Origin of the sequence: Micromonospora sp. DT231 (genome assembly GCF_049847025.1) — a bacterium.
Lineage (GTDB): Bacteria > Actinomycetota > Actinomycetes > Mycobacteriales > Micromonosporaceae > Micromonospora.
In genome coordinates this window covers 1-56,497 of record NZ_JBNCNO010000021.1, presented here as the reverse complement: position 1 = coordinate 56,497, position 56,497 = coordinate 1, and the positions used below count along the sequence as shown (strand labels likewise).

52 protein-coding genes and 1 riboswitch (1 of these 53 cut by a window edge) are annotated in these 56,497 nt (G+C 72.3%); of the genes, 22 read left to right on the top strand and 30 right to left on the bottom strand.

Translation table 11 applies throughout. From position 1 onward, the window contains the following. The 3 genes in view from ACPXBU_RS33710 to ACPXBU_RS33700 are tightly spaced (at most 14 nt apart) and all read right to left on the bottom strand, a layout consistent with a single transcriptional unit that may run on beyond the window. Nucleotides 1–2,182, bottom strand: the 5' portion of a protein-coding gene (locus ACPXBU_RS33710) for a heavy metal translocating P-type ATPase (protein WP_425761259.1). 71 nt of this gene lie to the left of the window's left edge; the window shows 2,182 of its 2,253 coding nt (coding positions 1–2,182); the start codon lies at nt 2,180–2,182; the stop codon falls past the left edge of the window. 14 nt (nt 2,183–2,196) lie between these two features. Then, nucleotides 2,197–3,168 (bottom strand): hypothetical protein, encoded by a 972-nt coding sequence (locus tag ACPXBU_RS33705; protein ID WP_425761258.1) that lies wholly within the window; start codon nt 3,166–3,168, stop codon nt 2,197–2,199. Between the two features lie 13 nt (nt 3,169–3,181). After that, nucleotides 3,182–3,391: a heavy-metal-associated domain-containing protein gene (locus tag ACPXBU_RS33700; protein WP_425761257.1), complete on the bottom strand. Its 210-nt coding sequence runs from the start codon at nt 3,389–3,391 to the stop codon at nt 3,182–3,184. A gap of 96 nt (nt 3,392–3,487) precedes the next feature. Between ACPXBU_RS33700 and ACPXBU_RS33695 the strand changes: the two genes are divergently transcribed. The 3 genes from ACPXBU_RS33695 to ACPXBU_RS33685 all read left to right on the top strand — a co-directional run bounded on the left by ACPXBU_RS33695 (nt 3,488) and on the right by ACPXBU_RS33685 (nt 6,680). Beyond that, nucleotides 3,488–3,784, top strand: coding sequence for a metal-sensitive transcriptional regulator (locus ACPXBU_RS33695; protein WP_355027247.1), 297 nt, complete (start codon nt 3,488–3,490; stop codon nt 3,782–3,784). 201 nt (nt 3,785–3,985) lie between these two features. After that, a complete protein-coding gene (locus tag ACPXBU_RS33690) occupies nt 3,986–5,359 on the top strand; it encodes a YibE/F family protein (RefSeq protein WP_425761256.1) in 1,374 nt (457 codons plus the stop codon). A gap of 166 nt (nt 5,360–5,525) precedes the next feature. Next, a riboswitch (cyclic di-AMP (ydaO/yuaA leader) is annotated at nt 5,526–5,656 on the top strand. A gap of 4 nt (nt 5,657–5,660) precedes the next feature. Continuing rightward, entirely contained in the window at nt 5,661–6,680 is a 1,020-nt protein-coding gene (locus ACPXBU_RS33685; RefSeq protein ID WP_425761255.1) for a coiled-coil domain-containing protein, read from the top strand. Nucleotides 6,681–6,744: 64 nt separating this feature from the next. Here the strand turns inward: ACPXBU_RS33685 and ACPXBU_RS33680 are convergent, their stop codons facing one another. Further along, on the bottom strand, nt 6,745–7,467 hold the full coding sequence (locus tag ACPXBU_RS33680) for a carbonic anhydrase (protein WP_425761254.1): 723 nt from the start codon (nt 7,465–7,467) through the stop codon (nt 6,745–6,747). Nucleotides 7,468–7,694: 227 nt separating this feature from the next. On the opposite strand from ACPXBU_RS33680, the gene ACPXBU_RS33675 reads away from it, so the two are divergent. After that, nucleotides 7,695–8,030, top strand: coding sequence for a helix-turn-helix transcriptional regulator (locus ACPXBU_RS33675; protein WP_425761253.1), 336 nt, complete (start codon nt 7,695–7,697; stop codon nt 8,028–8,030). Nucleotides 8,031–8,080: 50 nt separating this feature from the next. Further along, nucleotides 8,081–9,322, top strand: a complete 1,242-nt coding sequence (gene mycP, locus ACPXBU_RS33670) for a type VII secretion-associated serine protease mycosin (RefSeq protein WP_393365900.1) — start codon at nt 8,081–8,083, stop codon at nt 9,320–9,322. Nucleotides 9,323–9,452: 130 nt separating this feature from the next. Here mycP and ACPXBU_RS33665 read toward each other — a convergent pair whose 3' ends face one another. The 4 genes from ACPXBU_RS33665 to eccCa all read right to left on the bottom strand — a co-directional run bounded on the left by ACPXBU_RS33665 (nt 9,453) and on the right by eccCa (nt 14,497). Then, a complete protein-coding gene (locus ACPXBU_RS33665) occupies nt 9,453–9,731 on the bottom strand; it encodes a WXG100 family type VII secretion target (protein WP_393365898.1) in 279 nt (92 codons plus the stop codon). A 25-nt stretch (nt 9,732–9,756) separates the two neighbouring features. Beyond that, a complete protein-coding gene (locus ACPXBU_RS33660; RefSeq protein WP_357758822.1) occupies nt 9,757–10,065 on the bottom strand; it encodes a WXG100 family type VII secretion target in 309 nt (102 codons plus the stop codon). A gap of 165 nt (nt 10,066–10,230) precedes the next feature. Next, complete coding sequence (locus ACPXBU_RS33655) at nt 10,231–10,506, bottom strand: hypothetical protein (RefSeq protein ID WP_425761252.1); 276 nt, start codon at nt 10,504–10,506, stop codon at nt 10,231–10,233. A gap of 25 nt (nt 10,507–10,531) precedes the next feature. After that, nucleotides 10,532–14,497: a type VII secretion protein EccCa gene (gene eccCa / locus ACPXBU_RS33650; protein WP_425761251.1), complete on the bottom strand. Its 3,966-nt coding sequence runs from the start codon at nt 14,495–14,497 to the stop codon at nt 10,532–10,534. A gap of 97 nt (nt 14,498–14,594) precedes the next feature. Here eccCa and eccD point away from each other — a divergent pair, with 97 nt between their 5' ends. Then, nucleotides 14,595–16,061, top strand: coding sequence for a type VII secretion integral membrane protein EccD (gene eccD, locus ACPXBU_RS33645; protein WP_425761250.1), 1,467 nt, complete (start codon nt 14,595–14,597; stop codon nt 16,059–16,061). Nucleotides 16,062–16,083: 22 nt separating this feature from the next. Here eccD and ACPXBU_RS33640 read toward each other — a convergent pair whose 3' ends face one another. Continuing rightward, the gene (locus tag ACPXBU_RS33640) at nt 16,084–17,268 is read right to left on the bottom strand and encodes a type VII secretion protein EccE (protein ID WP_425761249.1); all 1,185 of its coding nucleotides are present in this window, start codon (nt 17,266–17,268) and stop codon (nt 16,084–16,086) included. A 161-nt stretch (nt 17,269–17,429) separates the two neighbouring features. Between ACPXBU_RS33640 and eccB the strand changes: the two genes are divergently transcribed. From eccB to ACPXBU_RS33600, 8 genes are all read left to right on the top strand, one after another. Continuing rightward, on the top strand, nt 17,430–18,968 hold the full coding sequence (gene eccB / locus ACPXBU_RS33635) for a type VII secretion protein EccB (protein ID WP_425761248.1): 1,539 nt from the start codon (nt 17,430–17,432) through the stop codon (nt 18,966–18,968). Between the two features lie 46 nt (nt 18,969–19,014). Then, complete coding sequence (locus tag ACPXBU_RS33630) at nt 19,015–19,425, top strand: hypothetical protein (RefSeq protein ID WP_393365887.1); 411 nt, start codon at nt 19,015–19,017, stop codon at nt 19,423–19,425. After that, a complete protein-coding gene (locus ACPXBU_RS33625; RefSeq protein WP_425761247.1) occupies nt 19,418–20,707 on the top strand; it encodes a WXG100 family type VII secretion target in 1,290 nt (429 codons plus the stop codon). The genes ACPXBU_RS33630 and ACPXBU_RS33625 overlap by 8 nt, the downstream gene beginning before the upstream one ends. A 176-nt stretch (nt 20,708–20,883) precedes the next feature. Next, nucleotides 20,884–21,243: a hypothetical protein gene (locus tag ACPXBU_RS33620; RefSeq protein ID WP_393365884.1), complete on the top strand. Its 360-nt coding sequence runs from the start codon at nt 20,884–20,886 to the stop codon at nt 21,241–21,243. A gap of 154 nt (nt 21,244–21,397) precedes the next feature. After that, entirely contained in the window at nt 21,398–22,195 is a 798-nt protein-coding gene (locus ACPXBU_RS33615) for a hypothetical protein (RefSeq protein WP_393365882.1), read from the top strand. 33 nt (nt 22,196–22,228) lie between these two features. After that, nucleotides 22,229–22,570 (top strand): hypothetical protein, encoded by a 342-nt coding sequence (locus ACPXBU_RS33610; RefSeq protein ID WP_393365881.1) that lies wholly within the window; start codon nt 22,229–22,231, stop codon nt 22,568–22,570. A 31-nt stretch (nt 22,571–22,601) separates the two neighbouring features. After that, a complete protein-coding gene (locus ACPXBU_RS33605; protein WP_393365879.1) occupies nt 22,602–23,009 on the top strand; it encodes a pyridoxamine 5'-phosphate oxidase family protein in 408 nt (135 codons plus the stop codon). Nucleotides 23,010–23,297: 288 nt separating this feature from the next. Continuing rightward, nucleotides 23,298–23,942, top strand: a complete 645-nt coding sequence (locus ACPXBU_RS33600; protein WP_393365877.1) for a C39 family peptidase — start codon at nt 23,298–23,300, stop codon at nt 23,940–23,942. 13 nt (nt 23,943–23,955) lie between these two features. Here the strand turns inward: ACPXBU_RS33600 and ACPXBU_RS33595 are convergent, their stop codons facing one another. Beyond that, nucleotides 23,956–25,338, bottom strand: a complete 1,383-nt coding sequence (locus tag ACPXBU_RS33595) for an FUSC family protein (protein ID WP_425761246.1) — start codon at nt 25,336–25,338, stop codon at nt 23,956–23,958. Between the two features lie 106 nt (nt 25,339–25,444). Between ACPXBU_RS33595 and ACPXBU_RS33590 the strand changes: the two genes are divergently transcribed. Next, complete coding sequence (locus ACPXBU_RS33590; protein ID WP_425761245.1) at nt 25,445–26,050, top strand: hemerythrin domain-containing protein; 606 nt, start codon at nt 25,445–25,447, stop codon at nt 26,048–26,050. A 138-nt stretch (nt 26,051–26,188) separates the two neighbouring features. Beyond that, nucleotides 26,189–27,286, top strand: a complete 1,098-nt coding sequence (locus ACPXBU_RS33585; protein WP_425761244.1) for an AI-2E family transporter — start codon at nt 26,189–26,191, stop codon at nt 27,284–27,286. Between the two features lie 9 nt (nt 27,287–27,295). Here the strand turns inward: ACPXBU_RS33585 and ACPXBU_RS33580 are convergent, their stop codons facing one another. Further along, nucleotides 27,296–27,946, bottom strand: a complete 651-nt coding sequence (locus tag ACPXBU_RS33580) for a dienelactone hydrolase family protein (protein ID WP_425761243.1) — start codon at nt 27,944–27,946, stop codon at nt 27,296–27,298. Nucleotides 27,947–28,139: 193 nt separating this feature from the next. Here ACPXBU_RS33580 and ACPXBU_RS33575 point away from each other — a divergent pair, with 193 nt between their 5' ends. Next, the gene (locus ACPXBU_RS33575) at nt 28,140–28,334 is read left to right on the top strand and encodes a hypothetical protein (RefSeq protein ID WP_425761242.1); all 195 of its coding nucleotides are present in this window, start codon (nt 28,140–28,142) and stop codon (nt 28,332–28,334) included. 48 nt (nt 28,335–28,382) lie between these two features. Here ACPXBU_RS33575 and ACPXBU_RS33570 read toward each other — a convergent pair whose 3' ends face one another. The 10 genes from ACPXBU_RS33570 to ACPXBU_RS33525 form a co-directional block, all read right to left on the bottom strand. Next, nucleotides 28,383–30,761, bottom strand: coding sequence for a glycoside hydrolase family 65 protein (locus ACPXBU_RS33570; protein WP_425761241.1), 2,379 nt, complete (start codon nt 30,759–30,761; stop codon nt 28,383–28,385). Next, the gene (locus ACPXBU_RS33565; RefSeq protein ID WP_425761240.1) at nt 30,758–31,564 is read right to left on the bottom strand and encodes an HAD family hydrolase; all 807 of its coding nucleotides are present in this window, start codon (nt 31,562–31,564) and stop codon (nt 30,758–30,760) included. The genes ACPXBU_RS33570 and ACPXBU_RS33565 overlap by 4 nt, the downstream gene beginning before the upstream one ends. A gap of 60 nt (nt 31,565–31,624) precedes the next feature. Continuing rightward, complete coding sequence (locus ACPXBU_RS33560; RefSeq protein WP_393365862.1) at nt 31,625–32,089, bottom strand: DUF4442 domain-containing protein; 465 nt, start codon at nt 32,087–32,089, stop codon at nt 31,625–31,627. A gap of 63 nt (nt 32,090–32,152) precedes the next feature. Continuing rightward, nucleotides 32,153–33,133 carry a hypothetical protein gene (locus tag ACPXBU_RS33555; protein ID WP_425761239.1) on the bottom strand — a complete coding sequence of 327 codons (981 nt, stop codon included), beginning with the start codon at nt 33,131–33,133 and terminating at the stop codon, nt 32,153–32,155. Between the two features lie 93 nt (nt 33,134–33,226). After that, nucleotides 33,227–34,525: an ABC transporter ATP-binding protein gene (locus ACPXBU_RS33550; protein WP_393367064.1), complete on the bottom strand. Its 1,299-nt coding sequence runs from the start codon at nt 34,523–34,525 to the stop codon at nt 33,227–33,229. Between the two features lie 123 nt (nt 34,526–34,648). After that, the gene (locus ACPXBU_RS33545) at nt 34,649–36,859 is read right to left on the bottom strand and encodes a bifunctional glycosyltransferase/CDP-glycerol:glycerophosphate glycerophosphotransferase (protein WP_425761238.1); all 2,211 of its coding nucleotides are present in this window, start codon (nt 36,857–36,859) and stop codon (nt 34,649–34,651) included. A gap of 15 nt (nt 36,860–36,874) precedes the next feature. Beyond that, complete coding sequence (locus tag ACPXBU_RS33540) at nt 36,875–38,932, bottom strand: DUF5941 domain-containing protein (RefSeq protein ID WP_393365856.1); 2,058 nt, start codon at nt 38,930–38,932, stop codon at nt 36,875–36,877. Beyond that, the gene (locus ACPXBU_RS33535) at nt 38,929–39,675 is read right to left on the bottom strand and encodes an ABC transporter ATP-binding protein (protein ID WP_357072614.1); all 747 of its coding nucleotides are present in this window, start codon (nt 39,673–39,675) and stop codon (nt 38,929–38,931) included. Before ACPXBU_RS33535 ends, ACPXBU_RS33540 begins: the two co-directional genes overlap by 4 nt. 1 nt (nt 39,676) lies before the next feature. Further along, nucleotides 39,677–40,504 (bottom strand): ABC transporter permease, encoded by an 828-nt coding sequence (locus tag ACPXBU_RS33530; RefSeq protein WP_393365854.1) that lies wholly within the window; start codon nt 40,502–40,504, stop codon nt 39,677–39,679. Nucleotides 40,505–40,576: 72 nt separating this feature from the next. After that, nucleotides 40,577–41,947, bottom strand: a complete 1,371-nt coding sequence (locus tag ACPXBU_RS33525; protein WP_425761237.1) for an L-serine ammonia-lyase — start codon at nt 41,945–41,947, stop codon at nt 40,577–40,579. 776 nt (nt 41,948–42,723) lie between these two features. Here ACPXBU_RS33525 and ACPXBU_RS33520 point away from each other — a divergent pair. Then, complete coding sequence (locus tag ACPXBU_RS33520; protein ID WP_088951236.1) at nt 42,724–42,933, top strand: PspC domain-containing protein; 210 nt, start codon at nt 42,724–42,726, stop codon at nt 42,931–42,933. An 844-nt stretch (nt 42,934–43,777) separates the two neighbouring features. Here the strand turns inward: ACPXBU_RS33520 and ACPXBU_RS33515 are convergent. From ACPXBU_RS33515 to pdxH, 7 genes are all read right to left on the bottom strand, one after another. Then, nucleotides 43,778–44,629, bottom strand: a complete 852-nt coding sequence (locus ACPXBU_RS33515) for a DUF4230 domain-containing protein (RefSeq protein ID WP_393365851.1) — start codon at nt 44,627–44,629, stop codon at nt 43,778–43,780. Nucleotides 44,630–44,728: 99 nt separating this feature from the next. Then, nucleotides 44,729–45,892, bottom strand: a complete 1,164-nt coding sequence (locus tag ACPXBU_RS33510) for an acyl-CoA dehydrogenase family protein (protein ID WP_425761236.1) — start codon at nt 45,890–45,892, stop codon at nt 44,729–44,731. 44 nt (nt 45,893–45,936) lie between these two features. Beyond that, nucleotides 45,937–46,242 carry a type II toxin-antitoxin system VapB family antitoxin gene (locus tag ACPXBU_RS33505; RefSeq protein ID WP_357251917.1) on the bottom strand — a complete coding sequence of 102 codons (306 nt, stop codon included), beginning with the start codon at nt 46,240–46,242 and terminating at the stop codon, nt 45,937–45,939. Between the two features lie 185 nt (nt 46,243–46,427). Then, nucleotides 46,428–47,030 (bottom strand): nitroreductase family protein, encoded by a 603-nt coding sequence (locus ACPXBU_RS33500; RefSeq protein ID WP_425761235.1) that lies wholly within the window; start codon nt 47,028–47,030, stop codon nt 46,428–46,430. Then, a complete protein-coding gene (locus tag ACPXBU_RS33495; protein ID WP_393365845.1) occupies nt 47,030–47,959 on the bottom strand; it encodes an aldose 1-epimerase family protein in 930 nt (309 codons plus the stop codon). The genes ACPXBU_RS33500 and ACPXBU_RS33495 overlap by 1 nt, the downstream gene beginning before the upstream one ends. A gap of 18 nt (nt 47,960–47,977) precedes the next feature. Beyond that, on the bottom strand, nt 47,978–49,273 hold the full coding sequence (locus ACPXBU_RS33490; protein ID WP_425761234.1) for an MFS transporter: 1,296 nt from the start codon (nt 49,271–49,273) through the stop codon (nt 47,978–47,980). Then, entirely contained in the window at nt 49,270–49,896 is a 627-nt protein-coding gene (pdxH, locus tag ACPXBU_RS33485; protein WP_393367062.1) for a pyridoxamine 5'-phosphate oxidase, read from the bottom strand. The genes ACPXBU_RS33490 and pdxH overlap by 4 nt, the downstream gene beginning before the upstream one ends. A gap of 280 nt (nt 49,897–50,176) precedes the next feature. Between pdxH and ACPXBU_RS33480 the strand changes: the two genes are divergently transcribed. From ACPXBU_RS33480 to sepH, 3 genes are all read left to right on the top strand, one after another. Then, nucleotides 50,177–51,283, top strand: a complete 1,107-nt coding sequence (locus ACPXBU_RS33480) for a citrate synthase 2 (protein ID WP_393365841.1) — start codon at nt 50,177–50,179, stop codon at nt 51,281–51,283. Between the two features lie 205 nt (nt 51,284–51,488). Further along, entirely contained in the window at nt 51,489–52,616 is a 1,128-nt protein-coding gene (gene serC, locus ACPXBU_RS33475) for a phosphoserine transaminase (RefSeq protein WP_425761233.1), read from the top strand. Between the two features lie 185 nt (nt 52,617–52,801). After that, nucleotides 52,802–53,884, top strand: a complete 1,083-nt coding sequence (gene sepH / locus ACPXBU_RS33470) for a septation protein SepH (protein ID WP_425761232.1) — start codon at nt 52,802–52,804, stop codon at nt 53,882–53,884. Between the two features lie 55 nt (nt 53,885–53,939). Here sepH and ACPXBU_RS33465 read toward each other — a convergent pair whose 3' ends face one another. Further along, a complete protein-coding gene (locus ACPXBU_RS33465; protein ID WP_425761231.1) occupies nt 53,940–54,761 on the bottom strand; it encodes an alpha/beta fold hydrolase in 822 nt (273 codons plus the stop codon). Between the two features lie 15 nt (nt 54,762–54,776). Continuing rightward, nucleotides 54,777–55,442 carry a DUF4097 family beta strand repeat-containing protein gene (locus tag ACPXBU_RS33460; protein ID WP_425761230.1) on the bottom strand — a complete coding sequence of 222 codons (666 nt, stop codon included), beginning with the start codon at nt 55,440–55,442 and terminating at the stop codon, nt 54,777–54,779. A gap of 238 nt (nt 55,443–55,680) precedes the next feature. Here ACPXBU_RS33460 and ACPXBU_RS33455 point away from each other — a divergent pair, with 238 nt between their 5' ends. Then, the gene (locus ACPXBU_RS33455) at nt 55,681–56,421 is read left to right on the top strand and encodes a helix-turn-helix domain-containing protein (RefSeq protein WP_393365831.1); all 741 of its coding nucleotides are present in this window, start codon (nt 55,681–55,683) and stop codon (nt 56,419–56,421) included. Nucleotides 56,422–56,497: the final 76 nt, after the last annotated feature.

Below are 56,497 nucleotides of genomic sequence, written 5' to 3'. Positions count from 1 at the left end.
AGGAGAACGCCATCGTGGCGCCGGCGATCATCGGATTGAGCAGCCCGGCGGCGGCCAACGGCAGAGCCGCCACGTTGTAACCGAACGCCCAGAACAGGTTGCCCCGGATGATGCCGAGCGTGCGCCGGGACAACCGGATGGCGTCCACCGCGGCGTCCAGGTCGCCCCGGACGAGGGTGAGATCGGACGCCTCGATCGCCACGTCGGTGCCGGTGCCCATGGCCAACCCCAGGTCGGCCTGGGCCAGCGCCGGGGCGTCGTTGACCCCGTCACCGACCATCGCCACCGACCGCCCCTGCGCCTGGAGCCGCTTGACCACGTCGACCTTGCCGGCCGGCAGCACCTCGGCGATCACCTCGTCGATGCCCACCTCTGCGGCGATCGCGCGGGCCACCGTGGCGTTGTCCCCGGTGAGCAGGACCGGGGTGAGCCCCAGCGCCCGCAGCCGGGCCACCGCCGCCCGGCTGGTCGGCCGGACCACGTCGGCGACCGCGAGCACACCCCGGACCCGCCCGTCCCAGGCCGCGACGATCGCCGTACGGCCGGCGGCCTCCGCGTCGCGGACGGCCCACTCGACCTCCGGCGGTACGTCGATCCCCCGCTCCCGCAGCAGCCGCACCCGACCGACGAGCACGACCCTTCCGTCGACGGCGCCGGTCACGCCCAGCCCTTCGAGGTTGCCGAAGCCCGTCACCGGGGGCAGCGACCCCGCCTCGGCGGCGCCCGCCGCGACCGCGCGGGCGATCGGGTGCTCGGAGGCGGCCTCCACCGCCCCCGCGAGCCGGAGCAGCTCGCCCCGATCCGTGCCGCTCGTCGGCACCACGTCCACCAGGGTCATCCGGCCGGTCGTCACGGTGCCCGTCTTGTCCAGCACGACGGTGTCCACCCGGCGGGTCGACTCCAGCGCCTCCGGCCCCTTGATCAGCACACCGAGTTGCGCTCCCCGGCCGGTGCCGACGAGCAGCGCGGTAGGGGTGGCCAGGCCGAGCGCGCAGGGGCAGGCGATGATCAGCACGGCGACGGCGGCGGTGAACGCGGCGGTCGGGCCGGCGCCGGTGCCGAGCCACCAGCCGAGCGTGCCGACGGCGAGGGCGATGACGATCGGCACGAAGACACCGGAGATCCGGTCCGCGAGCCGCTGGACGGCGGCCTTGCCGCTCTGCGCCTGCTCGACCAGGTCGGCCATGCGGGCGAGTTGGGTGTCCGCGCCGACCCGCGTGGCGCTGACGATCAGCCGTCCGCCCGCGTTGATTGTCGCGCCGACCACGCCGTCGCCGGGGCCGACCTCGACCGGCACCGACTCGCCGGTGAGCATGCTGGCGTCGACGGCGGACGTGCCCTCGTCGACCACCCCGTCGGTGGCGATCTTCTCTCCGGGGCGCACCACGAACCGGTCACCGACGGCAAGCCGATCCACCGGAATCAGGGTCTCCACCCCGTCGCGCAGCACTGCCACCTCCTTGGCGCCGAGGTCGAGCAGGGCGCGCAGGGCCGCGCCGGCGGTCCGCTTGGATCGGGCCTCGAAGTAGCGGCCGGCCAGGATGAACACCGTCACCCCGGCGGCCGCCTCCAGGTAGATGTTGCCGGCCCCGTCGGTGCGGGTGATGTCGAAGCGGAACGGGTGCGTCATTCCGGGCATGCCGGCGTCACCGAGGAAGAGCGCCCAGAGCGACCAGCCGAACGCGGCCAGGGTGCCGAGCGAGACCAGCGTGTCCATCGTCGCCGCGCCGTGCCGCAGGTTGGTCCAGGCGGCCCGGTGGAACGGCAGCCCACCCCAGACCACCACCGGCGCGGCAAGGGTCAGCGACAGCCACTGCCAGTAGTCGAACTGCCAGGCCGGGACCATGGCCAGCAGGACCACGGGCACGCTGAGCACCACCGAGACCCAGAGCCGGGTACGCGGGCCGCGCAACGGGTCGGTCGGCTCCTCGACCGGCTGCGGGGTCGGCAGCGCCGCCGTGTACCCGGTCTTGCGCACGGTCTCGATCAGGTCGTCCGGCGTGACGCCGTCGGCGTACCGGACGGTTGCCTTCTCGGTGGCGTAGTTGACGGCGGCGCTCACGCCGTCCATCCGGTTGAGCTTCTTCTCGATCCGGGCGGCGCAGGCGGCGCAGGTCATCCCGCCGATCGCCAACTCGATCCGGTTGGGCGCCTCGGGCAGCGGTCTGCTGGTGGTGGTCATGGTGTGGGGTCCCGTCAGTTGTGCCCGTGCCCGGGGGTGCCGTGGTCGGCGCCGCCGCTGGGCGCGGGTCCGCTCGGTGCGGGTCCGCTCGGTGCGGGTCCGCTCGGGTTGTTCCCGGTCGGCGGGTTGCCGGCGACGACTGTGAACTCGGCGGTGTGCACCGTCCCGCCGTGCTGGAAGTCGAGGTAGAGCCGGTAGGCGCCGGTCGAGGGCACCTCGGCGAGGAAGCTGACGGCCGGGCCGGGCCGGGTCCGCCCGTCGCCCGGCGTCCCGTCCGGATGCACGTGCAGGTACGCGAGGTCGCCCCGGCGCAGTGCCACCAGGTGCCCGTACGCGCCCAGGTAGGGCTCCAGGTCGGTGACCGGCCGGCCGTCCCGGCTGACGGTGAAGGTGAGCGGGGCGGTGCGGCCGGGCTGCGGCGAGCCGGTCAGGGTGACCGTGTAGCCGTCGACGGTGGTGCTGGTCGCCGGGGCGGGCAGCGGTCGGTCGGTCAGCTCGCCGGGGACCGTCACGTCCACGCCGAGCGTCAGCGACTCACCCCCGGTCGGTGTGAAGTCGGCGAACGCCCGCCACTGCCCCGGGCCGGCCAGCGGCGTGCCGACCCGCCAGGTGCCGTCCGCGGCCAGGTCGGGGTGCACGTGCCGGAAACCGGAGAGGTCCCGGCGGACCACGATCAGGTGCATCCTCCTGTCGTGCGCCACGTCGTACCGGGTCACCGGCTGGCCGTCCGGACCGGTGATCCGGAAGGCGAACTCGTCGGCCGGGGCGTCGACCGGGTCGAGGGTGTAGCCGCGGTCGGAGACGAGCAGTCCACCGGGAATCCGGTCGGCCGGCTCGCCGTGCCCTCTCGTCGCCGGGTCGGCGTGGCCGTCGTGCCGGCCCTCGGCCACCGGGGCGCGGTCGACCACCCGACCGACCCCGTACGTCGCGCCGAAGATCGCCGCGAGGCCGACAGCGAACCCGGCCACTCTCGTCACGGTACGCATGTCGGCCCCCCGCTCACGCGTCGACGAGGTCGTAGCCGGCCTCGTCGACGGCGGCCCGGACGACCTGCACGTCGAGGGGCTGCTCGCTGTTCACGGTGACCTGCCCGGTCGCGAGATCGACCTGGACGTCACGTACGCCCGCGATGGCGCCGACCTCGGCGCTTACCGCGCTGACACAGTGCCCGCAGGTCATGCCCTGCACCTGGAACGTCGTGTTGACCATCGGATCGTCTCCCTCTGCGTACCGGTACCCGGTGGGGGTATCCCCCTCGGAAGTGCACCGTACCATACCCCCAGGGGGTAGGCTATCCTGGTCGGCATGAGCGCACCCACCCCGATCCGCGGGTACACCGCCAGCAAGGACCAGCTGCTCGCGCGGCTCCGCCGAGTCGAGGGGCAGGTCCGCGGCATCGAGAAGATGGTCGACGACGACCGCTACTGCATCGACGTGCTCACCCAGATCTCCGCGATCCAGGCCGCGCTCGACAAGGTGGCGCTGGGGCTGCTCGACGGGCACGCCCGGCACTGCATGCACGAGGGTGCGGCCGAGGGACGGGCCGACGAGATGGCCACCGAGATGATGGCGGCGGTCGGCCGGCTGATGAAGCGCGGCTGACGCAGCGCGGCAGATACAGCGCGGGTGCCGGCACCGCGGCGAGGGGCCGACTTCCGGGCAACCAGGGCCGGGCACTGACCGTCCGTGATCGCGTGGTCGTCGGTTCGCGATCCGCCGCGCCCCGCGCCGCCTTTCGGTGACGACACTGAACCGCGCGGCCCGCCGGCACGTATCCCGCACCGGATCGTTGGGAGTCTCGACTTGGGTTCCGACCACGCCCGCCCCGCTCCGTCCGCCCCACCCCGGGTGCGACGGATCCTCGTCATGACCGTGGTGCCCCTCTTCGTCGCCACAGTGGTCGCCGCGGCGCTGCTCTGGCCGCGCGGAGGAGCACCGCGGACCGACGGCGGAGCGGACGTGCCGCGCTACGCCGGCACGGTGACAAGGGTGGTGACCGAACCGTGCCCGCCGCTGCCGTCGAGCCCGGAGGGCACACCCAGGGTCGGCAACGGGCCGTGCGGCACCGTCGACGTCCGGGTGGACGACGGACCGGCCGCCGGCCAACAGGTGAGCACACCGGTGCCCGACGGCCCGGGCGCGCCACGGGTCGACGTCGGCGACGAGGTCGTCCTTGTCGAGTTGACCGACCCGACCGATCCCACGCTCAGTAACTGGAACATCGCCGAGCACCAGCGCGGCACCCCACTTGTGTGGTTGGCGGTGGTCTTCGCCGCCGCGATCGTCGCGTTCGGCCGGTGGCGGGGGCTGGCCGCGCTCGCCGGGTTGGCGGCCAGCTTCGCCATCCTGCTCACCTTCGTGCTGCCGGGCATCGGCGCCGGCCGGTCACCTCTCCTGGTGGCGGTGGTCGGCGCCGCCCTGATCATGTTCGTGGTGCTCTATCTGACCCACGGCGTCACCGCGCAGACCTCGGTCGCGGTGCTCGGCACCCTGGGCAGCCTGGTGCTGACCGGCGCGCTCGCCACCATCGCCACCGGGGCAACGCACCTCACCGGCTTCGGCAGCGAGGACGCGACGACTCTGTCGATGTTCCAGGGTGACGTGGACCTGCACGGCCTGCTGCTCGCCGGGATCATCATCGGGTCGCTCGGGGTGCTCGACGACGTGACGGTCACCCAGGCGGCCACCGTCACCGAGCTGGCGAACGCCAATCCCGGGCTGACCCGCAGGCAGCTCTACCGTGCGGCGACACGTGTCGGCCGGGCGCACATCGCCTCCACCGTCAACACGATCGTGCTGGCGTACGCGGGCGCGTCGCTGCCCCTGCTGCTCCTGCTCACCGCCGACGCGCGGCCGATCGGGCAGCTCCTCACCAGCGAGTTCCTCGCGCAGGAGATCGTCCGCAGCGCGGTCGCGACACTCGGGCTGATCGCCGCCGTGCCGCTGACCACCGGACTGGCCGCGATCGTGACCGCGGCCGGGCGCGCCGACACCACGCCGCCCGTCGATGCCACCCGGTCGCGCCCCCGGGCGGACGACCGGGCGGAGGCGCTGGCCGCCCTCAACGCGCCGCGATCGCGGCAACCCGACGAGCCGGACCAGACGCGGACCCGGCGCCCATCCACCGCCACCGACGGGTGGCCGGAGTCGAACAGGAGCACGGATACGGCATGGTGACACTCCTCAGCGTGACCAGATCGGGTCCCCCACCTGAGAACCGCGTCACTGGTTACCCACCGCTATGGCGAAATGACACTTTTGGTCGGCATCCAGGCGTAGCTCACCCAGTCGACTCTCGGGTAACCTCGCTGCCGGTTACCGATGAAGGCGCGAAGCGGCGCCTGCGGTGCCACCGCCCAATCGCCAACCGGCGAGCCGGGGACCCAGGTGTGTGGGGTGAATCCGCGTCAGCGGTAGGGGCCACTTCCGCCCCGAACCCGTCAGCTAACCCGGTCGGCGGTCGACGGAAGGGAACATTGTGACGGCACCCCTACGCCGCTGGATGACACCCGTGGTGGCCGTGATCGCCGCACTGACCGTGCTCGCCGGGCCCCTCCCGGCCCACGCCGCCCCGACGACCCCCACGCCGTCCGGGCACGAGGAGGACGGCGAGCCCCAGCTGCTCAACGACGTCATCGAGCAGGCCAACCGCGACTACTCCGCCGCCAAGTCCAGACTGGACAAGTCCAAGAAGCGGCAGCTCGAGTTGGCGCTTGAGGTGGACCGGGCCAAGGCCGACCTGGACGCGCTGGCGCCACAGGTCGGGGAGATCGCCGCCCAGTCGTACCGGACCGGTCGGATCGGCGCGCTGGCGATGCTGCTCGAAAGCGACGCTCCGGACACGTTCGTCCAACGTGCCGCGATGCTCGACGAGATCAACATGGTGAACGAGAACAAGCTCGCCGAGGTCAACGCGGTGAAGTCCCGCGCCGAGCAGGCCAAGCTGCTCCTCGACACCGAGGTCCGCGAGCAACAGAAGCAGACCGCCGTGATGGCCAAGCGGAAGACCGAGGCCGACAAGGCGCTCTCCCTGGTCGGCGGCAAGGGCTTCACCGGCGGCCTGGTGGACGCCACCTCGAAGGTCGCCAAGATCGGGCCGGGCCGCACCGCCGACGGTGACTGGAAGGCACAGTCCTGCAGCGAGAACGACCCGACCACGTCCGGCTGCATCACGCCACGCACGCTGCACGCGTACAAGGAGGTCAAGGCGGCCGGCTTCAACCGGTTCGTCGGCTGCTACCGCTCCGGCGGGCCGTGGGAGCACCCGAAGGGCCGCGCCTGCGACTGGTCGCTGCAGAAGAGCGGCTTCGCCCCGTGGCACAACAACGACACCCGGATGTACGGCAACAACGTCGCCGCCTTCCTCATCCGTAACGCCGACCGGCTCGGCATCTACTACGTGATCTGGAACCGGCAGATCTGGTTCCCGGCGAGCGGCTGGAAGTCGTACAGCGGGCCGTCGAACCACACCGACCACGTGCACATGTCGCTGCTCTGACCCACCGGATCCTTCGTCGAGGGCCGCTCCGCACCACGCGGGGCGGCCCTCGACGTGTCAGCCCCTAGGCGGCCGTGGCCGGGTCGGCCGACCCGGTCGGCACGTCGAGCGACGCGAAGCCGGCCGGGACGGCCGCCACCGGGCGTACGACTCCGGCGGCGAGGCGGTACGACACGCCCACCACCGCGCACCGCCCCTGCGCCACCTCGTCGGCCAGCACGGGCGACTGCCGGAGCAGCGTCTCGACGGTCTGCGCGATGTGGATGTCGACGATGCCGTCGATGTCGTGCACACCCTCGGCCTCGGCCCTGCGCAGACTGGGCAGCACGGCATCGACCACCGCGCCCAGGTGCCCGGGAGGTTGGGTGCCCGTCGCGGAGGACTCCCGCGCCGCCTGCACCGCCCCGCACGAGTCGTGGCCGAGCACCACCACGAGCGGGGTGCCGAGGACCGTCACCGCGTACTCCACGCTGCCGAGCACCTCCGGACCGGCGGTGTGCCCGGCCGTGCGGACCACGAACAGGTCACCGAGCCCCCGGTCAAAGATGATCTCGGCGGCCAGACGGGAGTCGGAGCAGCCGACGATCACCGCGAACGGGTGCTGTCCGTCGGCCACGGCGGCCCGGTGCCCGGCGTCCTGGTTGGGGTGGCGTGGGGCGCCGCTGACGAAGCGCCGGTTTCCGGCGGTCAGCTCGGCGTACGCCCGGGCCGGCTCACTGGGCGCGGACGCCCGGTCGGCGGTCCGCTGCGGACCCGGCTGCCCGCCGGGAGTTCCAGGACGACTCATCCCCGCACCTCGTCTTCACGCGTCTGACCTGGTCAGAGGGCTTTTCAGCCGGGCCGGCGGCGGCGCTGGCCCGGGCTCCACGGTCACACGCACCCCAAGACGCGTCAAGGTATGCGTGATTTAGATTTCATACGTTGACGTCGGGTCCGACCCCTGGGTGGCGCACCGAGCGCACGGCGGGCGAGACTCCCGAGGGCAGGACGGACGTCCGGAGAGGCGGTCACACGATGGCGAGCACTGCGACGGGTGACACCGGCGGCGGGCGGAACTGGACGTTCCTCACCAACCACGGGCACGTGCTGCTGGCCATCGCCCGCGACCCCACCGCCCGGCTCCGCGACGTCGCGGCCGAGGTCGGGGTGACCGAACGGGCCGCGCAGGCGATCGTCGCCGACCTGGAAGCCGGTGGTTACCTGCACCGCACCCGGGTCGGACGGCGCAACGAATACACCCTCAACCCGGCCGGCCGGTTCCGGCACCCCGCCGAGGCCGACCGCCAGGTCGGCGCCCTGCTCGCGCTGTTCGCCGAGACGCCCGCTCCGGAGGTCGGCACCGAGGCCTGACCCACCTCGCCGGGCCGCTGCCCCACGGGACGCAGCGGTAATCTCTGCGGGTGCGCGAATGCCCGCCGTTGAGCGCGACCCACCCGTTCCGCCGCAGCGGCCGTGCCGCTCGCGGTGTCCTCAGTGGAGCGCTCGTGGCTCTGCTCGGCACCGCCCTGGTGGCGCCCACACCGGCGCGAGCGGCACCACCGGCCTGCGGCCCGGCCAGCGAGGAGGCCCTGACGGCGATGCCGTGGGCGCTGCGCCGGCTGGAGCCGTCCGCCGCGTGGCCGCTGTCCCGGGGCGCCGGAGTGACGGTCGCGGTGATCGACTCCGGCGTCTCCGCCACCCATCCGCTGCTCGCGGGCCAGGTGCTCCCGGGTCGCGACTTCAACAACCTGCCCGCCCACCAGGGCCAGTGCGACCTGGTCGGGCACGGCACGATGATTGCCGGCATCATCGCCGGCCGAGAGGGCACCGGCGTCCCGTTCAGCGGCGTCGCTCCGGCCGCCCGCATCCTGCCGATCCGGGTCCTGCCGAACCTCAAGGACACCAGGGACCCCCAACTTCCCGTGCAGATCGCCGCGGCGATCGACTGGGCCGTCGAACAGGGCGCCGGCGTGATCAACCTGTCCCTCACGACCGTCCCCCTCCCCGAGCTGACGGCGGCCGTCGACCGTGCGCTGGCCAAGCAGGTGGTGCTCGTCGCCGCCGCCGGCAACCGGACGGAGGACCAGCAGGACCGGCCGGGCTACCCCGCCGCGTACCCCGGCGTGATCGCGGTCGGCGGCGTCGACGAGCAGGGCGGTCACGTGGGCAGCTCGATCAGCGGCGACTACGTCGACATCGCCGCACCGGGGCTGAACATCATCGGGCCGGCGCCACAGGGGTCCGGCTACCGCGGCGAGCCGACCGGCGGGACCAGCTATGCCGCCGCGTACGTCTCGGGAGTGGCCGCGCTGATCCGGGCCGCCTACCCGGGTCTCACCCCGCAGCAGGTCGCCGAACGGCTGGAACGCACCGCGGACAACCCACCGGAGGGCCACAACGGCGACATCGGCTACGGCGTGGTCAACCCGTACCGGGCGGTGTCGGGCCTGCTGGGCACCCGGGCGAACCCGCCGGCCGCCGCCCTCCCGGCGCCCGTCGCGCACGACGACCCACTGCGCTGGCAGCGCGTCGCCGCGATCTGGGCCGCGGCGGTCGGCGGGCTGCTCACCGTGCTGCTGCTGATCGCGCGACCGATCGTGGCCCGGGGCCGCCGACGCGGCTGGCGCCCGGGCCGACGCCCCGACGCGCCGGCCGCCGGCTGACCGTCGCTCCGCGCGCCCAGGGGCTTTGACGAAGGCCCTCAGTCGAGCCGAGGGCTTTGACTGACGCAGCCCTAGACACAACGCGGCTCCGGCCCGGATGAACCGGACCGGAGCCGCATCGGTGAATGCCTCAGCTCCACACCTTGGAGTTGCTCATCTCGGTGCTGAGGTAGTTTTCCCGGGCGATGCCGACGGCACCGCCGATCTCGTTCAGGATGCGGTTGATGTCCTGGACCGCCGCATCCCACTTCGCCTGGTGCTGCTCGTAGGCAACCCGGTCCTCGCCGTCCCAGTGGAGCTTGGTCAGCATCGCCCGCAGCGTGTCGAGCTTTTCCTCGAGCGTCTTCGAGATGGCCTGCATCTGCTGGTTGCTGCTCTCGAGGACCGCGTAGTCAACCTTGATCGTCACGATTTCCTCCTCTGCTGGCTGCGGATCACGGGTTGAGAGCAGAGTGGAACTTGTCCAGCATCTGCTGCTGATCCTGGTCGTTGACCTCGTGCGTCGTGCCCGACTTGTCGAGCAGGTCGGCGATGTTGTCCATCGCCGTCAGCAGCTTGCTCGTGTCCTCGCTCCAGCGCGTCATCAGCGACTGGAAGCCCGTGGACGCCTGGCCCTTCCACGCGATAGCCAGGTCGTCGACCACGTTCCAGAGCTTCTTCAGCTCGCCGTCAACCTCGCTGCGCGTGGACCGCACGTCACTCGCGGCGGTATGCAGAGTCGCAGCTTCGACCTCGAACGCCATGCTTCACACCCTTCCGTCATGTTGTGGTGGCGGCTTTGCCGCACCCCTCCCCCGCGGCAAGGCAGCAACACCCCACCGACGGACACTCCTGTGGAGACCGTAGCGGAATACGTCCAGCCCTCGCAGCCCTGGCCGATGCCATCCGATGGATCCCCGTGGATCGGGTCAGGCAGACCGCGAGTACGAGCGGACCCGCAGCACCACGCCGATCACGAGGAGGACCACCAGCAGCGCCACCGCCGGCCAGAGCGCCGGCACGTCAAGCGCGCGGTGCAGCACCACCGGGACCAGCGCGGCGATGCCCGTGACCAGCACCAACTCCGATGCTCGCCGTGCCCGCACCGATCCGCGGACCTGGCCCACGAACGCCAGGCCGAGGAAGACCGGGATGGTCAGCAGGAAGTAGACGAACAGGTAGAGCATCGCCTGCAGCATCGTCATCCCCTCTCCGGTCCCCACCGTCCCATCAGGACGGCTCGGCCCAGGCGGTCTGGATCAGCTGTTGGCCGTCGCGTCGGCGGACGAGGGTGCCCCGGCCCGGCGGTTGCGGGCTCGGTCGCAGGGTGCCGAAGACGGTGCCCTCCTCCCGGTTGCCCGACATCAGCAGGCCCGGCGAGTCCAGCTCGCGCAACCGCTGCAACACCGGCTCGTAGAGCGCCCTGGACACACCGCCCACGCGACGCGTGACGATCAGGTGCAGACCGATGTCGCGGGCCTGCGGCAACAACTCCTGTAGGGCGCTGAGCGGGTTGCTCCCACCGGAGGCCACCAGGTCGTAGTCGTCCACCAGGATGTAGAGGTCCGGGCCCTTCCACCAGCTGCGATCGCGCAGCTGCGCGGTGGTCACGTCCGGGCCGGGCAACCGGTTGGACAACGCGCTGCGGATCGACGCGAGACCCTGGGCGAACGCCTGGTTGGACGGGGCGTAGTCGAGCAGGTGGTCGCCCTCCACCACGCCCAGCAGGCCACGCCGGTAGTCGGCGATCACCAGCCGCGCCTGGGCGGGCGTGTAGCGCTCGGTGATGCCCCGGGCGATCAGCCGCAGCAGGTTGGTCTTGCCGCACTCGGCGTCGCCGAAGACCGTCAGGTGCGGCTCGTTGGCCAGATCCAGGTAAACCGGCGCGAGCGCCGACTCGTTGACACCGATCGGCAGACCCGGCGCCGACCGGTCGATGATCCGGGCCAGCTCGGCCACCGGCAACCGACGCGGCAGCAGCCGCACCTTCGGTGCCGGACGACCCGGCCAGTTCGCGGCCACGTGCCCGGCCAGGGCCAGCGACGCCTCGCTCAGGTCGTCGATGTCGCGACGACCGTCGAGCCGCGAGATGGCGGTGAGGAAATGGAGCTTGTCCCGGGTCAGGCCACGACCTGGCGACTTCTCCGGCACGTTCGTCGCGGCGCGGCGGTCGATCTCGGACTCGGACGCGTCGCCGAGCCGCAGCTCCAGCTTGGTGCCGAGCAGGTCGCGCATGTTGATCCGGATCTCCGCCCACCGCACGGCGGTGAGCACCACGTGCACGCCGAAGCCGAGACCCCGGTTGGCCAGCGTGGTGATCGTCTGCTCCAGCTCCTCGTACTCCTGGCGCACCGTGTTCCAACCATCCACCACCAGGAACACGTCGCCGAACGGGTCGTCGGCGAACTCACCGGCGGCCCGACGACGACGGTAACTGGCCACCGAGTCGATGCCGTGCTGGGCGAAGCGCGCCTCCCGCTCGTCGAGCACGGCGACCACCTCGGCCACCGTCCGGCGTACCGCCTCGACGTCCCGCCGACCAGCCACCCCGGCCATGTGCGGCAGACGCTCCAGGCTGCGCAGCGCGCCTCCGCCGAAGTCCAGGCAGAAGAACTGCGCTTCACGTGGCGTGTGGGTGAGCGCCAGTGAGGCGAGCAGCGTACGGAGCATCGTGCTCTTGCCACTCAGCGACCGGCCGACGATGACCACGTTGCCGCCGGCCCCCGCCAGCTCGACCATCATCGGGTCGCGGCGCTGCTCGTACGGGCGGTCCACCACCCCGACCGGCACGGTCAGGCGCCCACGCCCCGGCCAGGACGCGGTGCACAGCCCGTAGGTCGGGTCGACGGCCAGCGGGCCGAGCAACTCACCCAGGCTCGGCGGCTCGGCCAGCGGCGGAAGCCACACCTGGTGGGCCGGGCGGCCCCGACCCTTGAGCTGCCCGATCAGCACGTCGAGCATCGCCACGGCCTTGCCGTCGGCCGGCTGCTCGGGCTCCGGAGCGGTGTCCACCGGCAGCTGCGGGACCTGTGCCGCGATGAAGTCCAGGCCGTACGGCACGATCCGGCGCTGCACCAACGCCTGCGACGCGGCGGCCTGCTGCCCCGGCGCCCGATAGGCCCCGGACACGTAGGCGGCCCGGAACCGCAGCATGGTGCTGGTGTCGGTCTTCAGGTAGCCGTGGCCCGGCGCGTTCGGCAGCTCGTACGCGTCCGGCACGCCGAGCACGATCCGGCTCTCCACGGCCGAGAACGTCCGCAGACCGATCCGGTACGACAGGTGCGTGTCCAGACCACGCAGCTTGCCCTCTTCGAGCCGCTGACTGGCCAGCAGCAGGTGCACGCCCAGCGACCGACCCAACCGGCCAATCATCACGAACAGGTCGATGAAGTCGGGCTTGGCGGCGAGCAACTCGCTGAACTCGTCACAGATGATCAACAGGCTGGGCATCGGGGCCAGCGGCTCACCGGCCGCCCGAGCCTTCTCGTACTCGAAGCGGGAGACGTAGTTGCCCGCCGCCCGCAGCAACTCCTGCCGGCGCACCATCTCGCCGGCGAGCGCGTCGCGCATGCGGTCGACGAGCGGCAACTCGTCGGCCAGGTTGGTGATCACCGCGCTGGTGTGCGGCAACGCCTCCAGGGAGGCGAACGTCGCGCCGCCCTTGAAGTCCACCAGGACGAAGTTCAGCTCCTCCGACGAGTGGGTCACCGCCAGGGCGGCCACCACCGTACGGAGCAGCTCGCTCTTGCCGGAGCCGGTGGCACCGATCACCAGGCCGTGCGGGCCCATGCCCTCGTGCGCGGACTCCTTGAAGTCGAGTTCGACCACGTTGCCGTCCGGGCCGACGCCGAGCGGGATCCGCAACCGGTCGCGGTGACCGCGTGGACGCCAGGTGTGCTGCACGTCCACCGTCGCCGCGTCGCCCACGCCGAGCAGGTCCGGCAGCTCCGTGCTGCGCGCCAGCGGCTCATCGCTGCTGGCCTGCTGCTGGGAGAGGCGATAGGGGGCGATCTGCCGCGCCAGCCCCTCGGCCGCCTCGGCACTGAGCCGGTCGGGGCGACCCAGCGGCGACGACGAGGTGCCCCGGACCAGGTCGAGCGAGCTTCCGTCGGCCACGTCGAGGCAGAGCAGCCAGCGACCGGCGTCGCGGGGCACCGTCCCGGACAGGTCGATCACCGTGGTGCCGAGCAGCCCCGGGCCGACCAGTTGGCAGGTCGGCGAGATCTCGCCACCGTCGATCACCACGACCAGGTGCGGGGCGGTGGTCAGCGGCTTGGCCTCGGGCGCGAACCGAGGCCGCCCGGCCAGCTCGGCGGTGAGCGACGCCTCGGCCTCGGCCAGACTGGCGAAGACCAGCCGGCGGGCGCCCGCGGCGTCCGTACGCCCGCTGTGGTGGGCGTGCGGCAGCCACTTCACCCAGTCCCAGGACGGCTGCCGGTCCGGGGCGGCGACCACGGCGACCACCAGGTCGTCCGGGGCGTGGAAGGTGGCCAGCTGCCCGAGCGCCGCCCGGGTCAGGTCGAGCACCGGCGCCCGGTCGCCGCGCAGCGCCACCCGGCTGAACGCGCGCACCGACAACGCGGTCGGCAACTCGGGGACTGTGGAGTGGGCGCGGACGAACCGGCGGAGCGCGATGGCGCTCATCGGCTCCAGGTCCTCCACCGGCTTCGTCTCCGGCGGGACGATCTCCACGGCCAGTCGCTGCGGGCCGAGCGCGATCCGGGTCTCGCCGAAGTCGTCCTCGGTGGTCCGTCGCTCCCACAGCCGCCGGGACGCCGCGATCGACCAGAGCGCGTCGGGCTCCGGGTGCCGCCAGGTCATCGCCGCCCGCTGCTGCTCGGCGGCCCGCCTGGTGCGCTTGCGCATCTGGGCCAGGTAACGCATGTAGTCGCGCCGGTCGGCGTTCAGCTCGGCCTTGTCCTTGCCACCGTTGTTGGCAAGCGAACCGATCGCCATGCCGAGCATCGAGACACCGAAGAGGCCACCGGCGACGTACGTCATCATGCCGCCGCCCTTGCCGGCGTAGAGGAACGCCATCGCACCGACCCCGCAGAACATCGGCAGGATCATGAGCAGTTGCCCCATCCCGCGGGGTGTCGGCTCGGGCAGCTCGGGAGGAGACTCCAGCAGCACCTCACCACGCGGTAGAGCCGGTCCCGGCTGACGCGGGAGCCGGCGGAACACCACCGTGCTCACGGCTGTCTCCTCCCCAGAAGCGGCCTGATGACGTGCCGCCGCGGACCGGAGCCCGCGGGTGGGCATCGTACGTGCCCGCCATCGTAGGTAATCTGCCGTGGGCGCGGTGGACCCGGAGCGCGCCATCGCGGCCAGCCGAGCACCCGACGCACACCTGGAGGCCACTGTGGCGACGAAGACGGCGACCGGTGGTCTGAGCCGGATCACCATCGTGGCCCCGCGTACCCGGATGGATCTGGCGCTGCCGTCGGACGTCCCGTTGGCCGACCTGCTCCCCACCCTGCTGCGCTACGCCGGCGAGGACATGGCCGACGAGGGCGCGCGACACGGCGGCTGGGCACTGTCCAGGTTGGGCGGAGCGCCGCTGGACGGTGGCCGTACCACCGCGCAGCTCAGCGTCCGCGACGGTGAGGTGCTCTACTTCAACCCCCGGTCCGCGGCCGCGCCCGAGATCGTCTTCGACGACGTGGTCGATGCCGTCGCCACCGCTACCAACCAACGCCCCGGCGCCTGGCAGACCGGCGCGACCCGGTCCTTCGCTGTGGTGTTCGCAGCGTCGGCGCTCGGCGCCGGCGCGCTCGCCGCCCTCTTCGCCGGCCCGCCACACCTGCCCGGCGCGATGGCCGCCCTGCTGGTGGCGGTGGCGCTGCTGGTCGGCGCGGCGGTGCTGTCCCGGGCCGCCGCCGACAGCCGCACCGGCGCGGTGCTGGCCATGGTCGCCCTCGGGCATGCCGCCGTCGGTGGTCTGCTGCTGCTCGCCGGCGACCGGCCGCTCACCGAGTTGGCCAGCCCGCACGTGCTGCTCGCGGCGACCGCCGCGGTGGTCGCGGGCGCGGTCGCCGTGCTGGCGGTCGGTGACCGTTATCCGCTCTTCTTCGCGGCGATCGGAGTGGGTGCCGCCACCGGGCTGGGAGCGTTGCTCTGCCTGGTCCTCGGCCTCGACGCGCCGGCCGCCGCGGCGGCGGTGGCGGCCGTCGCCTTCGGTGTGGTGCCGGCACTCCCGATGGCGGCCTACCGGCTGGCGCGACTGCCGGTGCCCTCGATCCCGACCGGTCCGGAGGACCTGAAGACCGACAGCGAGTCGGTCGACGGCCGGCAGGTGCTCCAGCGCAGCGAACGCGCCGACCAGTTCATGACGGGTCTGCTGTGGACGGTCTCGGTGCTGGTGTTGGGCGCACAGATCGTGCTCGCCCTGGACGGGCGCGGGGCGGCGGTGCTGCTGTGCCTGGTGCTGGCCCTGCTGTCGTTGCTGCGGGCCCGACCGCTGCTGGGCCGCGCCCAGCGCACCCCCGTGCTGCTGGCCGGCACCGTGGGGTTGGGCCTGGCGGCCGCCGCCACGTTCGCGGGCGGGTCGCTGCCGGTTCAGCTCGGCCTGATCCTGGGCGGGCTGGTGCTGGCCGCCGTGGTCAGCCTGATCTACGGGCTGACCGTCGCCGGTAAGCGCATCTCGCCGGTCTGGGGCCGGCTGCTCGACATCGCCGAGATCATGCTGATCATCTCGCTGGTCCCGCTCGCGTTCTGGGTCTGCGGGCTCTACGGCTGGATCGTCAACCTCCGGCCGTGACCGGCGGCGCCGGCCACACCTGTCAACGCGGATGCCGGGTGGAGACACCCAGCGCCGACGCGACGGGCGCGGTGGCGTAGACGGCAGGTCCGTGCTGGCCGTCCATGGGTCGGGCGGACGTACCCGTCCGCTGTGCGATGTCGCGGACCACCTTGACCAGCGCCTCGACGTGGTTGTCCATCGCGGCGACCCGCAGCAGCGGTGACGCCACCCGACCGTCCACCGAGACCGTCACGGCCACCGTGTGCGACGGCGCGGAGGTCGCGGTGATCGCGTCCACGAGCGGGCCGAGCGGCACGTCCGAACGGCCGCGCAGCGCCAGGCAACGATGGGTCCAGCCACCGCCGCGCAGCTCGCGCCAGGTCTCCGCCGGCGCCTCCGGTCCCAGGTCGAGGCCGGCGGCCGAGACGACGGCCGCGCGCAGCTCGTCCCGGTTGAGCGGCCGATGGGCCAGCCCCGCCGAGGTCAGCGCCTTGCCCAACCGACCGACCCCGGCGGCCACCGTCCGGTGCACACCCGCGAGCCCACCGCCCCGGCTCACCGCCTCTGCCCGGGCATCGCCGACGGTCAGCCGCAGCGCCACCCAGACGGTCCGGTGCGCCGCCGGCGGCGCACCGGGCGTCGGGTACCACACCAGGGTGTGCGCGACCACCTGGGTACGCGAGACCGGGGCGCTGAAGTCCGCGAGCACCTGCACCACCCGGTCCACCGTGGACGCGGCCACCGAGCCGGCCGTCGCGCCGCTGGCGGGCTGCAACGCGACGGCCGCGAACCAGCCCTCGTCGTCACGCCCGATGCCGAGTCGGGTGCCGCGGTCGGTCAACTCGATCACGCTCAACTCGGGGGCGAGCGCCGCCAACCGCGGGTCGCCCGCGGTGCCGCCACCCACCACCGCGGACGCGCGCTCACCGCGCCGCCGCAGCCGCCCGCGCAACAGCAGGTACTCGAACCACCAGAGGCCTCCGTGCCGGGCGAAGGTGGCGCCGACGAGCAGCGCCCCGCCGCCGGCCGCCACGGCGAGCAGCCAGCTGGGCCCGGCCGACGCGGCCCAGACGCCGAGCACGCACAGCTCCAGCACGACGATCTGCCCGACAAGCACCGGGCCGAGCCGGCCACGACCGGGGCGGTCCGTCGGCGGCGTCGGCCGCGCCGTCACCTCGGTCGGGTCCGTGGCCGCTCGGGCGGGTCGCGCCTGAACCTGCGTCATCGCTGACTGTCCCTCCTGCACGGTACGGCTCTGCACCGGGTCGGTCCGGTGCCGACCACGAGCGGTGGTCCCAAGGAACCTCCGTCGGCCCCTTATCGTAGGGAAGCCCGCGACGGCACCCCGACCTGATCGTCGCGGATCCACCCCGCCGGAGGTAAGTCATGCGGACCCGCCGCGATCAGGTGCAGGCGTACCGCTTCGTCACCCGCCGGATCGTCTCCGCGCTGCTGTCGGGCGACCCGGAGACCACAAACCTGCCGATGCGACGGCTCGGCATGGCCGTCTTCGGCAGTGTCGTCGCCGCGGCCGTCGTGCTCGGTGGGGTCGGTGCCTACGGCCAGTTGACCGGCAACACGGTGCCACTGAAGGACCAGACGCTCGTCATCGAACGCGAGACCGGCGCGACGTACGTGTTCATGAACGGGCAGCTGCATCCGACGCTCAACTACACCTCGGCCCGCCTGGTGCTCAACCAGCCGGACGCGGAGGCCCGGACGATGTCCCAGGCGGCACTGCGGGACCAGCCCCGCGGGCTCACCCTCGGCATCGTCGGCGCGCCGGACGCCCTGCCGGGCCGCAAGTCGCTGACCGGCCTGCCCTGGTCGGTCTGCGACGTGCCCGACCCGGTCGACCCCGCGCGTTCCAGCACCCGGTTGGTGATCGACCGGGCGTTGCCCGGCGGCGTGCCGCTGGGCGACCGCGCGGTGCTCGTCGTGATGGACGATCAGCGGTATCTGCTCACCAACAACTCCCGCCTCCAGGTGCTCGACGGGGATCCGACGATCACGGCGCTGAAGATGTCCCGCGCCACTCCGCTGCGGGTGGGTCAGCAACTGCTCAACGCCGTGCCGGCCGGGCCGCCGCTGCGCAAACCGGCGCTGCCCGGCGAGGGCGAGAGCAGCGTGCGGACGGTGGCCGGCCGGCCCGCCATCGTCGGTCAGGTGTTCAGCGCCGCCGGGCAGCACTACGTACTGACCCGAGAGGGTCTCGCCCCGATCAGTGAGATCACCGCGCTGCTGATGGTGCGCGGCGGCGGCCAGATCACCGACATCACCCCGGATCAGGCTGGCGAGCTCTACGTCGAGCAGCGGGTGGACGAGGAGGGGCTGCCGACCGCGCTGCCGGCCGTCTACCAGGCCAGGCCCGGTCAGACCACGCTCTGCGCGACGTACCGGGCGGGCAGCGCGGGCGGCCAGCCGACCACCACCCTGGAGGTCTTCGACCGGGCGCCGGCCGAGTTGACCGCGGGCGGCCCGGTGCCGGCGCCCCAGACCAGGCGGGACGCCGTCCGCACCGCCGAGACGGTGCTGCTGCCCGGCGGCAAGGGCGTCATCGCGCAGGCCTCGCCCGGCGCCGGGACCAGTGGATCCGGCGCCGCCGGGTCGACGATCTACCTGATCACCCCGCAGGGCATCCGCTATCCACTCGGCTCGGCGGCGACACTCGACGTACTCGGGTACGGAGGGGTCACCCCGCTGGCGGTGCCCGGCTCGCTGCTCGCGCTGATCCCGACCGGGCCCACCCTCACCCAGGAGAACGCGATGGCGGTCTTCGCACCCGACGCCCCGGCTCCGGCCGCACCGCCAGCGGCCGCACCGCCGGCAGTGGTACCGCCGGCAGTCGTACCGCCGCCGTCCGGCCCGCCGGTCGGTGGAGCGGGCGGCGGGACGCCGGCGGGATCGACCGGGGGCAACGGCTGAGCAGCCGTGACGGGTCGCACCGAAGCGCGGCGGTGGACTAACCTGAATGCCGCTGACGGTTGTCAACCAGAACGACGGGGATGTTGCCATGGCCGGGCGTACGGAAGTCGACCTGTTGTCCCTCGAGGACTTTCACGATCACCTCGCTTCGCGGTTGAGCCAGGTCGAGTCGGTGCTGCGCAAGCTCAACAACGAGATGCAGTGCCGCCCTCCGGCGTTGGGCTCGTTCTTCGACGCCACCGACAAGGCGCGTCGCTACAGCGAGGTGCACCAGTCCTATGTGGATCAGGCCGAGCGGATCCGGCAGGCGGTGCTTGCCGCGCAGCAGGCCACGGGCACGATTCTGACCAACTACCGCACCGCCGAGGCGCGTAACGCCGCCAACGCCACCGACGTGTCCGCGGCGCTGACCGGGGTCGATCGGGCGTTGCAGCCGAAGGAGAACGGCCGTGTCTGAGTACACCGCGCGCTACCAGGACAGCAGCCACCAGCAGTTGTACGACGGCGTGATGGCCGGCAAGCCGGAGCAGATCGAGGGCGTTGCCGCCCAGTGGGCCGAGCTCAAGGGGATTCTCGACGGGCTCGGCCGGGAGTTGAGCGGCGACCTGGAGAAGCTCGGCAACACCTGGACGGGGTCGGCGGGTCGGGAGTTCCACCGGCGGCTCAGCCTGATCGTCGCCCACTCCGACGCCCTGAGCGACGGGATGTCGGGCATCAAGCAGGGGCTGACCATGATGGCCGACCATCTGCGCACTGCCCACAAGCAGGCGGAGAGCCCCGAGGAGACCGACGACAACGACAAGGCGATCTCCGGCACGATCAAGGGTGCCACCACCTTCGGTCTGCCCGGCGCGATGGTCATGGGCTTCGTGGGTCACCAGCAGGACAAGCAGGAGCAGGAGAAGGCCCACCAGCGGATGGTCAACCTGGTGGCCGAGCTGGCCAGCGGCTACGAGATCTCCGCGTACGACCGGGTGGTCGATCCGCCGCTGCCCGACCCGGACACCCCCAACCGGATCAACACGGAGCCGACGACGCCGCAGAGCGTTTCGGCCGTCGCCAGGGCGAGCGCCGGGCCCGGCAGCAGCAACGTCTCCGCGCACACCGGCGGCGCGACCATCTCGAAGCTTGAGCGCGCCGACCCACCACCTGTCCTCGGTGACGGCCCGGTCTCCGACCGGGGTGGCGCGGGCATCGGTGGCACGCCCGCCGTGGCCACCGGCCCGCTCGGCGCCGGCAGCGACGTCGACCGGGGCGGCACCGTCCTCGCCGGTGCGGATCCGCTGGTCAGCGGCGCGCTGCTCACCGGTGGCGCCGCCGCCGGGCTGGCCGGCCTGTCCGGCGCGGCTCCGGTGGCCACCGCGGCGAGCGCCGGCCCCGGGCTGCTCTACGGGGCGCCAGGTGGAGCACCGGCCGGTGGGGTCCTGCGCACCGCCGCGCTCGCCGGTTCGAGCGGCACCCCCACCTCCTCGGCTCGGCCGTCAGGTGGTGCGCCCCCGGCCGAAGGTCGGTCTGCCAGCGGCATCGGGCGCAGCGTGGACGGCCAGCGTGGCGGCAACGGCGGTCGGGCCGCGACGGGTGGTGTGGGTTCCGGCCGCAACAGCGCCGGCGTGCTCGGTGGGCGGGGTCGGCCGGAGGACGACGACTCCGACGAGCGGCTGACCTGGTTGACCGAGGACGAGATGGTGTGGCACGACGGCGAGCACGCCGCGCCGCCGGTGCTCGGCACCGGCAACTGACCACGACCCGCCGCAGGCCAACGCGCGGTGCCCCCGACCGGATCCGATCCGACCGGGGGCACCGCCTTTTCCGGGTGTCGTTCCCCGTCGTCCACAGTGCGCATGGTGGTGGCGGTCACGCCGCACCGGGCCGTCGCCGTGCTGCGGCACGGCGGGGCAGGCGATAGGTTTGTCGGGTGTCGTCCGCAGTGTTTGTCCGCCCGGCCCGTTGGGCTGTGCTGCGGTCACTGCGTGAGCTGACCCGACTGGCGATCACCGCGCTGGTGCTCGCGGTCGGCCTGGGCGGCGCCCTCGCCGCCTCCCCACCGCCCGCCTCGACGCAGCTACGGCCCAGCGCCGTGAGCAGCCGGGTGGCAAGTGTCCGTCCCGATGCCACGCCGGTCACCGAGCGGGCGGCCGAGCCCGCTGCCGCCCGGCCGGCCGGCACGACGGACACGGCCACGCTTGCCGGGCCGATCGCGGAGGGCCCAGGTCGGGCTCCCGCCGTCGATCCCGGCCGTGGCGCTGTCGCGCGACGCGGCCCACCCACCCGCTGATCCTGGCCCGGTGATCCCCGGGGCCCGGTCCCGGGTTGTCCGTCGCAGCCGCTGAGTCGCCCTCGACGGGATGACCCCGGCGCCCGGCCGACCGCCGCCGTCGGGTTCCTCCTGCCATCCGTCGATACCCGCCTTCGACCGCGAGGTGCTGATCATGCGAACCATCCTCTCCGCCGCCCTGCCCGACCTCTCCCGGGCCGCCGTCATCTGGCTGAGCCTGCTCGTGCTCGTCGCCGTCGCCGTATCCGCCCTGCTGCTGCGGCCCGGCCGGCTCCGCCTCGACCCGGGCGCCCGGATCCGCCGCGCGGCCATGCCGAGCCAACTCGAACAGGCGCACGAGGAGCGGGAGCAGAGCCGCTACGCGCAGGAGGTCGCGGTGGCCGCGACGCGGGCGACCACCACCGCTTCGCGCCGCCGGACGGAGTGGGTGGCCGCGCAGGAGGAGGTCGAGGCGGCCTGGCAGGCGTACGAGGCCGCCGAGGCCGCCGTCCGACGCCTCGACGCGGCAGCCGCCATGCCACTGCCGCAGACCGTCCGGACCCCCGCCGAGTACGCGGACCGCGAGCGCTACCTGCACCGTGCCGCGCTGGACGCGTACTGGCGGCGGGAGTTGTCGGTGGAGCAGCTCAGCGACGTCTTCGCGCACCGCGACGGCTGGGACCCGCGGCTGCACCCGGTCGCGCAGGAACTGGTGCTGCGGCGGGCGATCCGGGACAACCTGGCGGCCCGGCACGCCGCGGCCCGCGACCAGGAGCAGGTTGCCTGGCGGGCGGCCGAGTTGGCCGTCGCGGCGGCCCGCAGTCTGCGCGAGGAGGCCCACGCCGCGACCGGGCGGCGGGTCGCGGAGTCGGCGTCGGTGCTGCCGCTCAGCGAGGTTGCCAAGCCGCTGGTCGAGCAGACCCGGGAGAACAAGGTGACCGCTCGCGGCCGCGCGGCGGTGCCCGCGTTCTGAGCCGTACGGCTTCCGGTGGGTTAGCGTGACGGCATGTCCCGACAGGCGTGGGTCCTCGTGGTGGTCGGCGGCATCCTGGCGATCGCCACGCTTGTCGGCGCCGTGGTGCTGGCGGTGCGTGTGGTGCGTACGCGACGGATGTTGACCGGCCTCGGGGCGGGCGGCAAGGTCGCCTTCTACGGCGCGCTCGTCTACACGATCTTCCCGATCGACATCCTTCCGGATCCGATCTACCTGGACGACATGGGTGTCCTGGCCGCCGCGCTGATCTACCTCACCCGGCTTGTGCACAAGCGTCGGGCCGCCGGCCACCAACTGCCCGCCCAGCCGGAATCGTCGACCGATCGGGAGCGGGCACGCCGTCAGGTGCCATGATCGGGGTCGGTTCGGTGGACAGGGGACGAGCATGGCGGGCGATCATCGGTTGGACGTGCGCGACGAGCGTGTTGTCGCCTTCTGCGCGGAACGTCACCTCGCGACCCTGACCACGATTCGTGCCGACGGGACCCCACACGTCGTACCGGTCGGGGTGACCCTCGATCCGGCGGCCGGGCTGGCCCGGGTCATCACCTCCGGCAGCTCTCGTAAGGCCCGCCAGGTGGCCGCCGCCGGCGCGGCGGGCGCGGCGGTGGCGGTCTGCCACGTGGACGGCCGCCGCTGGCTGACAATCGAGGGCCGCGCGGTGCTGCGGTCGGATCGGGCCGCCGTGGCGGAGGCGGAGCGCCGCTACGCCGAGCGGTATCGGACCCCACGTCCGAATCCGGAACGCGTCGTCATCGAGATCACCGTGACCGGGCTGCTCGGCAGCCTGTGACGTAGCGCGCCGGAATCCCACCCCGCCGGCAGCGGTTGCACCTCATCGGCGACACCCGCACCCAGGGCGCGGCCCGGTCGTCGTCTGGGCCGCCGCAGGCCGGCCAGGGGCTTTGACACACGCCCGGGGGCCGGCGGAATGCCCGCCACCGCGGAGCCGTTGCCTACCCGGTACGCCCAGGGCCGAGACCGGCCGCTGGTCGTCGCCCCGTGCTGAGCCGAGCGCCATTCCCGGTGCTGCTGCCCTCCGACGGTCGGAGGCGCACAACCCCCGAACGGAGACTCGACAATGAACCCGATCATCCAGAAGAGCGGGCTGTCCGTCGTCGGCATGCTTGTCGCCGGCGGTTGCGCCCTCGGCCCGGCGGTGGCCGCCCAGGCCGCACCGGCACCTGCCGCACCGACCTCGTCGAGCCAGACCGACAGGTCCGCCGAGCGGATCCTCGACGTCGACTACCAGGCTCAGCCGAACTTCTTCTACTGCGGCCCGGCCGCGACGCGGATCGCGTTGTCCGCCCAGGGCAAGGCGCTCGACCAGGACGCGGTGGCAAACCTGCTCGGCACCACCGAGGCGGGCACCCCCTCGGCGCTGGACACCACCCGGGTCCTGAACCAGCTGACCGGCGGTAAGTACCGGACCACCGAGATTCGTGACTCGGTGGCCCGCCCGGACCAGGTCGAGCAGCTCCGCCGGGACGTACGGGCAGCGGTGGACGCCGGTCGACCGGTGGTGGCCAACATCAAGGGCACGACCGTGGACACCGACGGCAACCCGCACTCGTACGAGGGCGGCCACTACCTGACCCTCGTCGGCTACCGCGACGGTGGCGACACCATCCGGGTCGCCGACCCGGCCGACCCGGCGCTCGGCGAGTACTGGGTGAGCCTGCCGAAGGTCGCCAACTGGATCGCGGAGCGGGGCTACTCCGCCTGACAATCCGAGCAGGTCACCGGGCCGGTCGCTTCCTCGCGGGGCGACCGGCCCGGCCGTCGTCGCGCATTCGGGCGGCCAGGTGCGCACGACGGCGGACCCGGGCGGCCCGGGTCGGACGGATCCGCCGCAGGTGTCGCCGGACCGGCGGGTGCACCTGGGCTATGCCGACGCCCGCCGCCCGGCGCACGATCCGATTGGCGTCGTCGGGTTCACAACCGGACGCCCGGAGCAGGTCGCTTGCCGACGTCCGCAACCCAGTGACGAGCGACTCGCCGAACGACTTGACCCCGCTCGCGGAGGCTCGCCCGGCCAGCTCGGCGCACTGCTCGACCAACCGACGGGTACGCCGGGGGTCGTCACCGGTCCGGCTCTCCGTCCGCATCTCCGCCACCGCCTGACCCAACCGGCCCATCGCGTCCGGCAGCTCGGGCGGGATCGGCTCGTCGTACTGCAATGCTGTCGACGCCCACCGAGCCAGTGCGCGGGTGTCCAGCAGCAGCCGCTCCAGGTGATCGGCGCTGCGGGCGTACCTGTGGTACTGCTCGCGGCGGTGCCAGCGGGCCGGAGCGATCGTCACCACCTCCTCCGCGCCACTGAGCGCGTCGTGGAGCCGGCCCAGATCGTCGTCGGTGCCACGCAGCTTCTCCAGGACGCGCATCGTCCCGTCGCCGTCGCGCGCCCGCAACGCGGTCGCCAGGTCGCCGAGTTGCGCGCAGAGGGTCGCGTAGATCGGCGCCGCGGCCCGGTCCAGCACCCGCATCGGGTTGATCGGCAACAGCAGCGCGACCACCACCAGGCCGACCACCCCACCAACGAGCGCGTCGAAGATCCGGGGCACCTCCAGCCCTCGTTCCATCGGGGCCAGCGTGGCGATCAGCACGGCGGTACCGCCGGCCTGCCCGACGAGCGGCCCGCCCTTGCCGGCCACCAGCAGCGCGGCGGCGATGGCCAGCGCGACCACCACGCCGGTCTGCCACGGGCCGGAGCCGAGCAGGAAACGCAACGTGTCGCCGATGACGATGCCCAGGGCCACACCGGCCAGCAGCGCGAAGGTGCGCCGGGCCCGCTGTCCGATGGCGGTGGCGATCGTACCGACGGCGGCGGCGGGAGCGAAGACGTGCGATCCGGGGCCGAGCAGATTCTTGGCGAGCAGCGCGGCGATCGCGGCGGCCAGCCCGGCCTGGAGTGAGATCACCAAAGTGACCTCCCACTGCCGGGCCCGGATCCGTCCGGCCTGCCCGCTGCGGCGGCGCACCCGCCGGACCGCCCGGCCGCTCCGCTCGGCGGCGTCGTCGAGCCGCGACTGCTCGCGGTCGGCGGGTGGGCGGTCGTCGGCCATGGCGGCGGTTACCCCGACGACGGCCGGGCAACCGTGCCGGTCGTCCACCACGGGCACCGCGGGCACCACCGGTACCCATCGTCACCCATGGGTTTGTGCAGCCCCGTGGGGGTACCAGGGCCACACACCTCCCACCGATCCGCAACCGGTAAGGGGCCGTCAGATGCGTAACCGAGAGACCACCGACGACCATGACGTCGTCGACATCCTGGTCGCCGACCACCGCGAGGTCGAGGCGCTCTTCGTCGAGTTGGAGACCCGGCAGGGCACCCCCGAGCACCGCCGCCACCTCGTCGACGTGGTGATCGCCGAACTCGTCCGCCACACGGTGGCCGAGGAGGCGTACGTCTACCCGATCGCCCGCAAGGCGCTGCCCGACGGTGCGGAGATCGCCGACCAGGAGATCACCGAGCACGCCGACGCCGAGCGGACCATGAAGGAACTGGAGGCCGTCGACCCGTCCGACCCCCGCTTCGACGAACTCCTCGCCCGCCTGACCAGCACGATTCGACACCACGTACGGGAGGAGGAGAACGAACTCTTTCCTCGCCTGCGCGCCGCGACCGCCCGGGAGGAGTTGATCGAGGCGGCCGACCGGGTGGCGACGGTCAAGAAGATCGGCCCGACCCGGCCCCACCCGGGCGCACCTGACCATCCGCCGGCGAACCGACTGCTCGCCCCCGGCATCGGTCTGGTCGACCGGATCCGCGACGCGCTGAGCGGCCGGCCCAGCTCGGTGGACGAGCTACCCGGGAGGCAACAACACTGACGCCGCGCGCTCCGCGAACGCCCACCCGGTAGACGCCGGCCGGCGTACGATCCGCGCGGGCAGCGACCAACGCAGCGGTACGGGTGTCAGCGCGCCACCGGTTGGGTACCGACCTCGCCGAGATCGAGGAGGACCGACATGGCCGCAGACGGACCCGAGGCGACAACAGGCGGCCCCGGGCCGCGCCAGACCTGGGCGGCCCTGCCCTGGCTGGTCCGGACCGCCGTGTCGTGGAGCGCCTGCCTGGTGGTGGTCATCGCCGGTCTCTACCTCCTGGGCAAGATCGCCGTCCTGCTGGCACCACTGGCCATCGCGCTGGCCGCCACCATCTTCCTCACCGCGCTGCTCGACCCGGTGTTGCTGTTGCTTCGTCGGCTGCGCCTGCCGGCGGCGCTGGCCGCGCTGTGCACCGTACTGCTGCTGCTCGGCATCCTGGTCGGTGTCGGCGCCCTGGTGTGGAATCTGACGGCCAGCCAGTTCGACCAGCTCAGCCAACAGTTGACGGAGGGGGTCGAGCGCAGCCGGGACTTCGTGACGTCCACGCTGCCGGTCAGCGACGCGCAACTGGACCGGCTTGTCGACCAGGCCCGGGAGGGCCTCAGAGGCAGCTCGCCGGACCCGGTGGCCGGCGCCCGGACCGCCACCGAGGTGTTCGGCTCCGCGCTGCTCGCCCTGGTGCTGCTCTTCTTCCTGCTCAAGGACGGCCGGTCGATGTGGCACTGGGTGCTGTCGCGGGTGTCCGGCACGAACCAGCCGGTGCTGGCCGAGGCCGGCCGGGCCGGTTGGCAGACGTTGGGCGCGTACAGCCGGGGCACCATGCTCATCGCCGCCATCGACGCGCTGGGCATCGGGTTGGCGCTCGTGGTGCTGCGGGTGCCGCTCGCCCTGCCGCTGGCGCTGATCACCTTCCTCGGCGGTTTCGTGCCGATCATCGGGGCGACGGTGGCCGGCGCGGTCGCCGTGTTGGTGGCACTGGCCGCGAAGGGCCCCACCACCGCCCTGCTCACCCTGGCCGCCGTGATCGCCGTGCAGCAGATCGAGGGCAACCTGCTGGAGCCACTGGTCATGAAGCGACAGGTCCGGCTGCACCCGGCGGTGATCCTGGTGGCGGTCACCGCCGGCACGCTGATCGCGGGGATAGCCGGCGCGTTCGTCAGCGTCCCGATCACCGCCGTCCTCTGGCGCGTCATCGACACCGTCCAACAGCGTCGCGCCGCCTCCGCCCTCACGTCCTGAGGGTGATGGTCAGCGCAGCTTCGTGGTGAACCACGCGCCGGCCTGCTCGGCGACCTGCTCCAGGGTGCCGGGCTCCTCGAAGAGGTGGGTGGCGCCCGGGACCACCCGCAGCTCACCGACCTCCCCCAACTCCGCGAGCGCCCGCTCGTTCAGCGTGATCACTTCCTCGTCCAGGCCCCCCACGAGCAACAACGTCGGGGTACGCACCTGGGCCAGCGCCGCGCCGGCCAGGTCCGGCCGGCCGCCCCGACTGACCACGGCGCCCACCCGATCCGCGCGGGACGCCGCCGCAACAAGGGCGGCGGCGGCACCCGTGCTGGCACCGAACAGACCGATCGGAACGTCACCGGCGGGCCGCTCGACCGCCAACCAGTCGACGATCCCGGCCAGCCGGCTGGCCAGCAGTCCGATGTCGAACCGCAGCTCGGCGGTGCGGGCGTCCACCTCGTCCTCGGCGGGGCTGAGCAGGTCCACGAGCACCGTCGCGAGCCCGCGGTCGTGAAGCGTACGGGCCACCGCCACGTTGCGCGGGCTGTGCCGGGAGCTGCCACTGCCGTGCGCGAAGAGCACCACACCGACCGGCTGAGCGGGCAGCATCAGGTCGGCGGGGAGCGCAACGTCCCCGACCGGGATGGTCACCGTGCCGCGGTGCTCGTCCATGTCCCCACCTCCGCGGTGCTCGCCGGTGCTCCGGGTACCCCGCCCGCCGCTCGGCACGCCCGTCGGCGGCCGCGTCGGTCCGGGCCGTGGGCACGCGGCCGGGCCGCGTTTGCCCGCTAGGGCGCCGGGTACGCGACGAGCGACCGCAGCCCGTGTCGGCGCAACCGCGCCCCGACGGATCGCGAGGATCGCCATGGCCAAGCAGCAGATTTCCCAGCAGCAACAGCTGACCGAGCGGACCCAGCGGGAACAGGACGCCGAGCGCAATCAGGACGTCGGGGATCAGGATTTCGGGGACCAGGCCGCCTCGGCCCGGCTGCCCGACGACCCGAAGGCGGCGGCGCCCCGGGACGCGATCGGACGGCCGTCGACAGGCGAACCCGTCTGACGTGACGTGGTGGTGCCGGTCGGGGCGGGAGCACTCCCGCCCCGACCGTCACGTCACGTTCGCGCGTTCGGGCAACCGCAGCAGCGGTGACCTGCCCGGTGGCTGCTCGGGCGGCGGGCCGGCCGGCTCGGCCGGCGGCACCGGCACCGTCACCGGTTCGTCGCAGGTCACCCGCAGCACCTGGTCGTGGTGGCGCAACTCCACCACGTCGTCCGGACCGCCGTGCCGCAGCGAGTACGTCGTCTGGTGCGGGCGGACATCCACCCGCAGCGCCAGCCCCCGCCACTGCAGCGAGAACTCCAGCCGGCTGAGTCGGCTGGAGAGCCGGGGCGCGAAGGACAACTCGCCGTCGTGGTCCCGGAGCCCGCCGAGCCCACTGACCAGGGCGAGCCAGGCGCCGGCCAACGACGCCATGTGTACGCCGTCACGAGTGTTCTCGTTGAGGTCGTGCAGGTCCATCAGGGCGGCCTCGCGCAGGTAGGTGTGCGCGAGTTCCGGGTGGCCCACCTCGGCGGCGAGCACCGCCTGCGTGCAGGCCGACAGCGACGAGTCGCGGACGGTGCGGCGCTCGTAGTAGAGGAAGTTGCGGACCTTCTGCTCGGGGGTGAACGCGTCCCCCCGCCAGTGCATGGCGAGGACCAGGTCCGCCTGCTTGACCACCTGCTTGCGGTACAGCTCGAAGTACGGGTAGTGCAGCAGCAGCGGGTATTTTTCGGCCGGGGTGTGCGCGAAGTCCCACTCCTGCAGCCGGGTGAAGCCCTCGACCTGCTGGTGCACGTCGAGTTCCTCGTCGTAGGGAATGTGCATGGAGGTGGCGGCGTCCCGCCAGCTCGCCGCCTCCTCGTCGGTGACCCCGAGGTGGAACGCCTCGTCCCGGTAGCGCATCACGACGTCGGCGGCCGCGAGCAGGTTTCGTTGTGCCATCAGGTTGGTGTAGATGTTGTCGTTCTTCACGGCGGTGTACTCGTCCGGGCCGGTGACACCGTCGATGTGGAACTGGCCGTGCCGGTCGTGGTGGCCGATCGAGCGCCACAGCCGGGCGGTCTCCACCAGCAGCTCCAGCCCGATCTCCCGCTCGAACTGGGTGTCCTCGGTGACCATCACGTAGCGGCGCGCGGCGTCGGCGATGTCGGCGGCGATGTGGAAGGCAGCCGTGCCAGCCGGCCAGTAGCCGGAGGATTCCGGTCCCTCGATGGTCCGCCAGGGGAACGCGGCACCCCTGAGGTTGAGCGTCTCGGCGCGCTCCCGCGCGGAGTCCAGCGTGCTGTGCCGCCACTGCAACGCGCTGCGCACCGCGCTCGGCTGGGTGTAGGTGAGCACCGGGAGCACGAACATCTCGGTGTCCCAGAAGGCGTGCCCGTCGTAGCCGGGGCCGGTCAGCCCCTTCGCCGAGATCGGCCGTTGCTCGGCCCGCGCCCCGGCCTGGAGCACGTGGAAGAGACCGAACCGCACCGCCTGCTGCACCTCGGGGTCACCCTCGACGAGCACGTCGGAGGCGTCCCAGAACGCGTCGAGGTAGGTGCGCTGCTCCCGGTGCAGGCCGTCCCAGCCGTCCAGTCGGGCGCCGGCGAGCGCCGCGCCGACCTGGTCGCGCAGCGCGGGCAGCGATCGCCGACTCGACCAGCTGTACGTCAGATACTTGATCACCCGTAGCTTCTCGCCGGGCTTGAGCACGCAGGCGATCGTGGTGCGTACCCAGTCCTGGTAGCCCTCGGACTCGATCGTGGTGCGGTCCGGGCCGTGCACCTCGTGCTCCATCGCGGCGGCGACCCGCAGCCCGGAGACCTTGGTGCGGTGGATCAGCTGCCCCCCGTCCGGGGTGGTCAGCTCCTCCTCGGCCTGCAGTGGTGACTCCAGCACCGCGGCGACCCGGGGATCCTTGCTCTGCGCGGGCAGCGACTCGTTGGCCACCAGCTCGGACTGCACGATCAGCCGGAGCGGGCCGTCGACGGCCTCCACCTCGTAGCTGATCGCGGCGACCGACCGCTGCGTGAACGAGACCAGGCGGGTGCTGCGGACCTTTACCTCCCGGCCGGCTGGCGAGCGCCAGTGCAGCTCCCGGTGCAGGGTGCCGGCCCGCATGTCGAGGATGCGCTCGTGGGCCAGCAGCTCCCCGTATCGCACGTCGAGTGGTTCGTCGTCGACGAGCAGCCGGATCAGCTTGCCGTTCGTGACGTTGACGATCGTCTGCCCGGACTCGGGGAAGCCGTAGCCGGCCTCGGCGTACGGCAGCGGGCGCAGCTCGTAGAACGAGTTGAGGTAGGTGCCGGGCAGCCCGTGCGGCTCGCCCTCGTCGAGGTTGCCGCGAAGCCCGACGTGCCCGTTGGAGAGCGCGAAGACCGACTCCGACTGGGCCAGCACGTCCATGTCGAGCCGGGTCTCGCGGACGTGCCACGGCTCGACCGGATAGGCCCGCTCCCGGATCACGCGCGGTCCCGTTGGGTGCTCGGTTGGTGCGCGGCGGCGGTGCGGGGCGGCCCCGCCGACTCGGCGGCGTCGAGCAGCTCGGCCAGGTCACGTACCACGATGTCGGCGCCGTGCGCGAGCAACTCGTCGGCCTGCCCGACCCGGTCGACGCCGACCACGTAACCGAAGCCGCCAGCACGGCCGGCGGCCACGCCGGAGAGCGCGTCCTCGAAGACGGCGGCCCGCGTCGGGTCCACGCCGAGCAGCCTGGCCCCGGCGAGGAACGTGTCCGGTTCCGGCTTTCCGCGCAGCCCTTCGGCACGCGCCACCAGCCCGTCGACGCGGGCCTCCAGCAGCGGCGCGAGCCCTGCCGCGGCGACCACCTCGCCTCCGTTGGCGCTCGCGGTCACCACCGCCCGGCGCAGCCCGGCGGCGGCTGCCGCTTGCAGGTAGTGCACCGATCCGGGGTAGACCTCGACGCCGACGTCGTGCAGGTGTTTGAGCAGCAGCACGTTCTTGCGGTTGCCGACGCCGTTGACGGTGTCGGCGTCCGGTGGGTCGTCCGGGGTGCCCTCGGGCAGCACGATGCCGCGGGAGGCGAGGAACGACCGGACGCCGTCGGCGCGGGGTCGGCCGTCGACGTAGCGGTTGTAGTCCGGCCCGGGATCGAAGGGTTGGAACGGTTCGCCGGAGGCGGTGGCACGCTGCCGGAGGAACTCGTCGAACGTCTGCGTCCAGGCGGCGTTGTGCACACGGGCGGTCTGCGTCAGCACACCGTCCAGATCGAAGAGACAGGCGGTCACGTGAGCGGGTAGGCCCAGCACGGTACGAATCTATCCACCCCGCTGGGCCGGCAAACCCGTTTCGGCCTCCTCGACACGGTTTCAGTTGGGTCGCAGCGTCCAGATCACCGTCAGGGCCGAGGTCGGCGTGCCGTCCTCGGTCGTGATCTCCACGTCGACGCCGAACTCCGGCCGCCGGCCGGACTCGAACTCCTCGATCACGTCGAGGGCCGGCCGGCCGAGCCGGGCGGTGGCCCGCACCGGGCCCATGGCGAGCTTGCGGTAGGCGATCTCGGCGCGGACGGCGAGCGGCACGGCCCGGTCGAGCAGGTGCCCGAAGGCCGCCAGCACGACCGCGCCGGAGGCCGTCTCGCCGAGGGTGAAGATGGCGCCGGCGTGCGGGCCGCCGACGTGGTTGTGGGTGGCCGGCGAGTCGGGCATCCGGACGACTGCCCGGACCCCGCCCGCCGCCTCGGGCGCCACCTCGACAAATTCGAAGCCGAGGGTACGGGCGAAGGGCACCGCTTCGAGCATGCCGGCCGCCACCTGGCGGGAGTCGATTGTCATGAGCTGACGTTACTAGCCGGTAACGTGGCCGGCAACCAGGACTTTTCCGCTTTCGCCAGGCCGTCAGAGGTTGGCGATCGTCCGCAGGATCTCCGCGTAGAAGTTGCCGTCGATGCTGCGGAAGAACGCGAAGTCCTGGCCCGGGTCGCCGAAGAACGGGCGCAGCGTCCACGCTAGTTGGGTGCCCACGAAACCGAAGAGCAGGATCCAGATGTAGAGCAGTGTCATGCTCGCCGGCCGCTGCGTCGGCTCGCCGCGTCGGAGCGAGCGGTCATTCCACGAGGGCGGGTAGCCGGGCGGCAGCGTGCTCGCGGCACCCGCGGGCTGGCCACTCCACTGGGCCGGCACGTGCGCCGGCGCGGCGGTCGCGCCGTTCGGGGTGGGTTCCGCCACCGCGACCGCGGTCGGTGCGGTCGCCGGCTCGGCACTCGCGCCGGCGACCGGAGCGGCTGCCGGCGTCGAGGCGGCGGGCACCGCGGCCGGTACGGCCGGGGCCGGGGCGTTGGCGGGCGCGTTCACCTGGGCGTTGGCGGGCGACGGCGCGAGCAGGCCGTTGTCGTTGAGCACCTGCATGCCGCTGGTCAGGAAGCGCAACCCGACAAGTGCCGACAGGGCCAGGATCGCCACGTTGAGCAGCTTGAAGAACCCGTAGTCGTTCGCGGTGATCAGGAAGAAGAGGCTGATCGGCGCGAACGCCACCGCGAGCATCGAGGTGACGGTGATCGCCACCATCACCAGCGCCAACGACTGCCGCACCGAGAGCCGCGCGCCGAAGACCAGGTTGAACAGGTAGAGCGTGGGCAGGCAGATGGTCAACGTGACCAGGAACAGCAGGGGCAGCTTCAGCGCCGAGGTCAGCGCCATCAGCGGGCTGTGGAAGAAACCGAGCACCGCCCCGTAGCAGGCCAGCGCGATGGCGGAGCTGGCCAGCATCCGCCCGGTCAGCTTGTTCAGGTCACGCTCGGCCACGATCTGCTGCCAGATGCCCTCGCGGTCGCGCAGGATGCGCTCGATGACGAGCGGGCTGGGACGGTCACCCGACACGGGCGCACCCCTTTCGGTGGTCTGTCACTGTGGACTGGGTGGGCAGACGGTAGGGCACCCGGGACTCGGCCGCCACCCTGCTCCGGCGAGTCGTCAGCGCCAACCCACGTCGATCCGGGCGCCCCGCTCGTCGAAGAAGTGCAGCGCATCCATCCGCACCGAGACGGCGAGCGGGTGACCGGCGCTGACCGCCGGGTACGGCGCCAGCCGCACCGCCAGCTCCGCCGGGCGGCGGTGGTGCCGGCCCGGATCGGGAAGCACGCTGGTCTGGGCGCCGCTGCTCGGCGCCTCCTGCGGCTCCACGGGCTTACCGGTGAGGCGCTGCATCACCGAACCGAACCGCCGCAGGCCACGCTGGCCCACCGGCGGCGGGTCGAGCGGAGCGCCCATCTCGTCGACCATGATCGCGGTGGCGCCGATGTCGAGGAACGCCAGCGACTCGTGCCCGTGGTGCTCCAGGTAGCGGATCCGCCCGCGCAGCACGTCGCCCGGGCTGTCCGGTGCGACAGGGGTGAGCGCCTCGGCCCGCATGCCGACCACGATCCGCTCACCGTGGTAGTGCGCCACCGCCCGACTGCGGATGTCGTTCCAGGGCAGGTAGAGCGACTGGTCCCCGAGGTTCAGCGTGACGTACCGGTCGAGGTGGACGTAGACCGACGCCTCCAGCAGGTTCATCCGCGGGCTGCCCAGGAAGGCGGCCACGTAGAGCGTCGCCGGCCGGCCGTACACCTGGGTGGGTGTGCCCACGTCCTGGAGGACACCCTTACGCATGATGGCCACCCGGTCGGCCATGGTGAGCGCCTCGGCCTGGTCGTGGGTGACGTAGACGGTGGTGACACCCAGCTCCCGGGTCAGGCCGGAAATCTCCGCGCGCAGCTCCGCACGCAGGCCGCTGTCCAGGTTCGACAGGGGCTCGTCCATGAGGAACAGGCCGGGCCGACGGACGATCGCCCGGCCCATCGCCACCCGCTGCCGCTGCCCACCGGAGAGCTGGCCAGGCTTGCGGGCCAGCACGTCACCGATGCCCAGCGCGCTGGCCACGTCACCGACCCGCTCGCCGCGCGGCTCCGGCTCCACACCGGCCAGCCGCAGGGGAAAGGCGATGTTGTCGCCGACGGTCATGTGCGGGTAGAGCGCGAAGTCCTGGAAGACCATGGCGATCTTGCGGTCCCGGGGCGGCAGGTCGTTCGCCAGCTCTCCGTCGAGCAGGACCGCGCCGCTTGTCGGCTCCTCCAACCCGGCGATCATCCGCAGAACGGTGGACTTTCCACAACCGGACGGCCCGAGGAGCACCATGAACTCGCCGTCGTTAACATCAAGATTGATGCTGTCGACGGCCATGGTGCCATCCCTGAATACCTTGGTCACATCCTTGAGCGTGACGGTGCTCACCGTCGTCCCCCCCAGTTGGTCGGCCGAACCCCTGAAGACTGTGACCAGGATCATTGCTTTAGGACATCGGGTAAACGTCCTATGTTCAGCCGGTGACGCCGCTATTAAGCGACAAAAGTCCGATCAGCAACGCGCGGACCGCTCATCCGGCTCACCGAGGAACACCTGACGCACCACCCGCTCCGCCGCGTGCCCATCGTCCAGTGTGCAGAACCGGCCCCGAAACCGCGCACGGGCCTCGGCCGCCGCGTCCGACCGCACCGCGCCGGTCCGAAACAGGTCGAGCAGATCGTCGAAGGTGGCGGCCACCGCGCCCGGCGGCTCGGCCGTCACGTCGAAGTAGACACCGCGGGCCAGCCGGTACGCCTCCCAGTCCGGGGCGTACAGCACGATCGGCCGGTCCAGCACCGCGTAGTCGAACATCGCCGACGAATAGTCGGTGACCAGCACGTCCGCCACCAGGTAGAGATCCTCCACCCGCTGGTGGCCGCTGACATCACGGACCCGCTCCCAGTCCGCCGGCCGACCGGGACGCCGATCGCGGTCGTGGAAGTAGTGACTGCGCATCAGCAGCCGGCCCGAGTCACCGAGCGCCCGCACGAACCGGTCCGGGTCGAACGGCGGCCGGTAGCCGGGCAGGTGCTCGCGGTGCGTCGGGGCGTACAGCACGACCTGCTCGTCGGGGCCCAGGCCGAACTCCGCGCGCAGTCGGCGCACCTCGTCCGGGCCTGCGGTGACCAGGCGGTCGTTGCGCGGGTAGCCCACCTCCAGGGTCGTGTACGAGGCCGGGTACGCCCGGTCCCACATCTGGGTGGAGAAGCTGTTCGCGCTGACGCTGTAGTCCCAGCGGTCCACCCGGCGCAGCAGCCCGGCGAAGTCCATCCGTCCCGCGCCGATCGGGTAGCGCTGCTGATCCAGCCCCATCACCTTCACCGGCGTGCCGTGGTGGGTCTGGAGGTGCACCTGCTCGGCTCGCTTCCGGACGAAGTCCGGGAAGTTGACGTTGTTGACCAACCACCGGGCGCGGGCCAGCACCCGGTAGTACGCCGGGGTGCCGGCGACCACGTACTCCACCCCGGCCGGCACGGCGTCCACCCGGTCCCGACGCACGATCCACACCCCGCGCACCCCCGGCGCCAACCGGCGGGCCACCTCGTAGATCGCCGCCGGGTTGCAGGAGTAACCCCGGTACCAGTAGGCGGCGTACACCGCCAGCGTCGGATCGACCGGCCGCCGCAGCTCGGCCCGGTAGTACTCGCGCAGCAACCCGTCGCGGGTCAACCGAGCGCCGCGCCGAGCGACCGGCCCGACCCGACGCCGGGCGGTGCGCACCTGCCGGCGGGCGGTGTCCCGGGCCCGGCTCGCGGCCCGCAACGCGCTGAAGGTGTGCCACCGGCCGGACGCGACGAGCCGGTGCTTGATCCCCTCCACCCCGTCCGGCACGGGATAGCCGCCGGGCGGCAACCAGCGTTCGTAGTCGGCGGTGATCTGCGCGAAGAACGCCGGCCGCAGCTCCGGGGCGATCCGCTGGCCGTTGCCGAGCACGGTCAGGTAGTGCCAGATCATCCGCTCGAAGACCGCCGGTCGCAGGGCGTCCGTCGCCGACCCCCACGCGTCCATCAGGTGGAAGACCCGGTGCCACTGGGGGAAGACCTCGAAATGCCGGTCCCCCCGGGTCCGGGTGATCGCGCCGGCGCGGCGTTGCCGGTAGTTGACGCAGACCCGGTCCAGTACGCCGATCCGCTGCGCCGCCATCAGCACCGGGTAGCTGAACGAGACGTCCTCGTACCAGCCGGGCGCGAAGCGCAGCCCCAGGTCGGTCAGGAACTCCCGGCGGACCAACCGGTTCCACGCGGTGTGCAGCAGGCGCATCGCCGCCGGCCGCTCCCGCAGCCGGAACGTGTCCGTGCCGGGCGACTCGGGGAACACCTCGGCCATCGCGCTGCGGGTGGCGGTGTCGTTCCAGTGGGTGCGGACGTGGTCGACGAGCAGCACGTCCGGGCGGGTCGCCCGCAACCGCTCGGCGACCTCCGGCAGGCACTCCGGCGCCAGCCAGTCGTCGCCGTCGAGGAACCACACGTACTCGCCGACGGCCCGGTCCAGCCCGATGTTGCGGGCCGGACCGAGGCCGACGTTCTGCGGCAGCCGGACCGCACGGACCCGCCGGTCGCGGGCCGCGTACTCGTCGATGATGTCGCCGCTGGCATCCGGCGAACAGTCGTCGACGGCGATCACCTCGATGTCGGTCTCCGGCTGACCGAGGATGGAGTCCAGGCACTCGCGCAGGTATCCCTGCACCCGGAAGGCCGGCACCACGAAGCTGATCAGGGTCATCCGGCCGTCCCTCCGTCAGCGTGGCGCGGCACCTCCGGCGCCCACCGGCGCGACGAGCGCCCGCGCGCTACGGGCCGGTCGGACGAACCAGGCCAGGACGACGCTCACCACGAAAACCACGAGAAGGTACGCACCGAGTGTAGCCAGCCCGATACCCGCGATGCCGGCAATCGCCGCGAGGGCCAGCAGCACCGACCGCCCGTCCCAGCCCAGCGTGGCCGCGTGCAGCGGTGGCGCCGCCTGCCGCTTCTCCAGCCGAGCGGTCAGGTCGTAGTGGTGCACGGTGAGCACGAAGACGTACCCGAAGATCAGCCAACCCGGCACGTCGCCGACCACGCCGACCGCGATGGCGAACAGGTACTCGGCCGCCCGCAGCGCCGCCGGCACCAGCCAGTCCAGCGGCCCGTTGTGCGCGGCCCCGGCACCCAGCCCACCGACAAGCAGCACCAGCAGCGCCACCGGCACCGCCCAGCGCAGCCCGTCCGGCGCGTCGCCCAGCAGCGCCACGACCAGCAGCACCGCCGGGCCGAGCGCGGCGATCACCGCCAGGGTGAGCGGCCCCATCGGGCGGACCACCGGCAGCCGCCGGGCCAGCGGCCCGTCGTCGCGGTGCAGGGTGGCGTCGACCGTGTCCAGCACCGGCACCCACATCCAGCGGGCGCGCAGCGTCCGCAGAGCCCCGGTGTACGCGAACGCCAGCACCCCCCAGACCAGCACCGCGATCAGGCTGACAAGCGGGTTGAACAGCGCCACGGTCAGCGCGATCAACGCCCAGCGCTCGCCGATCGGAAAGACCACGGTCCGCTTCAGCCAGTACGACACCGACCCGGTGTCCGCCTGCACCCGGGTCGACGCCGCGTTGAGCCGGTCGCCGATCCCGCCGCTGGCGCTCGCTGCCGCCCGGGGCCGACGGGCCGCCTCGTCGTGCAGCACCCCGTACCAGGTGTCGGTCATGTGCCGGACGGTCTGCAACGTCATCGCCGCGATCGCGAGCGCCCAGCCGTTGCCCAGCCCGGCGTGGCTCACCCCGAAGCCCAGGCCGGCGTAGACCAGGTATTCCTTCGCCCGGTCCGCCATCGTGTCCAGCCAGCCACCCCAGGCGCTGAAGTGCCTGGTGTAGCGGGCCAACTGCCCGTCCACGCAGTCCAGCACGAAGCCGAGGTAGAGCAGCACCGCGCCGCCGACCAGGGCGGGTCGCCCACCGACGCCGAACAGCACCGCCGCGGCCAACGCGAACAGCACCGAGATCGCCGTGACCCCGGTCGGGGTGAGCCGGAGCCGGGCCGACAGCCGGACCAGGTACGGCGACCAGGTGCTGACGAAGTAGGTGGAGAAGAAGTCGTCCTTCTCCTTGACCGACAGCCGCAGTTCGGCCCGGTCCTCGTCGACGGCGGTCACCGCCGCCTCGGCAGCCGCCAGGCCGGGCGCGTCCGCGACCCGGTGCGCGACGAGCAGGCGTACCCGCTGGGCGAAGATCAGGGTGCCGAGCGCCGCGAGGCCCGCGACGAGCCGGTCCACGGCGGACCCGGGGCCGCCGGCTACCGGCCCGCCGGACCCGGCTCCCCCGGTCGCCGGCAGCGGCGCGACGTCGCCGGCCGGGCCGATCGGGGCGGCGACCGGGAGCGTGCCGCCCGCGGCGGCCCGGGCGGCGGCGGCAAGCGTCGGCAGGTCGTCCACGCCGACCCGCAGCGCGCCACCGAACACGCCAGTGGCGTCGCCGTCGAGGGCGTCCAGTGGGCCGGCGTCGACCACCTGGCCGCGTTCCTCGCGCACGGCGGTCCGACCGGGCACCGGCGGGTCGGTCAGCACCAGCGCCACCGTCGGCCCGACCGGGCTGGTGGCCAGGTGCCGCAGCACCGCCGTGTGGGCGACCAGGTCCGCGCCGGTGATCAGCAGCGGGCCGTTGGCGGCGTCGGCCAGGGCGGCCAACTCGTCGAGGTCACCGGCGAACCGCACCTCGTCCGCCCCGGCCCGGCGCAGTTGGGCGGCCAGCCGCTCGGTGAGCGGCTCGCCCGTCGACGTGGTCAGGCCCGCCGCGGGTGTCCCGGCGGCGAGCACGATCGCGAGCGTCACCGCGGAACCGCGGCGTGGTACGCGTCGAGCGCCTCGGCAATGGTGCCGTCGAGCGTCAACCGGCCCGCGTCGAGGTACAACCCCCGACGGCAGAACCGGGTCAGGTCCTTTTCGTTGTGTGACACCAGCACCAGCGTGCGCCCCTCCCCGAGCAGACGATCAATCGTCGCGTAGCACTTCTTGCGGAACTCCGCGTCTCCGACCGCGGTCACCTCGTCCATCAGCAGGATCGGGTGCGGCAGGTGCGAGATGATCGCGAAGCCCAGCCGCACCTTCATCCCCGACGAGTAGTGCCGCACCGACGTGTCGATGGCACCCTGCACCTGCTCACCGGCGAACTCGACGATCTCGTCGAAGTGCCGCCTCAGATAGCCCGCCGACAGCCCGTGCAGACCACCGACCAGGTGCAGGTTCTCCCGCCCGGTCAGGTCGTTGGAGAAACCGGCCGACAACTCCAGCAACGGCGCCACCGCGCCGTGCACCCGGATGCTGCCCTCGTCCGGGATGAGCACCCCGGCGATCAGCCGCAGCAGGGTGCTCTTGCCGGTGCCGTTGCGGCCGATCACCCCGACGGTCTCGCCCGGCTCGACGGTGAACGACACGTCGCGCAGCGGCCAGAACTGGCCGGGCAGGGCACCGCGCCCGCCCCGGTGGATGAACAACTCCCGCAGCCGCAACTGCCGGCGCCGGTTGCGGACGAAGCGGATACCCAGGCCGTCGGCCTCGATGATCGGCGCGGCCACGTCAGAGTTCCTTGAGCACGGCGGGTTCCAACCGGCGGAACGACCACCAGCCGGCGGCGAGCACCAGCACACTGCCGACGACGGTCGTGGCGAGCAGCCGGGCGTCCGGGAACTCGTCCGGGTACCAGATCGCGTGGTGCAGCTGGAAGATCCCGACCAGTGGGTTCAGCTCGTACACCACCTTCAGCCAGCCCGGCAGATCGGACTCCCGGACCAGGCTGAGCGGATAGATGATCGGCGTGGCGTAGAAGAGCACCCGGATGATCAGCCGCAGGAACCGTTCCACGTCGCGCATCAGCACGTTCCACGCGGACAACAGCAGGGCCAGCCCGGTCAACAGGACGGCCTGGACGACGACCGCGAGCGGCAGGGCGAGCAGCGACCAGCCCGGGTGGATCCGACCGTGCACCGCGTAGATCACCGCGATGGCGATCAGGATCGGCAGGCCGGCGGCGTACTCGGCGAACCGGCCGGTGACCCGCCCGATCGGGAAGACCTGACGCGGCACGTTCATCGTGGTGATCAACCGGGACTGGCCGGTCAGCGCGTTCGTCGCCTCGCTCAGCGCCGAGCTGGTCCACATCCAGGCGAAGATCCCGGTGATCAGGAACAGCGGGTACGACCCGGCCGCCTCGCCCAGATGCCGGCCGGTGTCCCGGGAGTAGAGCACCCCGAACACGAACCAGTAGATGGCACCCATGCCGAGCGGCTCGATCAACGACCAGAAGTAGCCAAGCACCGACTGCTGGTACTTGACCGCCAGATCCCGTCGGACCAGGATGCGCAGCGAGTTGCGGTGCGACCACAACGCCGCGACGCCAGAGGTCACCGCGAGCCTCCCGCCTCCTGAAACGGACGACAGGTTAGCAGTCGGTGAACGAATGCCCGGAATCGACCGGACTCAGCACTCGATCACGTTGACGGCCAGACCGCCACGCGCCGTCTCCTTGTATTTGACCTTCATGTCGGCGCCCGTCTCCCGCATGGTCTTGATGACCTTGTCCAGCGACACCTTGTGCACACCGTCGCCGCGCAGCGCCAACCGGGCGGCCGTGATCGCCTTGATGCTAGCCACCGCGTTGCGCTCGATGCAGGGGATCTGCACCAGGCCACCCACCGGGTCACAGGTCAACCCGAGGTTGTGCTCCATCCCGATCTCGGCCGCGTTCTCCACCTGCTCCGGGGTGCCGCCGAGCGCCTCGGCCAGCCCGGCCGCCGCCATCGAGCACGCCGAACCCACCTCACCCTGGCAGCCGACCTCCGCGCCGGAGATCGACGCGTTCTCCTTGAACAGCACGCCTATCGCGCCGGACGTCAACAGGAACCGCACCACGCCATCGTCATCAGCGCCCGGGACGAACCGGGTGTAGTAGTGCAAGACCGCCGGAATGATCCCGGCCGCACCGTTCGTCGGCGCGGTGACCACCCGGCCACCGGCCGCGTTCTCCTCGTTCACCGCGAGGGCGAACAGCGTCACCCAGTCCATCGCGTGCAGCGGGTCGGGCGTCCCGGCGTCCGCCTCCAGGCCACGCCGCAGCTCCGCCGCCCGCCGCCGAACCTTCAACCCACCCGGGAGTACGCCGTCGCGCTCGCAGCCGCGCTGCACGCACTCCCGCATCACCCGCCAGATCTCCAACAGGTCGGCCCGGATGTCCGCCTCGCTGCGCCAGGAGCGCTCGTTGGCAAGCATCACCTCGCTTATCGACAGGCCCGTGGAACTGGTGACGTCGAGAAGCTGCGCCCCGGTCAGGAAGGGGTACCGCACCCGCGTGCTGTCCGGCTTGATCCGGTCCGCGCCGGCCGCGGCCTCGTCCACCACGAACCCACCACCGACGGAGTAGTAGGTACGGCTGCGCACCTCGGCGCCGGCACCGTCGTACGCCGCGAAGGTCATCCCGTTCGGGTGGTACGGCAGCGAACGACGCCTGTGCAACGTCAGGTCCCGATCCGGATCAAAGTCGATCTCGTGCGTGGCCAGGATGCTGATCCGCCGCTCGGCCCGGATCCGCTCGACCCGAGGACCGACGGTGTCCGTGTCGACAGTCTCCGGCGACTCGCCCGCCAACCCGAGCAACACCGCCGGACCACTGCCGTGGCCGTGCCCCGTCGCACCCAACGAGCCGAACAGCTCAGCCTGCACCCGTGCGACGTCGGAGAGCAGCCCGTCGGCCTTGAGCCCGCCGACGAACGTCCGCGCGGCCCGCATCGGCCCCACCGTGTGCGAGCTGGACGGCCCGATACCGACGCTGAAGAGGTCGAAAACACTGATCATGGCTGCGCTTCCTCGCCGTCGTCCCGGCGTACGGGACCCGGCCGCGCCAACACCGCCGACCTGGCAGCCCTGCTCGTGATCGACCGGGGTATGAGTTCCGGCCGCCCGGGGTGTGGAGGGCCGATCTGCCAGCGTACCCGCCCAGCTCAACGCCCAGCCGGCCGCCGGGAGTGTGCACCTGACCGCCATCTCCCCGCCACCCGCACCCCGCCACCCGCACCCCGCCACCCGCACCCCGCACGGAACGTCGCCGCGCCGCACCCCGCACCCCGCACCCCGCACCCCGCACCCCGCACGGAACGTCGCCGCGCCGCACCCCGCACCCCGCACCCCGCACCCCGCACGGAACGTCGTCGCGATCCGCCGCACCCCGCCCCGCCCCACACGCAACACCGAACCGCTCCCCGCCCCGCCCCGCACCGCCGCCCGGGCCCCCACCGCGCCGCCGCCCGCGCCGCCGCCGCCGCGCAAGATCGTGCTCGATCCAGGATCTAGTGGTATCCCTCCGTATGGATGCCACTACAACCAGGATCAAGCGCGATCTTCGTCTGCTTCTCCGGACGCCGTGTGCTTCTCCGGACGCCGTGTGCTTCACCGGACGCCGTGGCCGGCGGACGCGGCGGGTGACTCGGGGAGGCGTCAGCGAGGGGCTGCCCGGGTAAAGCACCTACGGGTCCACGGGTCGCCGCTCATCCTCGGGACGGAGGGCGAGGTGGCCACCCCCTTCTACCGTGGATTGCAGACGCGGCGCACCGCCGCAGAGTGGGAGTACGACGATGAGTCGCAAACTGGTCCGGCCCCGCGAGGGGCGCATGCTCGCCGGTGTCTGCGCCGGCCTCGGTCGGCGGTTCGGCATGTCCGCCGGGATGGTCCGGCTGCTGTTCCTACTGTCCCTGCTGCTGCCCGGCACCCAGGTGATCGTCTACCTGGTCCTCTGGGTTCTCATGCCGAATGAGGACCGCTACCTGGCCTCCACCCAGCACTGACGCTCGCCTCTCGCCGCGCGCCACCAGCGCCCCGTCGAGGCCAGAACCCCTGACCGTGAGGCAGCAACTTCACCGAAGTTGCTGCCTCACCAGCGTCAGAGGCAGCATCATCCCCGAAGTTGCGCAGATCCTGCCCGTGAGCACCGGGCGACACGGGCAACGTCCGAGCGGCGCGGGGCAGCACGGCGCGGCGCGGCGCGGGGCAGCACGGCACGGCGCGGCGCGGGGCAGCACGGCGCGGCGCGGCGCGGCGCAGCGCGGCGCGGGGCGGCGCGTCGCGGGGCAGCACGGCGCGGCGCGGCGCGGGGCAGCACGGCGCGGAGCAGCGCCGGGCAGCGCGGGGCGGCGCGGGGCAGCGCGGGGCGGCGCCGGGCAGCGCAGGGCCGGGCGGCGCGGCGCAACGTCCGGGCGGCGCGGGGCGGCGCGGCGCAGCGCAGTGCCGGGCCTGAGCGGGGCGGCGTCCGCGCGGGGCGTGTTCCTCTAGATCCACTCGGGTTTGCTGAAACCGGGGTGTCCGGGGCGTCGCGATACCCCGACTTCAATGAAGCCGAGTGGATCATGGCGTGCGCGTCGCGCGAAGGGCCGCGCGTCCCACACGCCAAGGCCGCGCCACACGCCAAGGCCGCGCCACACGCCAAGGCCGCGTCGCACGAGGGTCCGCAGCGCGCGAGGGTCCGCAGCGCGCGAGGGGTGCACGCGCGAGGGGTGCGCGAGGCGGCGGCGCGGGGGCGTACCGGGGCGGGACTCAGCGGACGGGCGGCGGGAGGTACATGGCCGCGAGAAACCGCGAGCGCCCGCTCCGACGGACGTCGGGGCGGGCGCTCGGCGTTACGGGTTTGGCAGGTCAGGGGGCCACGTAGGTAACGGTGATCTGCTGGTACCCAAGGGACCGCAGCAGCCCTTCCAGCATCTTGCGGGTGTTCTCCTCGGCGCGGGCGGAGAGCCCGCTGTCACGGGCGGCAGCGGTGATCCGCTCCTCGGCGAGCTTGTAGACCTGCTGCTGCCGGTTGGGGTCGTTGCCGACCAGGTCACCGAGCCGGTTGAGCAGACCACGCTGCTCCGCGAAGACGTAGCTCTTCTCCATGTCGAGATTCGTCTCGCCGAGCTGCGGCGCGGGCAGCTTGATCTCGACGGACTTGCCGTCGGCGGACTGGACGATGGCACCGTCACCGATCTTGGTGAAGTCGACGTACGCCTCGACACTGCCCGCTCCGACGAACAGGGTGCGCTCGTTGAGCAGGAAGTCCGGCACGTTGCGCCTGTCGTTCTGGGTGTCGACGACCACCTGGAAGTTGCCCTCCGCGGCCACGTAACGGCTGAGGTCCTGGATCGACTTCAGCAGCGTTGGCTGGCTGCGGTCGGTCTGCTCCTTGGCGAACGGGTTGCGGAAGTCCGGCAGGAAGCCGGTCGCCTGGACGCCGAGCAGCACCACCACGGCCAGTGCGGCGGCGCCGAGCAGCAGGAGCAGGCCGCGCGCGGCCCCACCACCACCGCCACCGTCGCCACCGGCCACCGGGCCGCCGGGCGGGCCGGCGGGTGGGTCACCGGGGCCACCGGGGCCGCCAGTACCTCCGGAGCCGCCCGGTGTATCGAAGGTCGGCTCGGGTGTAGCGGTCGACCGATCCCGGAGGGCGTCGCCGGTCGGGTAACCGGGGAACTCCCTCGTGGGCTCGTTGCTGCCAGCATCGCGGGCCATCACGCTCACCGTCCTCGTCAGACACGTCGTCTGTCAATGACGGTACGGCCCCACTGCGACAGTCGCGCGTCGAGCGTCAGGAAGTGACAGAAGGGCAGGTCAGGCGAACGCGGAGAGCCCGGTGAGCCGTTGCCCGACGACGAGTTGGTGGATCTCGGAGGTGCCCTCGTACGTCAGCACGCTCTCCAGGTTGTTGGCGTGCCGCATCACCGGGTATTCGCCGGAGACGCCGTTGGCACCGAGGATGGTCCGGCACTGCCGGGCGATGGCCAGGGCCTCCCGCACGTTGTTCAGCTTGCCCACGCTTACCTGCTCGGGCCGCAGCCGGTGGGTGTCGGCGAGCCGACCCAGGTGCAGCGCGAGCAGTTGCGCCTTCACCAGCTCGACGGCCATGTCGGCGAGCTTCGCCTGGGTGAGCTGGAAGCCGGCGAGCGGGCGACCGAACTGGGTGCGGGTGGTGGCGTACGCCAGGGTGGTTTCCAGGCAGTCGCGGGCGGCGCCGATCGCGCCCCAGACGATGCCGTAGCGGGCCTCGGTGAGGCAGCTCAGCGGCGCCTTCAGCCCGACCGCCTCGGGTAGTTGGGCGTCCACCGGGAGCCGGACGTCGTCGAGCACGATCTCGCCGGTCACCGACGCGCGCAGCGACATCTTGCGCCGGATCTCGCGGGCCGTGACGCCCGGTGTGTCCATGGGTACGGCGAAACCGCGCACGCCCTCGTCGGTGCGCGCCCAGATCACCGCGACGTCGGCGATCGGCGCGTTGGTGATCCACATCTTTCCGCCGGTGAGCAGCCAGTCGTCGCCGTCGCGGCGGGCCCGGGTGGTCATCGAGGCGGGGTCGGAGCCGTGGTCCGGTTCGGTCAGGCCGAAGCAGCCGATCGCCTCGCCGGTGGCCATCGACGGCAGCCAGCGCTGCTTCTGCTCCTCGCTGCCGAAGCGCCAGATGGCGTACATGGCGAGCGAGCCCTGCACCGAGACCAGGGAGCGGAGGCCGGAGTCGCCGGCTTCCAGTTCCTGGCAGGCCAGCCCGTAGGCGACCGCGGAGGCGCCGGCGCAGCCGTACCCGGTCAGGTGCATGCCGAGGAGTCCGAGCTTGCCGAACTCGCGGGCCAGGTCCCGGGCGGGCACCTGGCCGTCCTCGTACCAGTCGGCGACGTGCGGGCGCACCCGGTCGTCGACGAGCTGACGGACGACGTCGCGGATCTGCCGCTCCTCCTCGCTGAGCGACAGGTCCAGGTCGAGCAGGTCGAGTGAGGCGGTCATGGACGCCACCCTAACGAAGGTTCAGCGCGCGGAAGAAGGGCTCGTCACTCGATCGGCTCCGCGAGCACCAGCACCCGCGCGTGGATCTGGTTGCGCTGCTGCAGGGCGGCGCGCAGGGCGCGGTGCAGCCCGTCTTCCAGGTAGAGCCCGCCGTTCCACTGCACGACGTGCGGGAAGAGGTCACCGTAGAAGGTGGAGTCCTCGGCGAGGAGCTTGTCGAGCGCCAACTCGCGCTTGGTGGTGATCATCTGATCCAGGCGCAGCGGACGGGGCGGGATCTCCGCCCACTGCTTCAGGGTCAGGTTGTGCTCCGGGTAGGGACGCCCGTCCCGGACCGCTCTGAAGATCACGACGGCACGCTCCCCTCCCCGTGGCCGGGCCGACCGACAGCGCCGAGCCGGGCCGCGGCGGGCACCGCGGCGCGGCACCGATGACCGTGCCAGCCTAGCCGCCCAGTCCCCGTTGCGTTCTGCTCCCTGATGTCAGTTTCGCTACCGCTCGTCCGATCCTCAACCGGACGAACAGGACACCGCGCTCAGCTCCACCTGCCGCGCCGGACAACCTCGTCCACTCCACGACGCCCACGGCGCAGCGACGGTGACCGATGGTCGGGTGCCCGGTAACCGATTGTGACGGCACCGATGGGTTGGTACTCCACCGGCACGCCGAACGCGTCCCGGTAGCTGGCCAGCCGCTGCGGTGCGATGCCGAAGAAACAGGCCCCCAGCCCCTCGTCCACGGCGGTCAGCAGCATCAGCAACGCCGCGAAGCCGGTGTCCACGTGCCAGTACGGCACCGGCCACCGATCGGTGGACCGGTCCGTCCAGCCCTTGTCCGGCTCGGCGTAGCGCCGCAGGTAGGCCGACTCGTTGGCGTGCGGCACCACGATGAGCGGCGCCCGGCGCATCCCGGCCAGCCAGCGCTCCCGTCCACCGCCGTCCGGGGTGGTGGCCACCCAGAACCGCTCCCGGTCGGCGGGCTCCTCCAGCACCAGGAAGCCCCAGCCCTGGGCGAACCCGGCCGACGGGGCGCGGATCGCGTGGTCGAGCAGCCGTTCCACCACGTCGGGCGGGACCGGACGGTCCGGGTCGTAGTTGCGCACCATCCGCCGACGCCGGACGACCTCGGCGAACTCCATCAGGCCCCGGGCCGGATGCCCCAGGCACCCCGCCAGGTCGTGCCGGGCTTGAGCGAGAGCAGGTCCCTCCCCGACCGGAACGCGTCCGGCGGGCAGGTCATCGGCTCGATCGCCACCGAGCGGCGATGCCGCTCACCGGTGAGCGCGTCCCCGGTGAACACCTGCCACCAGCCGAACTCCGCGTCCGCCCAGATGTGCACACCTGTCGAACCGTCCGGGGCGGACAGGCTCACCGACGAGCCGCCGTCGGCGTCGCGGATCACCTCGCCGAAGCACAGGTCGAGCTCGGCCGCGCCGATCCGGCGCGGGCTCGTCCAGTCGTACTCGGTGCCGGCCACCGGCGTCGCGCCGATCGGCAACAGCCGCCCGTCGACGAGCATCCGGGTACGGGTGGGCAGCCGCATCACCAGGTCGTCGACCGCGACGCCCGGCAGTTGCAGGTACGGGTGCACGGAGAAGCCGAACGGCGCGGCCTCGCCACCGATGTTCGTCACCTCGTGCTCGGCGCGCAGCCCGTCCGCGTCGACGCTCCACCGGCTGAGCAGCCGCAACGGCCACGGGTAGCCGGGCTGCGGCGGCAGGTCGTAGCCGAGGGTCACGGCGGCCTCCGACTGCTCCACCAGACGCCACGGCACCCAGTTGACCAGCCCGTGGATCGCCACGTGCCGCTCCGGCTCGGTGAGCGGGAGCTGGTGCGCCCGCTCGCCGAACGAGTAGCGGCCATCGCGGATCCGGTTCGGCCAGGGCGCCAGCACCTGTCCGGCGCAGCCGGGGCAGACCTCGTCAGTCTGGTAGCCGTCGACCAGGTCGACGCCGTCGTGCCGGTACGTCCGGAGCCCACCACCCACCTCCACGATGACGGCCTCGTGGCCGGCGGCGGAGATGGTCCACTGGGCGCCGGAGAACGCGCGCTGCTCGGGGCTTTCCATGTCGGCGACCCTAACCGGTCACGTCCGGTCCCCGCTCGACGCCGCCGCCCGGTAGCGCAGCAGTGCCGGGAACGCGACCGCGAGCACCACGACGAGCACCGCCGAGGCGAGCCCGCCCGCCACCCAGGCCACCCCGCCGCCGAACCCGGCGGCCATCGTGCCGGCCCGCAGATCGCCGAGCCGCGGACCACCGGCCACCACCACCGTGTTGACGCCCTGGAGCCGGCCCCGCATCCGGTCCGGCGCGTAGACGAGCAGCATCGACTGGCGCAGCACCGCGCTGACCAGGTCGGCGGCCCCGGCCACGGCGAGCAGGAGGACCATCAGCCAGAGCTGGTGGGCGAGCCCGGCCGCGGCGATGGCGACTCCCCAGGCGACCACCGCGACCACCAGGCCGAGCCCCTGCCTGCGGAGCCGGCCGATCCAGCCGGAGGTCAACCCACCGATCATCGAACCGATCGCGATGGCGCTGTAGAGCAGGCCGACCGCACCGCCGCCGCCGAACCTCTCGTGGGCGATCTCCGGGAAGAGCGCCCGCGGCATGGCGAGGATCATCGCGATCAGGTCCACCCCAAAGGACAGCAGCAGCACAGGTGTGGTGGCCAGGTAGCGGAATCCGTCCACCACACTGGCCAGGCCGGCGCGGCGCGGTTCACCGTCGACGGTCGGCTCGGGCGGCAGCGCGGGCAGGCGCAGCGCCGCCCAGAGCATCGCGGTGAACAGCACCGCGTCGACCCCGTACGCGATGGGCAGGACCACGGTGGTGTCCGGCGAGGCGGCGAGGATCAGGCCGGCGGCGAGCGGACCGGCCACCGAGGCGGCGGTGAAGGTCGTGTAGTTCAGGGTGGTGGCGGACGCCACCAGGTCGTCGGGCACCAGGCGGGGCAGCATGGCGCTGCGGGCCGGCGAGGTGATCGCGAACGCCACCGACTGCACCGCCATCAACGCCAGCAGCAGCACCGGGCTGCCCACGTTCAGCAGGGCCTGGACCAGCAGCCCGAGGGTGGACGCCCAGAGCAGGACCGACCCGCCGAGCAGCACGGCGCGGCGGTCGTGGGCGTCGGCGACCGCGCCACCCCAGAGCCCGAAGATCAGCAACGGCACGAAGGCGGCCACGCCCAGCAGGCCCACCCAGAACGAGTCCCGGGTCAGGGCGTACATCTCGACCGGGACCGCGACGGCCGTGAACTGGAACCCGAACATCGCCACGGTGTTGCCGAGCCACAGCCGCCGGTAGGCGGGCACCCGCAGCGGACGTACGTCGATCGCCCAGCGGCGCGCTCCGCGCGCCCGGGCCTCCCGCACACCCGTCACGGCGCCAACCGCTCGACGATCCAGTCACCCTCGTCGAGGCGGAAGCGGAGCCGGTCGTGCAGGCGTCCGGCCCGGCCCTGCCAGAACTCCACCGACTCGGGTCGGACCCGCAACCCGCCCCAGTGCGGCGGCATCGGGATCTCCGCCTCGCCGGCGAACCGCTCGGTCACCTCGCGGTAGCGCTCCTCAAGCGTCGCCCGGTCCGTCACCACCTGCGACTGCGGGCTGGCCCAGGCGCCCAGTTGGGAGCCGCGCGGCCGGCTGGCGAAGTACGCCGCGCTCGTCGCCCGGTCGACCGGCACGACCCGCCCGGCCACCACCACCTGCCGCTGCATGGGAAACCACGGAAAGACCAGGCTGGCGTACGGGTTGTCGGCCGCCTCGACGCCCTTGCGGGACAGGTGGTTGGTGAAGAAGACGAAGCCGTCGGGGTCGTACCCCTTGAGTAGCACCGTCCGACCGCTCGGCCGGCCGGCCGCGTCCGCGGTGCCCACCACCATCGCGTTCACCTCGGGTAGCCCGAAGGCCACCGCGTCGGCGAACCAGCTGTCGAACTGGGTGTGCCAGTCGGCGGCCAGGTCAGCTTCGGTCAGGCCCCGGTCCGCGGCGTACTCGTTACGCATCGCGGCCGGGGCGGGTGTGTCGCCCGTCACGTCCCCACTCCTTCTCGGCAGGTCCGCCCGCGCCCTCCCGCGCTGGCCAGCCCGCCCTGCCCAGTCTCACCGAGTCCGGCGGAGAATGCGCGTCCGGGGATGTCGCGTGCAGCACAGTCGCCGTGGGTCGCGTATCCGGTTACTCAGCAGGCAAGATGTTCCGAACACATCCCTGAGGGTCGCCTAGGGCGCTCGGCCGACCGGGCCGGATGAGCCGACCGGGCGCACCGACCAGATCCAGGAGAGCGACATGGCCGATTTCAAACCCGGGCTGGAGGGCGTCGTCGCCTTCGAGACCGAGATCGCCGAACCCGACCGCGAGGGTGGCGCGCTGCGCTACCGCGGGGTCGACATCGAGGATCTGATCGGTCAGGTCTCGTTCGGCAACGTGTGGGCGCTGCTCGTCGACGGCCGCTTCGGGCCGGGCCTGCCACCGGCGGAGCCGTTCCCGGTGCCGGTGCACTCCGGGGACATCCGGGTCGACGTGCAGTCGGCGGTCGCCATGCTCGCCCCGTACTGGGGGCTCAGCCAACTGCTGGACATCTCCGACGAGCAGGCTCGCGAGGACCTGGCCCGGGTGTCGGTGACCGCGCTCTCCTTCGTGGCCCAGTCGGCTCGGGGCCTCGGCCTGCCGGCGGTGCCGCAGAAGGAGATCGACAAGGCGCAGACGATCGTCGAGCGGTTCATGAAGCGGTGGCGCGGCGAGCCCGACCCGCGGCACGTCAAGGCCGTCGACGCGTACTTCATCTCGGCCGCCGAGCACGGTCTGAACGCCTCCACCTTCACCGCCCGCATCGTCGCCTCCACCGGAGCGGACGCGGCGGCCTGCATCTCGTCGGGCATCGGCGCCCTCTCCGGCCCGCTGCACGGCGGCGCGCCGTCCCGGGTGCTCAGCATGCTCGAGGCGGTGGAGCGCAGCGGCGACGCGGAGGGCTACGTCAAGGGCGTGCTCGATCGCGGCGAGCGGCTGATGGGCTTCGGCCACCGGGTCTACCGGGCCGAGGACCCGCGCGCCCGGGTGCTGCGGCGCACCGCCAAGGAGTTGGGCGCGCCGCGCTTCGAGATCGCCGAGGCGTTGGAGAAGGCGGCGCTCGCCGAGTTGCAGGCCCGTCGCCCGGACCGGGTGCTGGCCACGAACGTCGAGTTCTGGTCGGCCGTCGTGCTGGACTTCGCCGAGGTGCCGGCGCACATGTTCACCTCGATGTTCACCTGCGCGCGGATGGGCGGTTGGAGCGCGCACATCCTGGAGCAGAAGCGCCTTCAGCGGCTGGTCCGCCCGTCCGCCCTCTACGTCGGCCCGGAGTCGCGCAAGCCGTCCGGCGTCGAAGGCTGGGCCGCCATCCCGCACGGCGTCTGACCTGTCGCAGAAGGGCCTCTCCGCTACGTCCGGCGTAGCGGAGGGGCCCTTCCGCACGTCAACCGAGCGGTCACCGCCGAGGTGTGGCGAAGGACTCAGCCCGGCCCCCGGGGGCACGGCTTCCACCGATCGGTCCGGGTGCGAGGATGAGGGCCGGCAGTGTCGCCGGGCCCGCCCTCGCCCTTGCGGAAGGATCTTCAAGACCGTGGCTGACGCACCGACCATCCGGATTCCCGATGACCTCAAGCCCGCCGACGGACGCTTCGGCTGCGGCCCGTCCAAGGTCCGCCCCGCGGCGGTGTCCGCACTTGCCGAGGTCGCCACCAGCTACCTGGGCACCTCGCACCGCCAGAAGACGGTCCGCGACCAGGTGGCCCGGCTGCGCTCCGGCATCGCCGAGTTCTTCTCGCTGCCCGAGGGTTACGAGGTCGTGATCGGCAACGGCGGCACCACCGCGTTCTGGGAGGTCGCCACCTTCGGCCTGGTTCGCGACCGGGCCCAGTTCGCCAGCTTCGGCGAGTTCGGCGCCAAGTTCGCCAAGTCGGTGAAGGACGCGCCGTTCCTCGGTGAGCCGACAGTTCGCAAGGCCGAGGCCGGCAGCGCGCCGAGCCTGGTCGCCGAGTCCGGCGTGGACACGTACGCGACTCCGCAGAACGAGACGTCCACGGGCGTGGCCGTCCCGATCAGCCGGGTGGCCGGCGCCGACGAGGGCGCGCTGCTGCTCGTCGACGCGACCTCCGGCGCGGGTGGCCTCGACGTCAACGTCGGCGAGACCGATGTCTACTACTTCGCTCCGCAGAAGTGCTTCGGCTCCGACGGTGGCCTCTGGCTGGCCCTGATGTCACCGGCCGCGCTCGACCGCGCCGCCGAGATCAAGGCGTCCGGGCGTTACATCCCCGCCTTCCTCGACCTGGTCACCGCGATCGACAACTCGCGGCTGGAGCAGACCTACAACACCCCGGCGCTGGCCACCATCTTCCTGGCCGCCGAGCAGACCGACTGGATGAACGCGCAGGGCGGTCTGGCCTGGGCCGCCAAGCGCACCGCCGAGAGCGCCGCCGCGGTGTACGGCTGGGCGGAGCGGTCCACCGTGGCCAACCCGTTCGTCGGCGACCCGGCGCTGCGCTCCAACGTGGTCGCCACGATCGACTTCGCCGACGGGGTGGACGCCACCGCGATCGCGAAGGTGCTGCGCGCCAACGGCATCGTGGACACCGAGCCGTACCGCAAGCTCGGTCGCAACCAGCTGCGGGTGGCGTTGTTCCCGGCCGTCGAGCCGACGGATGTCGAGGCGTTGACCGCGTCCATCGACTACGTTATCGAGCGACTCTGACGTTCGTCACGGTCGGTGTTCGTTGGGGCCTCCACGGACACCGACCGTGATCATCGTTGCAGCTCAGTCGCGACATGCGGGGTGTCGCTTCCCCCACCCCGAGACAGATGCGCGTACGGTGGTCCGAGACGCCTGGGTGGCCGACTCGTGGCGTGCGGCCAGCGAAGCGGGACGGAGGCAACGCTATGCGCCCAGTACGCTTCGTCGCCCTCTCCGAGGACGGCCATGCCCTGGTTCTCGCCGACGAGGTCGGGCGGTTGCTCGCCCTGCCGATCGACGACCGGATCTCGGGTGCGCTGCACGCCGAGCCCGGCGCGCCGCCGCTGCCGGCGGCACCGACCGCCGCCGACCCGATTCCCTCACTGTCCCCTCGGGACATTCAGGCCCGCATCCGCTCCGGTGAGTCCGCCGAGGATGTCGCCCGGATCGCCGGCGTGCCCGTCGACCGGGTGCTGCGCTATGCCGGCCCGGTGCTCCAGGAGCGGGCGATGCTCGCTCAGCACGCCCGCCGCACCCGGCTCAAGGGCGCGGAGAAGCCCACCCCGTTGGCCGAGGTGGTAAACAGTCGGTTGAGCCAGCACGGCATCGACACCGAGAAGATCTCCTGGGACGCCTACCGGCGGGACGACGGCACCTGGCGGATCATCGCCACCTGGCCGTCCGGCAAGGCCACCGCGCAGGCCATCTGGGATCTCGACAAGACCCGGCAGTCGGTCGCCCCGCACGACGACATGGCGCAATACCTGTGTGCCGAGCGGCCCACGCCGATCCTCGGCCAGGAGCCGGCGCCGGAGCGGGGCGGGCACGGCCTGCCCGGTCCCTCGCGCGGCGAGCCGAGCCGTGGTGGGCACGGGTTGCCGGCGGCGTCCGAGCATCCGCGCCCGGGCCGGGACCCGATCCGGGCCGGTCGCGACGCGCTGCTCGCCTCGCTGGACCGCCCGCTCGGCGCCTCGTCGGGTCGTGGCCTCGAGCCGCGTACCCCGGCTGCTCTTGCCGGTTCGGACGCGCCTCGGCAGCGGCCGGTCGGCGGGGGTGCCGCCGCGCTGCTCGGCGGCGGCCAGGGGTCGGCCTTCGACGACGACTCGGATGCGCCCAAGGAGGTGCCGGCCGTGCCGTCGCTGGCGGTGCTGCGGCCTCGCCGCACGGGCGCGGCGGCGGCAGCCGCCGGTGGTGAGTCCACGGATGCCAACGGCAAGCCGCGCAAGCGCCTGCCGAGCTGGGACGACGTGCTCTTCGGCAGCGGGCCGGCGGCGCGCGAGTCTTCCTGAGCCTGCGCGTCGACGGGTGGTGCACAGCCACCCGTCGACGCGAAACCCGCGGGCCTCACCGAGTGTCTTCAGCGCCGATGCCGGCGACCTCGCGTACGGCGTCGGCGACGGCCCGGAAATCCTTCTTGAGGATCGCACCGTGGTTGCTGGTGACCTTCGCGGCGATCTGGATGTGCGGGTTGCGGGCGGTCACCGCGTCGAGGCTGGCACGGATCTTCTCCTGCTCGTCACCGCGACTGCCGAGGGACGTGCCGGAGGCGACGACGTATCGCACCGGCACGGTGATGCTGTCGAGCAAGGGGCCCAGCTCGCGCTCACGGGACAGTCTGCCCAGCTCGATGTTGCTGTCCGCCATCTGCTCGGCATTCATTCGCGGGGTCAGACCGGTGGGGCGCAGTAGGGGCATGAACACGTTCATCCGCCGGAACATCTTCCGGATCCGCTGCTCCATGGCCTCGTCGAGCCAGTCGTGCGGGAACGCGCCGTCCACCAGGACCGCGCCGACGGTGCGCCCTGGGTTCCGGCTGGCCCAGTGCGCCCCGACGACCGCCCCGTAGGACCAGCCCACCACCAGCGCGCGGTCCACACCCCGGGCCGCGAGGACGGCGTCGACGTCCCGGACGGCGGCCTCGAAGGAGTAGTCGGCCGACCGCTTCGACGTCCTGCCACGAGCCCGCTCGTCGTAGGTGACGTGCCGCCAGCCCGTGCCCAGGTCGGCGATGACCCGACGCCAGTACCCCTGGGTGGCGAACTGACCGTTGAGGTAGACCACTGGTACACCGGGACCGCCGGTGTCGGTGACGGCCAGAGCCGTGTCGTCGACCGGCACCAGGCCGGTCCACGTCGAACTGGTCGAGGACATGCTGTTGTTCGTCATCGGGTTCCGTCCTGTTCAGAGGCTGTGGGCGACGATGTCGCCGTGGGAGGTGGTGGCGCGGATGTCCAGTGCGGTGGTGCCGTCGTTGCGGAGGGCGTTGCTGACCCGGCCGTGGCCGGTGCCGGCGTCCAGCGCGGCTGAGACGCCAGCGGTGGCGGCGACCGAGATGTCGCCGGACTGGGTCGTCAGCACGACGGTGCCGTGCGTGGCTTCGGCGATCCGGATGTCGCCCCTGGTGGTGCTGATCTCGGCGGGGCCGGTGAGGCGGCCGACCTCGACGTCGCCGTCGATCGCGGTGAGGCGGACGCTCGCCGCCTCGTCGATCTTGATCTGGCGGTACGCGCCGTCGAAGGTGACGTCGCCGAGGCGCCCGACACCCCGCAGCTCGGCGCTGGCGGCCTTGGCGTCGATGCGGGAGTCGGCGGGCAGTCGAACGGTCACCTGCAGGGATCCGGAGGGACCGACGAGCGGGTTGCCGGGGGTTGCGACCGTGATCCGCAGGACGCCGTCGGCGTACGTGACGGAGGTCTGTTCGGCGGCCCTGGTGTCGCGGCTCCTGGTCGGGTCGGTGGGCAGGACCTCGACTGTGGTGTCGACGCGGTCCGCGGCGATGAGCTGGATGCGCCCGGCAGGGATGTTCAGGATGGCGGAGATCGGGGCGGGGGTGTCGAACGTCTTCATCATTCTCTCCGGTGCTCGTCCGTTGTTTCTGATATCGGAAACGCTACGTTGCTTTCCAACGTCGGGCAACAGACTCGTTGCATTCGGAGAGAGTTTTAGCAGTTCAGAGCCTAAGTTTCATTGCAACGAGCGTGCCGGATAACGCAACGGCCGACCCGCGGTTGTTGCAATGGGTAAGAAGTGAACGCTATGGTGAGAGGACCACGAGGCCGCTACGAAGGATCACCAGGGAGATGAGATGCCGGGAGGCCGACTCACCCAGCAGGAACGCCAACAGATCGCGTTGGGGCTTGTCGACAGCCTCCCCTACGCGGAGATCGCCCGACGTCTCGACCGACCCACCTCGACGATCACCCGCGAGGTGATGCGCAATGGTGGCCCCATGGGCTACCGCGCCGACCTCGCGCACCGCGCCACCGAACGCCGCGCCCACCGGCGCAGGCCGGCTACCTCCCGCCCGACGGCAGCGGTCCTCCCGCAGCACGGGCGCGACGCCGAGGCCGTGGCCGACTACGAGGAGGCGTTCACCACCGTCCTCATGGCGTCGGGTCTGAACAAGATGGGCGCCCGCGTGTTGACCTGCCTGTTCACCACCGACGCGGGCGCCCTCACCGCGTCCGAGCTCGCCCAGCGCCTCCAGGTCAGCCCGGCGTCCATCTCCAAGGCGATCAGCTTCCTGGAGGGCCAGAGCCTGGTCCGCCGCGAACGCGACGAACGCCGCCGCGACCGCTACGTCGTCGACAACGAGCTGTTCTACCAGGCTACGATCGCCAGCGCCCGAGCCAACGACCAGCTCGTCGCCACCGCGCGGCAGGGCGTCGCCCTCCTCGGTGCGCACACCCCGGCCGCCGCCCGCCTGGAGAACATCGCCCGCTTCCTCGACTTCATGAGCGAAAGCATCGTCCGCGCCGCCGAACAGGCCCGCGAAGTCCTCCGCAGCGGACCCGAGACCGCCGCTGCCGCCCCGATCTCGGACTAAGAGCGCGTTTGGTTTGTGGGTTGGTCGGGTGTGTCGCACAGTGGGTCCGACCGATGAGCCTGGCTCGGTCGATGGA

What these genes read in the sequence shown, in the direction of transcription:
- ACPXBU_RS33705 (WP_425761258.1), bottom strand. Translation starts at nt 3,168, where the DNA reads ATGCGTACCGTGACGAGAGTGGCCGGGTTCGCTGTCGGCCTCGCGGCG.
- ACPXBU_RS33700 (WP_425761257.1), bottom strand. Translation starts at nt 3,391, where the DNA reads ATGGTCAACACGACGTTCCAGGTGCAGGGCATGACCTGCGGGCACTGT.
- ACPXBU_RS33695 (WP_355027247.1), top strand. Translation starts at nt 3,488, where the DNA reads ATGAGCGCACCCACCCCGATCCGCGGGTACACCGCCAGCAAGGACCAG.
- ACPXBU_RS33680 (WP_425761254.1), bottom strand. Translation starts at nt 7,467, where the DNA reads ATGAGTCGTCCTGGAACTCCCGGCGGGCAGCCGGGTCCGCAGCGGACC.
- ACPXBU_RS33675 (WP_425761253.1), top strand. Translation starts at nt 7,695, where the DNA reads ATGGCGAGCACTGCGACGGGTGACACCGGCGGCGGGCGGAACTGGACG.
- ACPXBU_RS33660 (WP_357758822.1), bottom strand. Translation starts at nt 10,065, where the DNA reads ATGGCGTTCGAGGTCGAAGCTGCGACTCTGCATACCGCCGCGAGTGAC.
- ACPXBU_RS33655 (WP_425761252.1), bottom strand. Translation starts at nt 10,506, where the DNA reads ATGACGATGCTGCAGGCGATGCTCTACCTGTTCGTCTACTTCCTGCTG.
- ACPXBU_RS33640 (WP_425761249.1), bottom strand. Translation starts at nt 17,268, where the DNA reads ATGACGCAGGTTCAGGCGCGACCCGCCCGAGCGGCCACGGACCCGACC.
- eccB (WP_425761248.1), top strand. Translation starts at nt 17,430, where the DNA reads ATGCGGACCCGCCGCGATCAGGTGCAGGCGTACCGCTTCGTCACCCGC.
- ACPXBU_RS33630 (WP_393365887.1), top strand. Translation starts at nt 19,015, where the DNA reads ATGCCGCTGACGGTTGTCAACCAGAACGACGGGGATGTTGCCATGGCC.
- ACPXBU_RS33615 (WP_393365882.1), top strand. Translation starts at nt 21,398, where the DNA reads ATGCGAACCATCCTCTCCGCCGCCCTGCCCGACCTCTCCCGGGCCGCC.
- ACPXBU_RS33610 (WP_393365881.1), top strand. Translation starts at nt 22,229, where the DNA reads ATGTCCCGACAGGCGTGGGTCCTCGTGGTGGTCGGCGGCATCCTGGCG.
- ACPXBU_RS33605 (WP_393365879.1), top strand. Translation starts at nt 22,602, where the DNA reads ATGGCGGGCGATCATCGGTTGGACGTGCGCGACGAGCGTGTTGTCGCC.
- ACPXBU_RS33600 (WP_393365877.1), top strand. Translation starts at nt 23,298, where the DNA reads ATGAACCCGATCATCCAGAAGAGCGGGCTGTCCGTCGTCGGCATGCTT.
- ACPXBU_RS33590 (WP_425761245.1), top strand. Translation starts at nt 25,445, where the DNA reads ATGCGTAACCGAGAGACCACCGACGACCATGACGTCGTCGACATCCTG.
- ACPXBU_RS33585 (WP_425761244.1), top strand. Translation starts at nt 26,189, where the DNA reads ATGGCCGCAGACGGACCCGAGGCGACAACAGGCGGCCCCGGGCCGCGC.
- ACPXBU_RS33580 (WP_425761243.1), bottom strand. Translation starts at nt 27,946, where the DNA reads ATGGACGAGCACCGCGGCACGGTGACCATCCCGGTCGGGGACGTTGCG.
- ACPXBU_RS33575 (WP_425761242.1), top strand. Translation starts at nt 28,140, where the DNA reads ATGGCCAAGCAGCAGATTTCCCAGCAGCAACAGCTGACCGAGCGGACC.
- ACPXBU_RS33560 (WP_393365862.1), bottom strand. Translation starts at nt 32,089, where the DNA reads ATGACAATCGACTCCCGCCAGGTGGCGGCCGGCATGCTCGAAGCGGTG.
- ACPXBU_RS33545 (WP_425761238.1), bottom strand. Translation starts at nt 36,859, where the DNA reads ATGACCCTGATCAGCTTCGTGGTGCCGGCCTTCCGGGTGCAGGGATAC.
- ACPXBU_RS33525 (WP_425761237.1), bottom strand. Translation starts at nt 41,947, where the DNA reads ATGATCAGTGTTTTCGACCTCTTCAGCGTCGGTATCGGGCCGTCCAGC.
- ACPXBU_RS33520 (WP_088951236.1), top strand. Translation starts at nt 42,724, where the DNA reads ATGAGTCGCAAACTGGTCCGGCCCCGCGAGGGGCGCATGCTCGCCGGT.
- ACPXBU_RS33515 (WP_393365851.1), bottom strand. Translation starts at nt 44,629, where the DNA reads ATGGCCCGCGATGCTGGCAGCAACGAGCCCACGAGGGAGTTCCCCGGT.
- ACPXBU_RS33510 (WP_425761236.1), bottom strand. Translation starts at nt 45,892, where the DNA reads ATGACCGCCTCACTCGACCTGCTCGACCTGGACCTGTCGCTCAGCGAG.
- ACPXBU_RS33500 (WP_425761235.1), bottom strand. Translation starts at nt 47,030, where the DNA reads ATGGAGTTCGCCGAGGTCGTCCGGCGTCGGCGGATGGTGCGCAACTAC.
- ACPXBU_RS33495 (WP_393365845.1), bottom strand. Translation starts at nt 47,959, where the DNA reads ATGGAAAGCCCCGAGCAGCGCGCGTTCTCCGGCGCCCAGTGGACCATC.
- pdxH (WP_393367062.1), bottom strand. Translation starts at nt 49,896, where the DNA reads ATGCGTAACGAGTACGCCGCGGACCGGGGCCTGACCGAAGCTGACCTG.
- ACPXBU_RS33480 (WP_393365841.1), top strand. Translation starts at nt 50,177, where the DNA reads ATGGCCGATTTCAAACCCGGGCTGGAGGGCGTCGTCGCCTTCGAGACC.
- sepH (WP_425761232.1), top strand. Translation starts at nt 52,802, where the DNA reads ATGCGCCCAGTACGCTTCGTCGCCCTCTCCGAGGACGGCCATGCCCTG.
- ACPXBU_RS33465 (WP_425761231.1), bottom strand. Translation starts at nt 54,761, where the DNA reads ATGACGAACAACAGCATGTCCTCGACCAGTTCGACGTGGACCGGCCTG.
- ACPXBU_RS33460 (WP_425761230.1), bottom strand. Translation starts at nt 55,442, where the DNA reads ATGAAGACGTTCGACACCCCCGCCCCGATCTCCGCCATCCTGAACATC.
- ACPXBU_RS33455 (WP_393365831.1), top strand. Translation starts at nt 55,681, where the DNA reads ATGCCGGGAGGCCGACTCACCCAGCAGGAACGCCAACAGATCGCGTTG.